The sequence below is a fragment of the Geodermatophilus sp. SYSU D01106 genome (assembly GCF_054049995.1).
Window position 1 is genome coordinate 56,157 of record NZ_JBJGYM010000014.1, and the last position, 56,240, is coordinate 112,396.

Below are 56,240 nucleotides of genomic sequence, written 5' to 3' on the forward strand. Positions count from 1 at the left end.
GACCGCGACCGCCATCGGCTCGGCGAACGGCCGGCCCGGCAGCCCGGTGACCACCAGGCCCGCCTCGGCGGCCACCAGCGCGCCCGCCGCGTGGTCCCAGGGCTTGAGGTCGAGCTCGTAGTAGGCGTCGACGCGCCCGGCCGCGGCGGCGCACAGGTCCAGCGACGCGCAGCCGTACCGGCGGATGTCGCGCACCTCGGGCAGCAGCTGCGCGACGACGACGCCCTGCGCCCGCCGCTGCTCGACCCGGTAGCCGAAGCCGGTGGCCACCAGCGTCTGCCCGAGGGACTCCGGACGGTTGCCGGTCAGCCGCACCGGCTCCGGCACCTCTCGGGTGGACAGGAACGCGCCGCCGCCGGCCGTGGCGGTGAACAGGTCGCCGGTCGGCACGTCGAGCACCGCGCCGGCCACCGTGGCGCCGTCGACCTCGGCGGCGATGGAGACGGCGTAGCCGCGCAGCCCGTAGAGGAAGTTGACCGTGCCGTCGATCGGGTCGACCACCCAGCGCACGCCGCTGGTGCCGGCGCGGTCGGCGCCCTCCTCCCCCAGCAACCCGTCGTCGGGCCGCGCCTCGAGCAGCCGCCGGGTGATCAGCTGCTCCGAGGCCGTGTCGACGGCGGTGACGACGTCGGTGGGGCTGGACTTCACGTCGACGGCGGACGCGGCCGACCCGCGCTCGCGGACGATCAGCTCGGCCGCCTCCCGGGCGGTCGAGACGGCCAGGTCGAGCAGGTCGGCGGGCGACACGGGGGCACTCACCCGGGGGATCCTGCCCGAGCACCCCGCCGGACTGCGGCGCCGGTCACTAGGGTGACCGCCGTGCAGGGGTTCGGCGTGGACATCGGCGGCAGCGGCATCAAGGGGTGCCTGGTCGACCTGGAGGCAGGCACTCTCATCGGCGAGCGGATGCGGGTGGAGACCCCGCAGCCCTCGCTCCCGGAGGCGGTGTACGACGTCGTCGCCGGGATCGTGAGCTCCTTCGGGTGGACCGGGCGGATCGGGTGCACCTACCCCGGCGTCATGAAGAAGGGCGTCGCGCACACCGCGGCGAACATGGACAAGAGCTGGATCGGCACCGACGTCGACGGCGGCCTCACCGCGCTGGTGCCCGGCACGGTCGAGACGCTCAACGACGCCGACGCCGCCGGGCTCGCCGAGATGCGCTACGGCGCCGGCCGCGGCCGCGACGGCGTCGTCCTCATGCTGACCTTCGGCACCGGCATCGGCAGCGCGCTGTTCGTCGACGGCCACCTCGTGCCCAACACCGAGTTCGGGCACATCCAGGTCGACGGCCACGACGGCGAGCGCCGCGCCTCGGCCGCCGTGCGCGAGCGCGAGGAGCTCTCCTACCCCGAGTGGGCGGCCCGCGTGGACCGCTACCTCGACGTGCTGGAGGGCGGCCTGTGGCCGGACCTGATCATCGTCGGCGGCGGGGTGAGCAAGAAGGCGCACAAGTGGGTGCCGCTGCTGACCACGCGCACCCCGGTCGTCCCCGCGGAGCTGCAGAACGACGCCGGAATCGTCGGCGCGGCACTCGCCGCGGCGGAGCGGATCGAGGCGCGCGGCACCGAGGCGCCGGTCCAGCCCTGACGCGCCCGCCCCTTCCGGGCGACCGCGGGCCGTTCGCGGCGCTGGTCACACGCCGTGACGTCGCTACAATGGAGAAGCCCCAGCCCGTCACCACCCAGCCGGGAGTCATCCCCCCTCCGCACCGCGGTCAAACGCCGCACCGGACCTGGGGCCTCCCCGCTCCGCGGCCGACGGCCCGGGGCCGCTGCCCGGGAGCCAGATCGCTCCCGGGGACGCACCCAGCACGGGAAGGAACCTGAGTGCCCGCCGACAAGCCTGCACCGGACGCCGCCGTCACGAGCAGCACCCGCTCGAAGACGGTCGCCGCGAGCACCCGACCCTCCCGGACCAGCGCGCCGGTGGGCGTCGCCGGGAACGCGCCGGCGAAGGCCGCGCCCCGCAAGAAGGCCCCGGCGAAGACCACCGCCGCCAAGGGCAAGCCGGCCATCAGCCCCTCGCCGGGCGCCGGTGAGGGCACCGTCCTGACCGCCGTGGCCTCCGACGACTCCGCCGTCGCCGTGGTCGACGCCGGTGCCGAGGGCCTGACCCTCGACGAGGCCGTCGTCGCCGGCCCCGACGGGGTCGCGGTCGCCGAGGCGCCCGCCGCCGCGGAGGGGGCCACCGAGGGCGGCACCGACTTCGAGTGGGACGACGAGGAGGAGTCCGAGGCGCTGCGGCAGGCCCGCAAGGACGCCGAGCTCACCGCCTCGGCCGACTCGGTCCGCGCCTACCTCAAGCAGATCGGCAAGGTCGCCCTCCTCAACGCCGAGGAGGAGGTCGACCTCGCCAAGCGCATCGAGGCCGGGCTCTACGCCTCCGAGCGGATGCGCCAGGTCGAGGAGGAGGGCCAGAAGCTCTCCCCGCAGATGCGCCGCGACCTCAACTGGATCATCCGCGACGGCGAGCGCGCCAAGAACCACCTGCTGGAGGCCAACCTCCGCCTCGTGGTCTCCCTCGCCAAGCGCTACACCGGCCGCGGCATGGCGTTCCTGGACCTCATCCAGGAGGGCAACCTCGGCCTGATCCGCGCCGTCGAGAAGTTCGACTACACCAAGGGCTACAAGTTCTCGACCTACGCCACCTGGTGGATCCGGCAGGCGATCACCCGCGCCATGGCCGACCAGGCCCGCACCATCCGCATCCCGGTGCACATGGTCGAGGTCATCAACAAGCTCGGCCGCATCCAGCGCGAGCTGCTCCAGGACCTGGGCCGCGAGCCCACCCCGGAGGAGCTGGCCAAGGAGATGGACATCACCCCGGACAAGGTGCTGGAGATCCAGCAGTACGCCCGGGAGCCCATCAGCCTCGACCAGACCATCGGCGACGAGGGCGACAGCCAGCTCGGTGACTTCATCGAGGACTCCGAGGCCGTCGTCGCCGTCGACGCGGTGAGCTTCACGCTCATGCAGGACCAGCTCACCAGCGTCCTGCAGACGCTGTCGGAGCGGGAGGCCGGCGTCGTCCGGCTGCGGTTCGGCCTCACCGACGGCCAGCCCCGCACTCTCGACGAGATCGGCCAGGTCTACGGGGTGACCCGCGAGCGGATCCGGCAGATCGAGTCGAAGACGATGTCGAAGCTGCGCCACCCGAGCCGCTCCCAGGTGCTGCGCGACTACCTCGACTGAGGAAGGACCTCCTCGCCCCCCGGCCCTCGCTCCGCTCGGGTCGGGCCCCTGCGAGGAGGCCGTTCCAGCGCGTCACCTGACGGCCGGCGCCCCGCACGGGGTGCCGGCCGTCGTCGCGTGTCCGGCGCGTTGCGGGATGGTCACGATCTCACCCGGCCGGGGCGACGGGGCGGTGTACCGCGGCAGCGGCCGGGTAGACCGCGTAGCGTGGGGGTCGTCGAGACAGCAGCGGACCCACGGCCGGCAACCCACCCGGCGCACAGGAACCACCAGCACCACCCCCATACGAACCGGCAACGCACCAGCGACGGTCCCTGCTGAACCCACCCGCCCCAGCGGCCACCGGCTCACCACCCACGGCGAGTCGACCGCGGTGACGGGAGGAACGGGAACACAGGGGTCCATCCTGGCGCTGTGCAGGAGGCCGATCCGCAGCCGCGGGTCCGTGCGGTAGAGAGCGAGTGATGACCCAGATGACCCAGACGCTGACGACGACCCCCGCCGCCGACGACCTGGTCGTGCCCTTCCACTGCGACCGGTGCGGCGCACTGGCCAAGGTGCGTGTCGTGCTCGCCAGCGGCAGCGACCTCGTGTTCTGCGGGCACCACGCCCGGGAGTACGACACCAAGCTCCGTGACATCGCCGTCGACATCATCGAGACGGACGGCGAGTAGCACTCCATGCCCTGACCGAGGCGCTATCGTCGCTGACCGCGATGATGCCCTCACCCGACGCCGCCGCCGGTGTCCCCGAGCCGCTCGATGCGGCCGGGGGCCCGGCGGCTCCGTCGTTCCCGGGGACCCCCGGTCGACGGCGACCCGAGGAACCCCCGATGCAGCAGCACCCCGCCCCCTCCTCTCCCCCGTCCGCGGACCCGGCGGCCCGCGACGGCGACCCGGGCGGCCTGTCCGACGAGACCCGCCCGGTCCCGCGCGACCGCGGGCCGGTCGGCCCCGACGCGCCGCCGCCGGCGCCCGTCCCGTCCGCGGCCACCGGGGACACGGCGGGCACCGGGGACACGGCGGGCACCGCGGACGCTGGAGACGCTGGGGACGCCGGGGACGCTGCGGGCCCCGGGGACGCTGAGCACCCTGCGGGCCCCGGGGACGCTGCGCGCCCTGGGGACAGCGGGGCTCCCGCTGCGGACGGGGCACCCGCCGCCGGCACCCCGGACACCGCGGCTGCCGATGACGGGGGCGTGAGCACCGACACGGCCGCCCGCACCGACGCCGGCGCCGGGTCCGCACCCGACCCCGTGCACGACACCGTCGCGCTGACCGGCGGCCCGGCCACGGAGGCCGCGCCCGCCACCCCGGCGGCCGCACCGACGGCCGTGCCTGCTGCCGTGCCTGCTGCCGTGCCTGCCGCCGTGCCTGCCGCCGTGCCCGCCCCGGACGCCTCCGACACCGTCACGCTCGGCGACCCGGTGCCGGCCGCCGTCCCGTCCGCCGGCTCCGGGCCCGTCGGTCCCGCCGGCCCGGGTGGTCCGGGTGGGCCCGCCGGCCCGGGTGGTCCCGCCGGTCCGGTCGCCGCGGCCCCCGCGCCCCGCCGCCCGCTGTGGCGGCGCCCGGCCGTGCTCGCGCCCGTCGGCCTGCTCGCCGTCCTCGGCGCCGCCTACGGCGTCGACCTGCTCGTCGCGGGCAGCGACGTCCCCCGCAACACCGTCGTCGCCGGCGTGGACATCGGCGGGCTCTCCCCCGCCGCCGCGGCGAGCACGCTGGAGGAGCAGCTGGCACCACGGGTCGCCGCCGACCACGTCGTCGTCGCCGACGACGTCGAGGCCACCCTCTCCCCCGCCGTGGCCGGCATCGCGCTCGACGTCGACGCGACCGTCGACGCCGCCGACGACCAGCCGCTGGCCCCGTGGACCCGGCTCGTCACCCTGTTCTCCGACCGCACCGTCGAGCCCGTCATCGACGGCGACGAGGGCGCCCTCGCCGCGCAGGTCGAGACGATCGCCACCCAGGTCGACCGGGCGCCGGTCGACGCCACGATCACCCTCGAGGGCACCACCCCGACGCTGGTCGAGCCGGCCGACGGCCGCACGCTGGACCGCGAGGGCAGCGCCGAGGCGATCACCGCAGCGCTGGCCGCCGGGGGCGACCCGGAGACCCCGATCGAGCTGCCGGTCGACGTCGAGCCGGTGCAGGTGGCCGCCGAGGAGGCGCAGCGCGTCCTCGACGACACCGTCACCCCTGCCCTCGCCGCCCCCGTCACGGTCAGCAGCCAGGACGGCGCGACGTCGGTGGAGATCCCGGTCGAGGCGATCGCGGCCTCGCTGACGTTCACCCCGCAGGAGAGCGGCGAGCTCGCCGTCGCCGTCGACCCCGCCGCCCTGCAGACGGCGATGGGCGAGGACTTCGCCGCCTTCGGCACGCCCGCCGAGGACGCCCGCTTCGAGGTCGACGGCGACGCGGTGCGCGTCGTCCCGTCGGTCGACGGCACCGGCGTCGACCCGGCCGCGCTGGCCGGGCAGCTGCTCGAGGTGCTGCCGCAGCCCGCCCCCCGGTCCGTCACCGTCCAGCTGGGACCGGTGCCGGCCGACCTGACCACCCAGGAGGCCGAGGCGCTCGGCATCCGCGAGGAGGTCAGCTCCTTCACCACCACGACGACGAACAACGCCAGCGGCACGAACATCCGCGTGGTGGCCGCGGAGGTCGACGGCGCGCTCGTGCTGCCGGGCGAGACCTTCAGCCTCAACGACTACACCGGGCCGCGCGGCACCGCCCAGGGCTACGTGCCGGCCAACGTCATCAGCGGCGGCGAGCTGTCGACCGCCGTCGGCGGCGGCATCAGCCAGTTCGCCACGACGATGTTCAACGCGGTCTTCTTCGGCGGCCTCGAGGACGTCTACCACAAGCCGCACAGCTTCTACATCAGCCGCTACCCGGCCGGCCGCGAGGCCACCGTGTACGAGGGCCAGATCGACCTGCAGTGGCGCAACGACACCGACACCGGGATCTTCGTCGACACCCAGTGGACGCCCGGCTCCTCGGGCGGGTCGATCACGGTGACCTTCTACGGGACCAAGCGCTACGAGATCGAGGCGATCGAGAGCGCCCGGTCGAACTTCCGCCAGCCCGCGGTGCAGGAGAAGGTCGACGACGGCGACTGCATCCCGCAGTCCGGCGTCCAGGGCTTCGACGTGTCGGTCACCCGGGTCTTCCGCGACCTGCAGACCGGGGCGGAGATCCGCCGCGAGCGGTTCGACACCACGTACCAGGCGGAGGCGGTCATCCGCTGCATCGCCCCGCCGCCGCCCGCCGAGCCCGCCCCGGCGCCCGACGCGGGCACCCCGCCGGCCCAGCCGACGTCCTGAGCACCCGCCCGACCGGGCGACTCCACGTCCGCTCCGGCGCCCGGCGACGGCGGGGCGGCACCGCGGACGTGCACACTGGCCGGGTGAGCACCGTGCGGGCCGGCGGGCCGTCCCGCACCGGCGGGGCGGCCGGCGAGGGCCCTCCCGTCGTCCCGGCCGTCGCCGCGGTCCCCGTGGACGGTCAGGGAGCACCCGGCGCCAGCCGCGCCGACCTGCCCGCGCCGGGCCGGCTCGACCACTGGCCGGCCGTCGTCCGCGTGCCGCTGCAGGTGCTCGGCCGCACGGTGGCCAAGGCGTGGAAGGACCGCATCCTCGGCCTCTCCGGCGAGGCGGCCTTCTGGCAGATCCTGTCGGTGCCGCCGCTGCTCATCGCGCTGCTGGGCTCGCTGGGCTACCTCGGCGGCTTCATCGGCGCGGACTCCGTGCAGACGATCGAGGACACGCTGGTCAACGCGTCCAGCGAGGTGGTCACCGCCGACGTCGTCGACCAGCTCGTGCGGCCCACCCTCAACGACATCCTGACGTCCGGGCGGCTCGACGTCGTCAGCCTGGGCTTCCTCATCACCCTGTGGGCCGGGTCGTCGGCGACGGCGACGTTCATGAACACGATCGTCATCGCCTACAGCCAGCGCGACGTCCGCGGGCCGATCGCCACCCGGCTCATGGCGCTGTGGCTGTTCGTCGTCGGCCTGGTGCTGGCGGTGCTCATGCTGCCGCTGCTCGTGCTCGGCCGCGGCCTGCTCGTGGCCCTGCTGCCGCAGGACTGGCGGGCCACCGCCACGGTGCTGGTCGACGCCGTCTACTGGCCGGTGGTCGTCGTCGGCCTGATCCTGGCGCTCACGAGCTTCTACCACGTGGTGCTGCCGCGGCGGCTCCCCTGGCACCGGCACCTGCCGGGCTCGCTGCTGGCCGTGGGGTTCTTCGTGGTGGCCGCGACGGTGCTGCGGCTCTACGTCTCCGACATCCTGGTCGCGGCACTGCCCTACGGCGCGCTCGCGACCCCGATCGCGGCACTGCTGTTCCTGTTCTTCTTCGGGATGGCCGTGCTGCTCGGCGCCGAGCTCAACGCGACCATCCAGGAGCGCTGGCCGGCCCAGCAGCGCCGGCACACCCGCCGGGCGCAGCGCCGGCGGGCGGCCGAGCTGGAGGCCGAGGCCAAGCGGCTCGGGCTCAGGTGACGTGCTGGAACGGCCCCCTCGCAGGGGCCCACCGCGAGCGTGCGAGCGGTGGGGGGCGAGGGGGTCCTTCTACTTGCGGAGCTGCTCGTAGACCTCCTTGCAGGCCGGGCACACCGGGCTGCCGGGCTTCGGGGACTTGGTGACCGGGAAGACCTCGCCGCACAGCGCCTCGACCATCGTCCCCATGACCGCGCTCTCGGCGATCTTGTTCTTGCGGACGTAGTGGAAGACCTCGTTGGCGTTGCCGGTGTCGCCCTCGCGGACGTCGGGCTTCTCGAGGAGGTCGGACTGGCTCACGGGCTGCTCCCAGGCTGGTGACGGGGGCCGCGGCCGGCCCGCCGGGAGGCGCGGCCGGGCGACGGTCGGTCGCCCTCCATGATGGCAGGGTGAGCGCCGAACCCCGTCATGCCGCCGCCCCCGCCCCCCTCGCCCTCTCCCCCGAGGTCGCCGAGGCGCTCGACTCCGGCGCACCCGTCGTCGCCCTGGAGAGCACGCTGCTCGCCCACGGCCTGCCGCGCCCCGACAACCGTGCCGCCGCCGACGAGGTGGAGGCCGCCGTCCGCGCCGGCGGGGCCGTGCCGGCGACGATCGCCGTCCTCGACGGCGTGCCGCACGTCGGCCTGACCGCCGAGCAGGTCGACCGGGTCTGCGCGGACCCCGACCTCGCCAAGCTGGGTGTGCGCGACCTGCCCGTCGCCGCCGCGCTGGGCCTCTCGGGCGCCACCACCGTCTCGAGCACCGCGCTGCTGGCCGCCGCGGCCGGCATCGGCGTGTTCGCCACCGGCGGGCTGGGCGGCGTGCACCGCCAGTCGGCCGAGACCTTCGACGAGTCCGCCGACTTGACCGCGCTGTCGCGCACCTCGCTGGCCGTCGTCTGCGCCGGCGTGAAGTCGATCCTCGACGTGCCGGCCACCCTGGAGCGGATGGAGAGCCTGTCGATCACGGTGGTCGGCTACGGGACGACGACGTTCCCCGGCTTCTACGTCGCCGACTCCGGATCGAGCGTCGACTGGTCGGTCGACACCCCCGAGCAGGCCGCGGCCGTGTTGGCCGCGCGCCGCGAGCTGACCCCCGGCGCGGTCGTCGTCGCCAACCCGCTTCCGGCCGACCAGCAGCTGGACACCGAGCTGCACGACCGCGTCATCGCCGGCGCGCTGGCCGCCGCGGAGGCCGCCGGGGTGCGCGGCAAGGCGGTGACCCCGTTCGTCCTCGACCACCTGCACCGGGAGAGCGGGGGCGCGACGCTGGAGGTCAACGTGCGGCTGGTGCTGCGCAACGCCGAGCTCGCCGGGCGGATCGCCGCCGCGCTGGCCGGGGCGGCCCGCTGAGCACCGGGCGGCCGGTGGTCGTCGTCGGCGACGTCGCCACCGACGTCGTCGCGGTGCTGTCCGGGGAGCCCGCGCCCGGCTCCGACCGGCCGGCGGCCATCCGCAGCCGCGGCGGCGGGGCCGGGGCCAACGTGGCGGTCCACCTGGCCGCGCTGGGGACGCCGGTGCTGCTGGCCGGGTGCGTCGGCGACGACCCGGCCGGCCTCTCGCTGGTGGCGGAGCTGACCGCCGCCGGCGTCGGCCTCGCGCTGCGCACGGTGCCGGGGGCGGCCACCGGCACGATCGTCAGCCTGGTCGAGCCGGGCGGGCAGCGCAGCATGCTGGCCGACCGCGGCGCCAACCTCGACCTGCGGCCCGGCGACGTCCCTGTGCCGGGTCCCGGCGGGCACCTGCACCTGTCGGGCTACACGCTGCTCGACGAGCGGCCGCGGGCGGCGGGGCTCGCGGCGCTGGCCGCCGCGCGGGCGGCCGGGTGCACGGTGTCGGTGGACCCCGCGTCGACCGGCCCGCTGACCGCCTACGGCGTCGACCGGTGGCTCGCGGACACCGCGGGCGCGGACCTGCTGCTGCCCAACGCCGACGAGGCGCGGCTGCTCACCGGCTGCGCCGACCCGGCCGACGCCGCCCGGGCGCTGGCGGCCGCGCACCCGGCGGTCGCGGTCACGCTGGGCGGCGACGGCGCGCTGTGGGCGGCCGGCGACGTGCTCGTGCACCGCCCGGCGCACCCGGCCGACGTCGTCGACACCACCGGCGCGGGCGACGCGTTCACCGCGGGGCTGCTCGCCGTGTGGCTGGCGGCACCCGGCGGCGACGCCGCCGCGGCGCTGGACGCGGGCCTGGCCCGCGCGGCCGGGGTGGTCGCGCGGGCGGGCGCCCGCTGAGGCTCAGCCGTCGATGACGCGGCCGCCCTCGATGACCCGGCGCTCCCGCGGCGGGGCCTCGAGGATGCGGTCGGGCCGCGGCGGCACGTAGCGGTGCGCGTCGAGCTTCTTCTTCGGCGGCCGGTCGTTGGCCATGACCACGGCGATCCACGGCAGGATCGTGCCGAGCACCGCGAAGATGATCATCAGCCAGACGGTCTGGTAGAAGACCGCGGCCAGCACGAGGCTGATGCCACGGACGGCCATGGTCAGCACGTACCGCTTCTTCCGGGCGGCGTGCTGATCGACCAGGCTGGGCTCGGCCTGGGTGATGAGCACCGGCTCGGCTCTGCGGGCTCGCGCGGACTGCTGGCTCGAGGCCACGTGCACCCATCCCTCCGTGGATCGGGGACAGAGACGGCACGGTGTCGCCTGCGCTTGGGGCCGGTTGCCCGCCATCCGGTGGTGAGCAATCCGGCATCTCCCGGTCCGACTCCCATCGTGCCACCGTCCGGGGACCCGTGCAGGGGTCCCCGCGGACGATCCGGTCCCGGTGGGCTCAGCGGCCGGCGGCGGCCTTCGCGGCCTTCTTCGCCTCCTGCTTGGCGGCCCGGACCTCGGCCAGCGACTCCGGCCCGGTGATGTCGGCGACCGACCGGCGGGAGCCCTCCTCGCCGTAGGAGCCGGCCGCCTCGCGCCACCCGGGCGGGGTGACGCCGTACTGCTTGCCGAGCAGCGCGACGAGGATCTTCGCCTTCTGCGCGCCGAAGCCCGGCAGCTCGCCGATGCGGCGCAGCAGGGTCGCGCCGTCGGGGGCGTCGGACCAGAGCGCGTCGGCGCGGCCGTCGTAGCGCTCGACGAGCAGCCGGCACACCGCCTGCGCCCGCTGGGCCATCGAGCCCGGGTACCGGTGCACGGCCGGCGGCCCCTGGAACCACGCGAGCAGCGCGTCGGGGTCGGCGCCGGCGATCGCGGCGGCGTCCAGCCCGTCGACGCCCATCCGGTCGGCGAGCAGCCGCGGCCCGGCGAAGGCGCGCTCCATCGGGAACTGCTGGTCGAAGAGCATGCCGAGCAGCAGCGCGAGCGGGTCGCGGCCGAGCAGCTCGTCGGCGGCGGGGTCCTGGGTCAGGCGGAGGGTCGGCACGCCGGCGATCCTGCCGCAGCCCGCTGCGGAGCGGTCGCCCACCGGCCCGGGCCGCCGGTCCGCGGCGTCGCCCGCGGCCTAGCGTGGCGGCATGACGACGGCCGAGACGACGGAGCCCGTGCCCTGGTCCGCCGGGGCGTGGACCGCCCCGCCGGTCGCCGTGTCGGAAGAGGGGGCGGCCCTGCACGTCACCGCGGCCGAGGGCAGCGACGCCTGGCGGCACACCTCCTACGGCTTCGTGCACGACGACGCGCACGCGCTGCTCGCACCCCTGCCCGACCCGGGCGCCGTCGAGGTCTCCTTCGACGCGGACTTCGGCGAGCAGTTCGACCAGGCGGGGCTCGTGCTGCGGGCGGGCGCGGAGACGTGGCTCAAGGCCGGCGTCGAGGTCTCCGACGGCGCGCTCCAGGCCGGCGCCGTCGTCACCCTGGGCCGGTCCGACTGGTCGGTGGCGCCGGTGCCGGAGTGGGCCGGGCGCCGGGTGACCGTCCGCGCGAGCCGTGCGGGGGACGCGGTGACCGTGCGCGCGCGGGTCGACGACGAGCCGTTCCGCCTGCTCCGCGTCGCGCCCTTCCCGGAGGGCGTGCCGGTCGCGGCCGGCCCCTACTGCTGCGCGCCGACGCGGGCCGGCCTGGTCGTCCGCTTCCGCCGGTGGGCCACCGGACCGGCCGACGCCGCCCTCCACTGACGCCGGCCGGAGAGGCCGCCCGTGGAGGTCCTCCGGGACCCGTCCGTGCAGGTCAGGGCAGCCTCAGCTTGCTGGCGGGCGCCTGCGGGAGGTGTCACCCTGAGGCCATGACGACGATGCAGGAACTGCCCCAGGTCCAGGACTGTTCGGTCTCGAGCTGCTCCTACAACGCGGAGTCGAGCTGCCACGCCGGTGCCATCACCATCGGCGGCGACCACGCGCACTGCGGCACCTTCGTGGAGATCTCCTTCCGGGGCGGCCTCGACCGCACCGGCCTCGTCGGCGCGTGCCACCGCGCCGACTGCAAGCACAACCAGCAGCTCGAGTGCTCGGCCCCCGGCGTGCGCGTCGGTGCCGGCGCCGACGCCGCCGACTGCCTGACCTACGAGGCCAGGTAGTCCAGAGCGCTGCCCGGGCCCTCCACGGGCTCGAGCGACAGACCGCCGTCGGCGCCGGACCGCAGTGCGCCGTCGGCGAAGGAGAGCGCGGCCACCGGGTCGGCGTCGTCCACGAGGACGGCCCGCCCGGGGCCCGCGACGCCGCGCAGCGCGCTCAGCACGCTGCGCCGGTCGGCCGCGGACAGACCGTCGGTGAGGCGGTCGACCAGGACGATCGCGGCGCGTCCGTCGCGGGCCTCCGCCACGGACGCCAGCCGTGGGGCGACGCCCTCGTCCCGCGACGACGACAGCCGCTGCACGCCGACGGAACCGTGCCCGCCGGCGCAGCGCCCCGTGCCCTCGTCGAGTGCCCCCATGACGTGCCGGCGGGCGCGCTCGGCACCCATCAGCACGGTCACCTGACCGAGCGGCAGTCGCAGCCCCACGGACCCTCCCCGGGATCGAGATAGGCGAGCCTAACCTTCCCGGGTCGCAGGCGTCCAGGAGAGCCGCGGCGGCCCGCCCGCGCGCGGGCGCGCAGGATGGCCCGGTGCGCGCGGTGGTGAGCAGGGTGGCGTCGGCCTCGGTGACCGTCGACGGCGCCGTCGTCGGGGAGATCGGCGCGGGCCTGCTGGCACTCGTCGGCGCAGGCCGGGACGACGACGCGGCCCGCGCGCGGGCGCTGGGCCGGAAGGTCTCCGAGCTGCGGGTGTTCCCCACCGGCGACGGCGAGCGCTCGGCCGGCAACCTCGGGCTGCCCGTGCTCGTGGTGAGCCAGTTCACGCTCTACGCCGACACGCGCAAGGGGCGCCGCCCGTCGTGGCAGGACGCCGCGCCCGGCGAGGTCGCGGAGCCGCTGGTCGAGGAGGTCGTCGCGGAGCTGCGACGGCGCGGACACGCCGTCGCGACCGGGGTGTTCGGAGCCCGGATGCTCGTGTCGTCGGTCAACGAGGGCCCGATGACCTTGCTGCTGGAGGTCTGATCCGGCGACCGGCCGGGTACGGATGGTGACCGAACACACGGCCTGTGGGTTCGCTGTGAACCGGGGGCCTGTGGAACACCAGGCCCCGTGGCGACCGTTGAACGGGGCGTAACACAACGGACCACAACGGACGAACAGCGGGTTCCCGCCCGGACAGCGGGGGCCCACCCCCCAGACGCGGGTGCCGCCGCCGGCCACGAGGGCCGCCGGATGCATCCGAACCACAGGCAAGGACGAAGACATCCCGTGACGCTCCTCCAGTCTTCCCCCAGTGACGCCCTCGAGGTCCGCTCGCCGCGCCGCGAGCCGGACACCAGTGGACTGGTGTCGACCGACCTGGTGCGCGTGTACCTCAACACCATCGGCAAGACCGCCCTGCTGACCGCCGAGCAGGAGGTCGAGCTCGCTAAGCGGATCGAGGCCGGCCTCTACGCCGACCGGCTGCTCACCGAGCGGCAGCTCACCCCCGCCCTGCAGCGCGACTACAAGGCCCTGGCCGTCGACGGCAAGGCCGCCAAGCGGCACCTGCTCGAGGCCAACCTGCGCCTGGTCGTCTCGGTGGCCAAGCGCTACACCGGCCACGGCATGACGTTCCTGGACCTCATCCAGGAGGGCAACGTCGGCCTCATCCGTGCCGTCGAGAAGTTCGACTACACCAAGGGCTTCAAGTTCTCGACCTACGCGACGTGGTGGATCCGCCAGGCGATCACCCGCGCGATGGCCGACTCCGGCCGCACCATCCGGCTGCCCGTGCACCTGGCCGAGCAGGTCAACAAGGTCGTGCGGACCCGCCGGCGGGTGCACCAGGAGCTCGAGCGGGAGCCCACCGCCGAGGAGCTCGGCCTCGAGCTCGACATGACGCCCGAGCGGGTCACCGAGCTGCTCGAGTACAGCCGCGACCTGGTCTCCCTCGACCAGACCGTCGGTGCCGACGAGGAGTCCCGCCTCGGTGACTTCATCGAGGACGCCGACGCCGCGGTGGCCGAGGACGCGGTGGCCTTCCAGATGATGAAGGGCGACGTGCGCACCGTCCTCTCCACGCTGGAGGACCGCGAGCGCGACGTGGTCGTGCTGCGCTTCGGCCTCGACGGCGGCCAGCCGCGCACGCTCGAGCAGATCGGCAAGCAGTTCGGCCTGTCCCGCGAGCGGGTCCGCCAGATCGAGCGCGAGACGATGGCCAAGCTGCGCGACCCGCAGCGCGCCGACGCCCTGCGCGACTACCTGGCCTGAGCGACACCACCGAGAGCCGGCTCCCCACGCGGGGAGCCGGCTCTCGGCGTTGACAGGGCCGGGCGCCCGGGCCAGGCTGCTCCTCAACCGTACGGTTGAGGAGGCTGGTCATGGCGGACACGGCGGAGCGGTGGGCAAGGCTCGCGGACGACCTCGGCCGCAGGGTCGACGGCGTCCCGCCCGGCCGCTGGGACGACCCGGCGCCGTGCGAGGGCTGGGTGGCCCGCGACGTCGTCCGGCACCTCGTGGAGTGGATGCCCGCCCTGTACCTGCCCGCCGTCGGCCTGCCGGTGCCCGCGCTCCCCTCGGCCGACGACGACCCGGCCGGCGCGTGGCACGGGGCCGACGCCGCGATCCGGGCCCTGCTCGCCGACCCCGACCTCGCCGGGCGGCCGACCAGCACCCGCGCCGGGGAGATGACGCTCGAGGAGCTCATCGCGATGACGGGGCTCATGGACCTGCTGGTGCACACCTGGGACCTCGCCCGCGCGACCGGCCAGGACGAGACGGTCGACGCCGCGGAGGCCTCGGCGTTCCTCGCGGGCATCGAGCCGTGGGACGCCGCCCTGCGCAGCAGCGGGCACTACGGCCCGCGGGTGCCCGTGTCCGACGACGCCGACGACACGGCGAAGCTGCTCGCCTTCACCGGCCGCCAGCCCTGACGGCGCCCCCCACGCCATAACGCCCGCGGCCGCACCGATGAGTTCCGGAGCCGGCGGCGGTCTGCCCGCCGTCGACCTCCGGGAGGAACAGTGAGCCAGCTGGTGCGGGTGCAGAACTTCACCGTCTCGCGGGACGGGTACGGCGCGGGCGAGGGGCAGAGCCTGGAGCGCCCGTTCGGGCACGCCGACCCCGGCGTGCTGATGTCCTGGGCGCTGGCCACCGCGAGCTTCTCGCTGCGCAGCGACGAGGGCGGCAGCCGTGGCCTGGACGACCACTTCATCCGCGACTTCTCGCACGGCATCGGCGCCGAGATCATGGGCCGCAACAAGTTCTCGCCGCACCGCGGCCCGTGGCAGGACCTCGAGTGGCAGGGCTGGTGGGGCGACGAGCCGCCCTTCCACACGCCGGTGTTCGTGATGACCCACCACGAGCGGCCGTCGTTCACGCTGTCGGACACGACGTTCCACTTCGTCGACGGCGACCCGGCCACGGTGCTGGAGAAGGCGCGCGCGGCGGCCGGCGGCCTCGACGTCCGGCTCGGCGGCGGTGCCTCGGTGATCCGGCAGTTCCTCGACGCCGACCTCGTCGACACGATGCACGTCGCCGTGGCGCCGCTCGAGCTCGGCGGCGGCTCCCGGCTGTGGACCTCCCCCGACGAACTGCTCGACCGCTTCCACCGCGACGTCGTGCCGAGCCCGAGCGGCGTCGTCCACCACCTCTTCTGGCGGAGGTGACCCCCAGGGACCTCAGCCGGCCGGAGGCCGACGATCGACTCAGTCGCGCATGCGGCGGGGGCCGGGCTCGACGCGGGCGGTCGGCGGGCCGACGCGCACGGTGCCGCCGGCGACGACCAGTGACCGGCCGCCGTGCCAGGGGTTGGCCGGCCCGGCGATCACCGGCGACAGCGTCAGACCCAGCACCTCGGGCAGGTCGTCGGCCAGCCGGGCCACCCGCAGCAGCAGGTCCTCCAGCGCGGCGACGTCGACCGGCTCCGCGCCGCGCCAGCCGTCGAGCAGCGGCCACGCCCGTGGCGCGCGGACCAGCTCGGCGGCGTCGAGGTCGGTGAGCGGCAGGGTGCGGTAGGCGCGGTCGCCGAGCAGCTCCGTGGCCACGCCGCCGAGACCGAAGCTGACCAGGGCGCCGAACGACGGGTCGTCGACGATCTCCACCACCGTGGCCACCCCGGGGGCGGCCATCTCCTGCACGATCACCGGGTCGCCGGCGGGGATGGCGTCGAACGCGGCCCGCACGGCGGCGGCGTCGCCGAGGTCGAGGCGCACCCCGCCGAGGTCGGTGCGGTGCCGCAACCACGGCGCCGTCGACTTGAGCACCACCGGGTAGCCGATCGCGTCGGCGGCGGCCGCCGCCTCGTCCGCGGTCGTGGCGGTGCGGGTACCCAGCAGCGGCACCCCGTAGGCGGCCAGCAGCGCGAGCACCTCGTCGTCGGTGAGCGGGCGCCCGCCCGGCGACTCGGCGAGCGCGCCGCGCACCACCGAGCGCGCCCGGTCGACGTCGACCTCGGGCAGGTCGGGCACCGTGCCCACCGGGCGGCGCCGCCAGCGGGCGTACTCGGCGACGCGGGCCAGGGCGATGACCGCCCGCTCGGGCGTCGCGTAGGACGGCACCGAGCCGCGGGCGGGCATGCCGTCGGCGTCGGGGACGGTGAGCTCGGGGAGCAGGCCCTCGGCGGAGAGGAAGGTGCCGAGCACCGGCTTGTCCGAGCCGAGGGAGACCTCGCGCAGCGCCCGGCCGTAGGCCTCCGGCGACGTGCGCACCAGCGGCGGGAGGAACACCGCGACGACCGCGTCGACCCCGTCGTCGTCGACGGCCTCCTGCAGGGCGGCGCGGAACGCCTCGGGGCTGCCCGCGGTGCCGATGTCGACCGGCGCCTCGTGGGCGAGCGCCAGCCCCTGGTCGAGGACGGCGTCGGCCACGAGCACGCCCAGGGCGGTGGAGTTGCCGACGACGGCGACCCGGTCGCCGGGCGGCAGCGGCTGGTGGGCCAGCAGCATGCCGACCTCGAACAGCTGGGCGACGGTCTCCACGCGGATGACGCCGGCCGAGGCGAACAGGGCGGCCACCGACTGCTCGGGCACCGACACGGACGTGCCGGCCAGGCCCGGCGTCAGCCCGCCGTGCCGGCCGCTCTTCACCGCGACCACCGGCTTGGTGCGGCCGACGCTGCGCGCGAGCCGGGCGAACTTGCGCGGGTTGCCGAAGCTCTCCAGGTGCAGCAGCACCACCTCGGTGCCGGGGTCGGTGGCCCAGTACTGCAGCAGGTCGTTGCCGCTGACGTCGGCGCGGTTGCCCGCCGAGATGAAGCTGGACAGGCCGATGTTGCGGCTGCGCGCCCGCTCGAGCAGGGCCACGCCGAGCGCGCCGGACTGGGCGAAGAACCCGACCCGGCCGCGGCCGGGCACCTGCGGGGCGAGGCTCGCGTCGAGCCGGATCGCCGGGTCGGTGTTGACGATGCCCAGGCAGTTGGGGCCGACGACGCGCATGCCCGAGGCCCGCGCCGCGGCCACCAGCGCCCGCTCGGCCGCCCGCCCCTCGGGCCCGGTCTCGCCGAACCCGCCGGAGATGACCACCAGCCCGCGGACCCGCTTGCGCCGGCAGGCCTCGACCACGCCCGCGACCTCGTCGGCGGGGACGGCGACGACGGCGAGGTCGACGTCGCCGGGGATGGCCTCGATGGACGCGTAGGCCGGGACGCCGCGGACGTGCCGGGCGTTCGGGTTGACCGGGTAGACCGGCCCGTCGAAGCGGTAGTCGAGCAGGTTGCGCAGGACGAGGTTGCCGATCTTGGCCTCGTCGTTGCTGGCGCCCACGACCGCGACCGACCGCGGCGTGAGCAGCCGGGCGATCGAGCGGGACTCGCTGCGCTGCTCACGCTCGTAGGCCACCGCGAGCGAGGTCTCGGTGGGCGCGATCGGGAAGGTCAGGTGCACGACGCCGTCCTCGTAGGAGCGGCGGGGCTGGTAGCCGGCGTCGAGGAAGACCCGCACCATCCGGCTGTTCTGCGCGAGCACCTCGGCGACGAAGGTGGTGATCCCGCGCTCGCGGGCGGCGGCGGCCAGGTGCTCGAGCAGCACCGACCCGAGCCCGCGGCCCTGGTGGGCGTCCTCGATGAGGAAGGCGACCTCGGCCTCGGTGGTGCCCGGGTACCGGTCGTAGCGGCCGACGCCGACGAGCGCGTCGCCGAGCAGCAGGACGAAGGCCACCCGGTCGACGTGGTCGACGTGGGTGAAGCGGTGCAGGTCCTTCTCCGACAGCCGCTTCATCGGCCCGAAGAACCGGTAGTAGCGGGTCTGGTCGGAGCTGCGGTCCATCAGCCCGGTCAACCCCTCGGCGTCCTCCGGGCAGATCGGGCGCAGGTGCACCGTGCCGCCGTCGGCGGCGATGATGTCGGCCTCCCAGTGCGCCGGCGGCTTCGGCGCGGCGTCGGAACGGTCCGGGGGCGGCCCCGGCGCAGGGTCCCGCTGCGTGCCTGCGAGGAGCGGGGGGCGGCGGGGTCCTTCGTCAGTCACGGGGGTCGTCCGGGTCGAGGCCGAACAGCGGGTAGGACGCCTTGCGGCTGCGGGCGATGGCGCGGTCGACGCGGGATTCGGTGAACGGGTCCCAGGCGGAGAAGCCGGTGTAGCCGCCCTCGGTCATGTGCGTGGGCGGCCGGGCGCGCAGCCCGCGGGCGACGACGTCGTCGCGCCAGGACTGCGGGATCGCCGTGACCGGGTCCAGCCGCTCCCCCGCCGCCTCCGCGAGCAGGTGCGTCCAGGCCCGCGGCACGCAGCGCACCAGCCCGTAGCCGCCCCCGCCGAGGGCGATCCAGCGGCCGTCGCAGAGCTCGTGGGCGAGGTCGTGCACGGCCCGGTAGCTGGCGCGCTGGCCGTCGACGGTGAGCGCGAGGTCGGCGAGCGGGTCCTCGTGGTGGGCGTCGCAGCCGCACTGGGTGACCAGGATCTGCGGCGCGAAGGCGCGCAGCGCCCCCGGGACGACGGCGTGGAAGGCGCGCAGCCAGGAGGAGTCGTCGGTGCCGTTGGGGACCGCGATGTTCACCGCACTGCCCAGGGCCTTGTCGGGGTCGCCGGTCTCCTCGGGGTAGCCGGTGCCCGGCCAGAGGGTGAGCGGGGTCTGGTGGATGCTCACCGTCAGCACCCGCGGGTCGTCGTAGAACGCCGCCTGGACGCCGTCGCCGTGGTGCACGTCCAGGTCGACGTAGGCGATCCGCTCGTAGCCCTGGCCGAGCAGCCAGGCGATGGCGATCGCGGCGTCGTTGAAGACGCAGAAGCCCGACGCCCGGTCGCGCATGGCGTGGTGCAGGCCGCCGGCGATGTTGACCGCGTGCTGCGCCCGGCCGCTGTGCACGAGCTCCGCGGCCTGCACGCTGCCGCCGGTGATGAGCGCCGCGGCCTCGTACATGCCCTCGAAGACGGGGTTGTCGGTGGTGCCCAGGCCGTAGCGCTCGTCGGGGTCGGTGGGCGCGCGCCGCACCGCCTCGAGGAAGTCGGCGTCGTGGACCAGGGTGAGCAGGTCCTCCCCCGCGGGCTGCGGCCGCACCACCTCCACCCGCGGGGTGGAGAGCACGCCGAGGCCGTCGGCCAGGCGCATGGTCAGGTCCAGCCGCACCGGGTGCAGCGGGTGGTCGCCGCCCATGGTGTAGCCGAGCAGCGCGTCGTCCCAGACGACGGCCACCGAGTCGCTCACGGGCCCTCCTGTCGACGTCGGGACCCGCCGCCGGGACGCCGTCGTCCCGGGGTCGTCCCCGGTCCGGACGCTACCGCCGGTGCCTGGCGGCCGCGCTCCCCGTGCCTCCCCCGCGGCCCCGGGTGTGGGACCGGCCGCCTCCGCCGTGACCTGCGCCGCGTCGCCCGCGGCACCACCGCGGAGGACCCGGGCGGGGTGGCACGGGGCCCGTAGGATCGGCACCGACACGGAGGAGTGCCTGTGAACGACCTCATCGACACCACGGAGATGTACCTCCGCACGATCTTCGAGCTGGAGGAGGAGGGGATCGTCCCGCTGCGGGCCCGCATCGCCGAGCGCCTCCACCAGAGCGGACCCACGGTCAGCCAGACGGTCGCGCGCATGGAGCGCGACGGGCTGCTCACCGTGGAGGGCGACCGCCACCTGCAGCTCTCGGAGACCGGGCGGGCGCTGGCCACCGCGGTCATGCGCAAGCACCGGCTGGCCGAGTGCCTGCTCGTCGACGTCATCGGCCTGGACTACGCCGACGTCCACGAGGAGGCCTGCCGCTGGGAGCACGTCATGAGCGAGGCGGTGGAGCGCAAGCTGCTCAGCCTGCTCGGCAACCCGACGGTCTCGCCCTTCGGCAACCCGATCCCCGGCCTCGACGCGCTGGGCGGGGAGACCTCCGCCGTGCTCGACGCCCTCACGCTGCTGTCCACGACGGCCACGGCCGACGGCCGCCGGGTGACCATCCGGCGGATCAGCGAGCAGCTGCAGGAGGACGGCGAGATGCTGCGCCGGCTGGCCGACCTGGGCGTACGCCCCGGCGCCACGGTGGTCGCCCGCTCGGCGAACGGAACGGTCACCGTCGACGACCACCCGCTGCCGCACGGCGTCGCGCAGCACCTGTTCGTCGCCGCGCTCGACGAGGACCTGACCCCGGCGGAGGCCGCGGCCCAGCTCTGAGGCCCGCCCAGCCCGCTCCCGGCGCCCGGTCCCTCCGCTCCGGCGGAGGGGCCGGGCGCTGCTCGTTACGGTGGGGCACCGCGTCCGCCAGCGTCCGCGACCACCCCCGCGAGGAGCCCCGGTGAGCCAGCCCGAACCCCCGACCGACGAGCCCGGCGCCACCGCGGAGCCCCAGCCCGCGACCCCGTTCGAGCGGCTCGCCGACTTCATGGCGATCCCGCGGGTCGGCGGCCTGGCCCTGTCGGCCGACGGCACCCGCCTCGCGGTGTCGGTGCAGACCCTGGACCCGGAGCGGAAGAAGTGGCAGTCGGCGCTGTGGGAGGTCGACCCGGCCGGGCAGCGCGCCCCGCGGCGGCTGACCCGCAGCGCGCCCGGGGAGTCCGCGCCCGCCTTCGCGCCCGACGGCACGCTGCTGTTCGTCTCCGCCCGCCCCGACCCCGCCGCCGGCCCGGACGCCGGTGACCCGAAGCCGGCGCTGTGGGCGCTGCCCCCCGGCGGCGGGGAGGCCCGCCCGGTGGTGACCCGGCCCGGCGGCGTGAGCGGGTTCGCCGTCGCCGCCGACAGCGGCGACGTCGTCGTCCTGTCCTCCACCTCGCCCGGGGCCGCGGACGCGGAGGACGACGAGGCCCGGCGCAAGGCCCGGCGCGACGCCGGGGTGTCGGCGATCCTGCACGACACCTACCCGGTGCGGTACTGGGACGCCGACCTCGGCCCGGCCGCGCCGCACCTGTTCTGGGCCGGCGCGCTGCCGGCGGAGGACGCCGCCGGCGAGACGCCCGCGCCGGTCGAGCTGCGCGACCTGACGCCCGACGCCGCCCCGCCGATCGGCGCCGGCGAGTCGGTGACCCTGTCCCCCGACGGGACGCTGGCGCTCCGGCACGAGCAGGTGCCCGACGGCCCGGCCGGCCGGCGCACCCGCCTGGTGGCCGTCGACACCGCCACCGGGGAGAGCCGGGTGCTGGTCGACGACCCGCTCGCCGACGTCTACTCCGGCGCCTTCTCCCCCGACGGCACCAGCGTGGTCTGCGTGCGCGAGTCGCTGACCACCTACGCCGAGCCGCCGGACTACACGCTGCTCCTCGTCGAGGCCGCCACCGGCTCGGCACGCGAGCTGACCGGGGGCTTCGACCGCTGGCCCAGCGCACCGCAGTTCGCCGCCGACGGCTCCGCCGTCTACTTCCTCGCCGACGACGACGGCCGGCACGCGCTGTTCCGCGTCGAGGTCGGCGGGGGCGCCCCGGTGCGGCTGACCACCGACGGCGCCTACAGCGACCTGCAGGTGGCCCGCGACGGCAGCGCCCTCTACGCGCTGCGCTCGGCCTACGACGAGCCGCCGGTGCCCGTGCGCCTGGACTCCGTGGCGACCGGACAGCACCCCGACCCGCTGCCCGCCCCGGGCGCCGTCGGCCCGCTGCCGGGCACCCTGACCGAGGTCCGCACCACCGCCGCCGACGGGGCCGAGGTCCAGTCCTGGCTGGTGCTCCCCGAGGGTGCCTCCGCCGAGGACCCGGCGCCGCTGCTGCTGTGGATCCACGGCGGCCCGCTGATGAGCTGGAACTCGTGGTCATGGCGCTGGTGCCCGTGGGTGCTCGCCGCCCGCGGCTACGCCGTGCTGCTGCCGAACCCGGCGCTGTCGCAGGGCTTCGGCCAGGACTTCGTCCGCCGCGGCTGGGGCGAGTGGGGCGGCGCGCCCTACACCGACCTCATGGCCGCGGTGGACGCCGCGCTCGAGCGCCCGGACCTCGACGCCGACCGCACCGCGGCGATGGGCGGCTCGTTCGGCGGCTACATGGCCAACTGGGTGGCCACCCAGACCGACCGGTTCCGGGCGATCGTCACCCACGCGAGTCTGTGGGACCTCGACAGCTTCGTGGGCACCACCGACGCCGCCTACTACTGGGAGCGGGAGTGGGGCGACCCGCTGGCGACCCCGAAGCGCTACGAGCAGAACTCGCCGCACCGCTTCGCCGACGCCATCCGGACGCCGGTGCTCGTCATCCACGGCGACAAGGACTACCGCGTGCCGATCGGCGAGGGGCTGCGCCTCTGGTACGACCTGCAGAAGCGCGGCGTGCCCTCGCGGTTCCTGTACTTCCCCGACGAGAACCACTGGGTGCTCACCCCCGGCAACGCGACGGTCTGGTACGAGACGGTGATCGCCTTCCTCGCCGAGCACGTCCTCGGCGAGGAGTGGCGCCGGCCCGAGCTGGTCTGATCCGGCTCAGCGGCGGGCGGCGACCGTCCGGCCGATCAGCGCCCGTAGGTCGGCCGGCGGGAGGCACTTGTCGAGTCCCTCGGCGAGGAGCTGGGGCAGGTGCGCGTCCGGGTCGGCTGAGATCGCCCGCTCCAGCGCCACGTTGGCCATCGCGCCGTCGCCGCGCAGCCAGGCGCTGACGGCCAGCAGCGTGGCCGGGGCGCCGTCGAGCGGCACGGGCGCGCGGCGGGTGCACTCGGTCCACAGCACCTCGGCGGCCGCGGCGTCGTCGCCGAGCGCGAGGGCCAGCGCCCGGTCGCGGACGTCGGGGAGGGTGAGCGCCCACAGCACGGCGGCCACCTGCGCGTCGGGCAGCCGGGTGCCGGCGGTGTCGGGTCCGGGCCGGCAGGCGGCCGCCGCCCCGGCGACGGCGGCGTCGCCCTCCGCGGCGACCGCGGCGATGCCCCGGGCGCGCAGCCGCTGCGCGTGCGCTCGCCCGGCGCTCAGGCAGGCGTCGGCCATGGCCGCGGCGGCGGGGCCGTCGGGGGCGGCGATCCGGGCGGCCAGGGCGGCGCGGTCGGCGGCGAGCACCGCGCCGCCGGCGACCGCGGCCGCGGCGAGCGGGCTGTCGCCGTCGGGGACCGGGGTGCCGGCGCCCGGCGCGCAGCAGGGGTACGGGCAGTCGTAGTCCCACCACCGGCCGCCGCGGACCAGCAGCGCCTCGCGCACGGGCACGTCGCGCGCGTCGAGGGCGAGCACCACCTCGTGCACGACGTCGCGGTGCGGCAGCTCGGGCCATGCCTCGAGGGAGCCGTCGTCCGCGGGCGGGACGGGCAGCGCGCCGACGTCGGGGGTCTCGGACACGACGGCGAGCAGCACCGCGGCGGGGTCGTCGGTGACCACCTTGGTGGCCAGGGTGCGGGCCAGGGACGCCGCGGCGTAGGGCGGCGGGAGGTCGGCGCGCACGGTCAGGCCGACGCGGCTGCCGCCGGGCCCGCGGAGGCTGACCAGCACGAGCGACTCGGCGGGGCGGAAGCCCAGCAGGTGCGGGAGGGCCGCGGCGACCTCACCGGTGTCGCCGAGCCGGATGACGGGGATCGGGGGTTCGTCCACCCGGCCGACCCTGGGGCGCGGGCAGTGCACGCGGGCCCGGCCCGGCCGAGCTGTGGACCGGGCGGCCCCTGTGGACGGCCCGGCCGCGGACCGTCAGTCCAGGGCGTCGGCCTGGACCCGGAAGGCCTCCTCGAGCAGGCCCGCGAAGCCGGCCTGGTCGAGGGGCCCGCCGGCGACGCTCGTGCTCACCAGCACCAGGGCCCGCTCGCCGTCCTGGGCCGCCCCGATCAGCGCGGGGACGGTGATCTGCTGGCCGTCCGGGCCGGCGACGGTCGTCGTGACGGAGAAGCCGGCGGCGCCGTCGCCGAGGTCGGGCACGTCGAGCGCGGCGTACTGCACGGAGACCGTGCCGATCTGCGGCGACGTCGCCTGGATCGCCTCGCAGCCCGCGGGCGGCCCCTGGAAGCCGGACAGCGCGTCCGCGGCCGGGCCGCCGGTCACCAGCGCCTCCACCGTGGTCGTCGTGCCGACTGTGGCGACCTGCGCGGCGACGTCGTCGTAGGCGTCGAAGGACGGCTGGCTCTGCTGGAACGCCTCGGCGCACTCCGGCGGGGTCACCTGCAGCCCCTCCAGGGATCCCGCCGACAGGGCGGCGCCCTGCTCGAGCTCCTCCTGCCCGACCGGGACGACCTGCGCGCCCGGGCCGAACGCCTCGGCCGGCAGCAGGCCCGCGGCGAGGTCGGCGCCGCCCGGGTCGGAGGAGCCCGCCGACCCGGACGACGAGGGCGCCGAGGAGGACGGCGACGCGGACGACGAGGGGCCTGCGCCCGAGGCCGGTGACGCGGTGCCCGCGACGTCCTGCCCCCCGCACCCGGCCAGCAGCAGGGCGGTGAGGGCGGCTCCGGCGAGGACGGGACGACGGCGTGCGCGCATGGGCCGGACGCTAACCGCGGCCCGGCAGACGCGCAGGTCACCCCGCCCGTACGGGTCAGACCTCGTACTGGACGGCGCTGCGCGCGGCGAGGAACGGGCGGACGTGCTCGGCGATGACCTCGAGGTGCACCGGGTCGGTCGCGTAGCGGCGGAACGCCTCGGCGTCGGGGAAGTCGGCGACGAGGATCGTCTGCGCGTTGCCCTCGACCAGGCCGGCGTCGGGCGCGACGGTGAAGGCCAGCGACCCCGGCACCTGCTCGGGCAGGCGGCGCAGGGCGGCGACGGTCCGCGCGCGCCGGTCGGCGTCGGCGGCGTCGGACCAGGTGAAGTGCACGACGTGTCGGATCACGGGGCCCACCCTGTCAGGCGGCCGGACGGTACGGGGTCGGTAGTGTCCGGCGCATGGGACGACGGCTGCGGATCGCACTGCTGTCGTACCGGAGCAAGCCGCACAGCGGCGGTCAGGGCATCTACGTCCGGGCGCTGTCCCGCGAGCTCACCGCGCTCGGCCACGCCGTCGACGTGTGGAGCGGGCAGCCCTATCCCGAGCTCGACGACGGCGTCCCGCTGGTCCGGCTGCCGAGCCTGGACCTCTACCGCGAGCCCGACCCGTTCCGCACGCCGCGGCCCTCGGAGTTCCGCGACTGGATCGACGTCGCCGAGTTCGCCGCGATGTGCACCGCCGGCTTCCCCGAGCCGCTCACCTTCTCCCTGCGGGCCGCCCGCGCGCTGCTCCCCCGCGCCGCCGACTACGACGTCGTCCACGACAACCAGTCGCTGGGCTACGGGCTGCTGCGGCTGGTGGGGGCAGGCGTCCCGACCGTGGCCACCGTGCACCACCCGGTGGCCATCGACCGGCAGCTCGACCTCGCCGCCGCGCCCACCCTGCGCCGCCGGCTGACGCTCACCCGCTGGTACGGGTTCACCGCGATGCAGGCCCGGGTCGCGCCGCGGCTCGACGCGGTCACCACCGTGTCGGAGAGCTCGCGCCGCGACATCGAGACGCACCTGCACGTCCCGGCCGCCGGCATCGAGGTGGTCCCGGTCGGCATCGATCCCGACGTCTTCACCCCGCCGCCGGCCGGCCGCCCGCGGGAGACCGACTCGATCGTCGTCACCACCAGCGCCGACGTCCCGCTCAAGGGCCTGGTGCACCTGCTCGAGGCCGTGGCCAAGCTGCGCACCGAGCGGCCCGTGCGGCTGACCGTCGTCGGCACCGCCCGGCCCGGCGGGCCGGCCGAGACCGCGCTGGACCGGCTCGGCATCCGCGACGCCGTCCGGTTCACCGGGCCGCTCCCCGAGGCCGACCTGGTCACGCTGCTGCAGAGCGCCACCGTGGCCGCCATCCCGTCGCTGTACGAGGGCTTCTCGCTGCCGGCGGTCGAGGCGATGGCCTGCGGCACGCCGCTGGTGACCACCGACGCCGGTGCGCTGCCGGAGGTGGTCGGCACGCAGGCGGGCCTGCGGGTGCCGGCGGGCGACGTCGGGGAGCTGACGGCGGCGCTGCGGCTGGTGCTGGAGAAGCCGTCGCTGCAGGAGCAGCTGGGCCGCGCCGGGCGCCGGCGGGTGCTCGCGAACTACACGTGGCGGCGGACCGCCGAGCGCACCGCCGACTGGTACGCGCGCGTGCTGGAGGACAAGGGGCGCCCGTGCTGACCGTCGACTACGACCTGCTCGACCTCCGGCCGGGCATGACCGTGCTCGACCTCGGCTGCGGCGAGGGCCGGCACGCGTTCGAGGCCTACCGGCGCGGCGCGCGCGTGGTCGCCGTCGACTGGGGCGTGTCCGAGGTCGAGACGACCAAGCGCTGGCTCGGCGCCATCGCCGAGGCCGGCGAGGCCCCCGCCGGGGCGCACTTCGAGGTGGTGCGCGGCGACCTGCTGCACCTGCCCTTCCCCGACGCCGGCGTCGACCGGGTGATCGCCTCAGAGGTGCTCGAGCACATCCCCGACGACGGCCGCGCGATGGCCGAGATCGCCCGCGTGCTCAAGCCGGGCGGCCGGGTGGCGGTCACCGTGCCGCGCTGGGGGCCCGAGCGGGTCTGCTGGGCGCTGTCGGACGCCTACCACGCGAACGAGGGCGGCCACATCCGCATCTACCGCGGCGACGTGCTGCGGGCGCGGCTGTCGGTGGCGGGCCTCGTGCCCGGCGCCACGCACCACGCGCACGCGCTGCACGCGCCCTACTGGTGGCTCAAGTGCGCCGTCGGGGTCGACCGCGACGCCGCCGTCGTCCGCGCCTACCACCGGCTGCTGGTGTGGGACCTCACGAAGCGGCCGTGGCTGACCCGCACCGCCGAGCGCGTGCTCGACCCGCTGATCGGCAAGAGCCTCGTCGTCTACGCCGACCGGCCGGCGGTTCCGGCGGACGGCACGGCGGACGGCACGGCGGACGGCACGGCGGACGTCGCGGCCGCCCCGGAGCGGGAGAAGACCGCTGCCGCGGGCTGACCTGCCGGAGCTGCCGGGGGTCCTCGACGCGGCGGACGTCGCCCGCACGGTGGCGGCGATCGCCGCCGAGCAGGCCCCGGACGGCGCGCTGCCGTGGTTCCGCGGCGGCCAGCTCGACCCGTGGGACTCCGTCGAGGCCGCGATGGCGCTGCAGGTCGGCGGGGAGCACGGGCGCGCCGCGGCCGCGTACCGCTGGCTGGCCGCCCGGCAGCGGCCCGACGGCTCCCTCGCCGCCGAGTACCGCGGTGGCGCCGAGACGCAGCCCGGCGTCGAGAGCAACCACGCCGGCTACCTCGCCGTCGGGCTGTGGCACGGCTGGCTGTCCCGCCCGGACGAGGCGCTGGTCGCCGAGCTCTGGCCGGTCGTGCGCCGGGGCCTGGACCTCGTGGTGCGCATGCAGCTGGGGAGCGGCGCGGTCAGCTGGGCGCTGCGCCCCGACGGCACCCCCGACGACACGGCGCTGCTCACCGGCAACGCCAGCCTGTTCCAGGCCCTGCGCTGCGGCATCGCGCTGGCCGGGCTCGTCGGGGAGCCGCAGCCGGACTGGGAGCTGGCGGTCACCGACCTCGGCGAGGCCCTGCGCACCGACCCGGGAGCGTTCGCCGACCGCTCCCGCTGGTCGATGGACTGGTACTACCCGGTGCTCGCCGGGGCGGTCACCGGCGAGGTGGCCCGCGCCCGCCTGGCCGCCGGCTGGGACCGCTTCGTCGTCCCGGGCCTCGGCGCCCGCTGCGTGGCCGACCGCCCGTGGGTGACCGGCGCGGAGACCTGCGAGCTGGCGCTCGCCCTCGTCGCGGCCGGGCAGCCGGAGGCGGCCCGCGAGCAGGTGGCCGCCATGCAGCACCTGCGCGACGACGACGGCTCGTACTGGACCGGGCTGGTCTACGCCGACGACGCCCGCTGGCCGGTCGAGCGCACCACCTGGACGGCGGCCGCGGTGGTGCTCGCCGTCGAGGCCCTGGCGGGCGGCACGCCGGCGTCCACGCTGTTCGCCGACCCCACCGCCCTGCCCGCGCCCGGTGCGGCGGAACCCACGGGTTCGGCCGCGCCGCTGCCGGGCAGGGCGCAACCGTGACCCGTTCCTCCCCCGCCCCGGCGCCCTCCCCGGCCCCCTCCCCACCTGCCCCCGACGGCGTCACGGTCGTCGTCATGAGCCGCGACCGGCGCGAGGACCTGCTCGCCTCGCTCCCCCGGCACGAGGCGCCGGTGGTGCTGGTGGACAACGGGTCCGGCGACGGGACCGTCGACGCCGTCCGCGCGGCCCTGCCGCAGGTGACCGTGCTGCCGCTGGCGGAGAACGCCGGCGCGCGGGCGCGCACGATCGGCGCCGGGTACGCGGGCACGGAGTTCGTGGCGTTCGCCGACGACGACTCCTGGTGGGCGCCCGGCGACCTCGCCCGCGCCGCGGCGGTCATGCGCGCGCACCCGCGGCTGGCGGTGCTCAACGCCCGGGTGCTGGTCGGCCCCGAGGAGCGGCTGGACCCGCTGTGCCCGGAGCTGGCGGCCAGCCCGCTCGGCACCCCCGCGCACCTGCCCGGGCCGCGGCTGCTGGGCTTCATCGCGTGCGCCGCGATGGTGCGCACGGAGGCCTTCCTCGCCGTCGGCGGCTTCGACTCCGTGGTGCGCTTCCCCGGCGAGGAGGAGCGGTTGTCCCTCGACCTCGCCGCGGCCGGCTGGGACATCGCCTACGTCGACGCGGTGACCGTGCACCACCACCCCTCGTCCCGCCGGCACGACCGCGCCGCGCGGCAGGCGGCGGTCCTGCGCTCCCGGGTGCTCACCGCGGTGCTGCGGCTGCCGGTGCGCGACGTCGCCGCCGCGGTGGCCGAGGCGCTGCGCGCCGGCGCACCCGGCCGGCGGGGACTCCTGCGGGCGCTGCCCGACCTGCCCGCCGCGCTGCGCCGCCGCCGCCGGCTGCCGGCGTCCGTGCTGGCCGACCGGCGGCTGCTCGCCGGGGAGTCCGCATGACCGCCACCGAGGCCCGGCCCGAGGGCGCCGGGCTCGCGCCGGACCCGCGGGTCGCCGTCGTCGTCATCACCCACCAGCGGCGCGACGAGGTGCTGCTCGCGCTGTCGCGGCTGCTGGCGCTGCCCGAGCAGCCGCACGTGGTGCTGGTCGACAACGGCTCCACCGACGGCACGGCGGAGGCGGTGCGCGAGCGCTTCCCGGCCGTCGAGCTGGTCGCCAGCCCGGAGAACCTCGGCGCCGTCGGCCGCAACGTCGGGATCGCCCGGCTCGACACCCCCTACGTCGCCTTCTGCGACGACGACACGTGGTGGGACCCGGGCTCCCTGCGGACGGCGGCCGACGTGCTCGACGCCCACCCGCGGCTGGCCGTGGTGACCGCGCGGATCCTCGTCGAGCCCGGCGGCCGCGAGGACCCGATCGTGCCGGAGCTGCGCGACTCCCCCGTGCCCGGCGCCGAGTGGCTGCCCGGTCCGGCCCTGGGCTCGTTCCTCGCCGGGGCGAGCGTGGTGCGGCGGGAGGCGTTCCTCGAGGTCGGCGGCTTCAGCGAGCGGCTGTGGCTGGGCGGCGAGGAGGAGCTGATGGCCGGCGACCTCGCCGCCGCCGGCTGGGAGCTGTGCTACCTCCCGGCGCTCACCGTGCACCACCAGGCGTCCAGGGCGCGGGACTCGCACCGCCGCCGCCGCGACGGCATCCGCAACACGCTCTGGACGACGTGGCTGCGCCGCCCGCTGCGCCCGGCCCTGCGCCGCACCGTGCACCTGCTGCGCACGCTGCCGCGCGACCGGGTGACCGCGCAGGGCCTGTGGAACGCCGTCCGCGGGCTCCCGTGGGTGCTGCGCGAGCGGCGGGTGCTGCCCGCCCACGCGGAGGCCCGCTTCGCCGCGCTCGACGCCGTCCAGCGCCGCTCGACCGCCCGCAGGTACGTGAGCTAGGAGGCCTCCGTGGCGCCCGAGCCGAGATGCGGGCGGTGGTCGTCATCCGCTGCCGGATGACGACCACGGGGCGCATCTCGGGAGGGCGACCGTGAGCGGGACCAGGCCAATCCCGGCGATTGGCCCGCAGGGAGCGGGCCACTCCCACGGCAGGGTGGACGCCGTGCTCCAGCCCCGCCCGGTCCGCCTGCCCCCGCGCCTGCCGCGCCGCCTCGTCCAGCTCTACGCCGGCCTCGCGCTCTACGGCGCCTCGATGGCCCTGCTGGTGCGGTCCTCGCTCGGGGTCACGCCGTGGGACGTGCTGCACCAGGGCCTCGCGCACCGGCTGGGCTGGTCGCTCGGGCTGGTCACCGCCGTCGTGGGCGCGCTGGTCCTGCTGGCCTGGGTCCCGCTGCGCGAGCGGCCGGGCCTGGGCACCGTGAGCAACGTCGTCGTCATCGGGGTCGCCGTCGACGGCACGCTCGCCGTGCTGCCCGCGCCGTCGCACCTCGCCGTGCAGGTCACCTTCGCCGCGGCGGGCATCGCGCTCAACGCCGTCGCCACGGCCGCCTACGTCGGCGTGCACCTCGGGCCCGGCCCGCGCGACGGCCTGATGACCGGGCTCGTGCGGCGCACCGGCGGGTCGGTGCGGGTCGTGCGCACCGCGATCGAGGCGACCGTCGTGGCCACCGGCTGGCTGCTCGGCGGCACCCTCGGCGTCGCGACCGTCGCCTACGCCCTGCTCATCGGCCCACTGACCCAGCTGCTGCTGCCCCGCCTGTCGGTGCGGCTGCCGGAGCGGCCGGCGGTCAGCGCGCGCAGCTGATGCAGGTGCGCGCGGTGGGCCGGGCGGCCAGCCGCTCGGGCGCGATCGCCGAGCCGCAGGTCTCGCACCGGCCGTAGGTGCCGGACTCGACGGCGGTGACGGCGGCGTCGACGTCGGCCAGCCGGCGGCGCGCCTGCTCCAGCAGCGCCGCCACCTGCTGGCGCTCGAAGGCGATCGTGGCGCCCTCCGGGTCGTGCTCGTCGTCGGCGTTGGACGCCCGTGACGCGGCGACGATCTCGTCGAACTGGCGGGTCAGCGCCTCGATCTGCGCCTGCGCGGCCGCCCGCTCGGCGCCGAGCGCGTCAGCGCTCACGGCGCAGCACCCGCAGCGAGCCCGTGCCGGGCAGCTCGGTGAAGTCCCCGGACGCGAGCACCCGCGTGTAGACGCCGAAGGGCGCCTGGCCGCCGTCGGCGGGGTCCGGGAAGACGTCGTGGATCGCCAGGGTGCCGCCGACGGCTAGCTTCGCCACCCAGGCGTCCTGGTCGCGGCGCGCGGACTCCTCGGTGTGGCTGCCGTCGAGGAACAGCAGCGCGAGCGGCGTCGTCCACAGCGGGGCGAGCACCTCCGAGCGCGCCACGACGGCGACGACGACGTCCTCCGCGCCGGCGTCGGCGACGGTGCGGCGGAACCGCGGGAGGGTGTCGATCCGGCCGACGGCGGGGTCGACCAGCGACGGGTCGTGGTACTCCCAGCCGGGCTGGTGCTCCTCGGAGCCGCGGTGGTGGTCGACGGTGACCACCTGCCGGCCGGTCTCGCGGGCGGCCGCGGCGAGGTAGAGCGCCGACTTCCCCATCCACGAGCCGATCTCCAGCAGCGGCCCCGGCACCGCGACCGACCGCGCGGCCTCGTACAGGGCGCGGCCCTCGTCGTCGGGCATGAAGCCCGGGGCGGCCCGGGCTGCGGAGAGGAGGTCGCTCATCGGGCGAACCTCGCACGCAGTGCCGACATCCGCTTCTCCGGGGCCGCCCCCGCCTCGGTGCCGGCCGCGGTGGCGAAGAACGCGCCGACCGCGGTGGTCACCGGCACGGCGAGGACGAGCGCGATCGCGCCCACCAGCGTGCGGACCACCTCCTCGGCCATCGCCGAGCTGGTCAGGATCACCCCGGCCGGCTGCGAGTAGACGGTGAACAGGAGCAGCAGCGGCAGCGCGGCCCCGGCGTAGGCGAAGACGATCGTGTAGACGGTCGAGGCGATGTGGTCGCGGCCGACGGCCATGCCGCGCCGGTAGAGCTCGCGGGACCCCATCGCCGGGTCCACCTCGTGCAGCTGCCAGATGGCCGAGGCCTGAGTGATCGTGACGTCGTTGAGCACGCCGAGCCCGGCGACGACGGTCCCGGCGATCACGAGCCCCGAGAAGCTCAGGCCGGCGTCGAAGGTCTGCAGCTGGACGGTCTCCTCGCTGGTGAGGCCGGTGAGCCGGGCGACGCCGACCGCCAGCGCCCCGAGCCCGGTGACCAGCGCCAGGCCGAACAGGGTGCCGATGAGCGCCGTCGTCGTCCGGGCCGACAGGCCGTGCGCCAGGTAGAGGACGACGAACATGATCGCCGCCGAGCCGACGAGGCTGACCAGCGTCGGCGAGTCCCCGGACAGCAGGCCCGGCATGACGAACTGCAGCAGGACGAGGAAGGCGAACGCCAGCCCGACCAGCGCCGCCACCCCGCGCAGCCGGGCCACCGCCGCGACCACGACGGCGAAGGCGACGCCGAGCACGAGCATCGGCGTCGTCCGCTCGAAGTCGAAGAACTGGTAGGCCGGGCTGCCCTCGGCGCCGGCGTCGCGGGTGAGCACCACGGTGTCGCCCTCGCCGATCCCGTTGGCGACGACGTCGGCGGCGAGGTCGACCTGCTGGTACTCCCCGGTGCCCTCGCCGTCGAGCACCTCGACGACGGCGGTCGCGCACGTGGCCTGCACCCCACCGGTCTCCCCGCACGGCAGCGTCTGCAGCGAGACGATCCGCCCCTCGGGGTACGTGGTGCCCGGCGGCAGGAACTGCTCGGCCGCCTGCTGGGCGCGGGTCGGCTCGTCGCCCGGCCAGAGCACGACCAGCCCGACCACGGTGGCCAGCGCCGCCGGGACGAGCAGCAGCAGCATCAGCCAGACGGCGCGGCGCCGCCGGGCGAGCGTCTCCGCGCTCGGCGGCGGCGCGTCGGGGTCCGGGCCGTGGGAGTGGGAGGAGGGCGGCACCCGGTCAGGCTAGGAGCAGCGGCCCGCCCCGGACCGCCCGACACAGGGGCGGGTCAGGCGCTGAGAGTTAGGCGCTGGGAATCAGGCGCTGCGCCCGTCGGGCCCGTCGGGCCGCGGCGCCTGCGCGCCCGAGACCGGGGAGCCCCCGGCGTCGGCCGGGCCGGCCTCGTCGTCGACCACCTCGAAGCGCCGCCACAGCCCGGTCAGCTGCAGCGGCCGGGCGACGGCGGCCGGCGGCGAGACCAGGGCGACGGTGACCGCCCGGGGCTGCGTCATCCGCTGCAGCTGCACCAGCACGGCCATCCCGGCCGAGTTCATGAACGTCACCCGGTCGAGGTGCAGCTCCAGCCGGGACAGCGTGGGCACCGACAGCAGCTGGTCGGTGACCGCGCGGACCAGGGGCCGGCGGGCGGCCTCGGTGAGCTCGCCGGTGACGGTGACGCGGCTGACGTCGCCGTCGAGGGCGGCGGTCACCTCGGGGGCGGCGGCGTCGTCGGCGTGCCCCTCGCCGGGCGGTACGGACTCGTCCATGCCCGGGCACTGCCCGCTGCCGCGCGATCCCATGCGCGACCCGGACGACATGCGCCGAGGGATGTTTACACCGACCGTCGGTCGAGGTAATCTGCAGTCGCCGCTGGAGGTTCACCCCACGGCAGCGACCGACCAGCACGACCCAGGAGGTGCACCAGCATGATGCTGACCGCCTACGACCCGTTCGCCGCCACGTCCGCCGCCTTCCGCGCGCTGGACCAGCTCGCCGGCCGCACCGGCACCGCCCGCGCCCTGTCGGGCATGCCGATGGACGCCTACCGGGTCGGCGACAAGTTCGTCGCCCACTTCGACCTGCCCGGCGTCGACCCCGGCTCGATCGACCTCTCGATCGAGGGCACCACGCTCACCGTGACCGCCGAGCGCTCGGTGCCGCAGCTGGAGAACGCCGAGTGGGCCGTCGCCGAGCGCCCGTACGGCTCCTACACGCGGCAGCTCGTCCTCGGCCGCAGCCTCGACACCGACCGGCTCGAGGCGAGCTACCACGACGGCGTGCTCACCGTGAGCATCCCCGTGGCCGAGAAGGCACGGGCCCGCAAGATCACCGTGACCCGGGCCGACGTGCCGGCCGCGGTGGAGAGCCGCACCATCGAGCACGAGTCGGCCGGGCGCGAGCAGCGCGCCGTCGAGAGCTGACCGGCGCGTCCCGCACACGGGGCCGGGCCCGCGGGGGCCCGGCCCCGTACCGTTCCCGAGGAGTCCCCCATGGCGACGAGCGACAGGCCGGGCCGCGACGACGGCGCGCCCGGGGACCCGGCAGGCGCCACGGCTCCCGCGCCCACGGCTCCCGCGCCCACGGCCCCCTCGGCCGCGGACGCCGTCCGGCGGCTCGACGACCCCGACTACCCGGCGCTGACCATGAGCCAGGCCGCCGCCCTCCTCGGCGTGCAGGCCGCCTTCCTCCGCAGCCTCGACGGCTCGGGCGCACTGTCGCCGCACCGCTCCCCCGGCGGCCACCGCCGCTACTCCCGCCACCAGCTCGTCCTCGCCGCCCGCCTGCGCGGCCTGCTCGACGAGGGCCACCCGCTCGCCTCGGCCGAGGTGATCGTCGGCCTGCAGGACCAGCTCGCCGACGCCCGCGCCGACGGCGACCGGCTGCGCGACGCCGTCGCCCGCCTCCGCGACGAGCTCCCGGAGGACCAGACCGACGGCACATGACACCCCTGGGGGGTAGGGGTACTATGGCATCCGTGCCCGACGAGCAGAGCCCCGGTCGCGTCCACGGCTACATCCACCACAAGGACGACCACCTCAAGCGGCTGCGCCGCATCGAGGGACAGGTGCGTGGCCTGCAGCGGATGGTCGAGGACGAGAAGTACTGCATCGACATCCTCACGCAGGTGTCCGCGGTGACCTCGGCCCTGCAGTCGGTCGCCCTCGGCCTGCTCGAGGAGCACCTGGGCCACTGCGTCGCCGAGGCCGTGGCCGCCGGCGGGCCCGAGGCCGACGAGAAGGTCCGCGAGGCCTCCGCCGCCATTGCCCGCCTCGTCCGTTCCTGACCCCACCCCCGCGAGGAGACCACCGTGAGCACCGCCACCTACACCGTCACCGGCATGACCTGCCAGCACTGCGTCGCCTCGGTCACCGAGGAGGTCGGCGAGATCCCCGGCGTCACCGGGGTGCAGGTCGACCTCGCCAGCGGCGGCCTGACCGTCACCAGCGACGCCCCCGTCGACGACGCCGCCGTGCGCGCCGCCGTCGAGGAGGCCGGCTACGAGGTCGCCGCCCGCTGACGCGGGCGCGTCGAGGGGAGATGGCCGTGCGCACCGCCACCCGGGCCGCCGCGACGCTGGGCGTCGCGGCCGCCGTCCTCGGTGCCGGCTGGGGTGCCGGCGCGCTCGCCGGCCCCGTCGACCGCCCCGCCGCGGCGGAGGAGCACGCGGCGGCCGGGGAGCACGGGTCCGCCGAGGGCGGGCACGACGCGGCGCCCGAGGCCGAGGGGCACGACCTCCCCGCCGGGCTCGCCGTCTCCGCGGAGGGCCACACGCTCGACCTCGCCGACGACGCCCTGCCCGCCGGCGACGCCGTCCCGCTGTCGTTCCGCCTGCTCGGGCCCGACGGCGCGCCGGTCACCGCGTACGACACGGTGCACGAGCAGGACCTGCACCTCGTCGTCGTCCGGCGGGACCTCACCGGCTACCAGCACCTGCACCCGGAGCTGTCGCCCGACGGCACCTGGACGACGCCGGTCGCGCTGACGCCGGGCTCGTGGCGGGTGCTCGCCGACGCGACGCCGACCGCGCACGGGGAGGGCCTCGTCCTGGGCGCCGACCTCGCCGCCGGCGGCGCGAGCGAGCCGGTGCCGCTGCCCGCCCCGTCGCCGACCGCGGAGGTCGACGGCTACACCGTCACCGTCGCCGGCGACCTCGTCGCCGGGCGCGAGTCGGAGGTCGTGGTGACCGTCGCCCGCGACGGCGTCCCGGTCACCGACCTCCAGCCGTACCTCGGCGCGAACGGCCACCTGGTCGCGCTGCGCGCCGGCGACCTCGGCTACCTGCACGTCCACCCGACGGCCGCCTCCGGCGCGGAGGTCCGGTTCGCCGTCGAGGTGCCCGCGGCCGGGGACCACCGGCTGTTCTTCGACTTCCGGCACGGCGACGTCGTCCGCACCGCCGCCGTGACCGCCACCGCCAGGAGCACCCCGTGACCAGCTCGGTCGAGCTCTCGATCGGCGGGATGACCTGCGCCTCGTGCGCGAACCGCATCGAGCGCAAGCTGAACCGCCTCGACGGCGTCACCGCCACCGTCAACTACGCCACGGAGAAGGCGCGGGTCGACTACGCCGACGGCGTCGTCCCCGAGGACCTCGTCGCCGCCGTGGAGAAGGCCGGCTACACCGCCGCGCTGCCCGCCCCGCCCGCCGAGGCGGCGCACGAGGACGACCCGGACGCGGGGCTGCGGCAGCGCCTGCTCGTCTCCGCCGTCCTCAGCCTGCCGGTCGTGCTGCTCGGGATGGTCCCGGCCCTGCAGTTCGAGTACTGGCAGTGGGCCTCGCTCACCCTCGCCGCCCCGGTGGTCGCGTGGGGCGGCTGGCCGTTCCACCGCGCCGCCTGGACCAACCTGCGGCACGGCGCGGCGACCATGGACACCCTCGTCTCCCTCGGGACCCTCGCCGCGCTCGGCTGGTCGCTGTACGCGCTGTTCCTCGGCACCGCCGGCGAGCCCGGCATGACGCACCCGTTCAGCTTCGCGGTGTCGCGCACCGACGGCGCGGGTGACGTCTACCTCGAGGCCGCCGCCGGGGTGACCACCTTCCTGCTGGCCGGCCGGTACGCCGAGGCGCGCGCCAAGCGGCGGGCGGGCTCGGCGCTGCGCGCCCTGCTGGAGATGGGCGCCCGCGACGTGTCGGTGCTGCGCGGCGGCGCCGAGCAGCGGGTGCCGGTGGACGCGCTCGGCGTCGGCGACCTGTTCGTCGTCCGCCCCGGCGAGCGGGTGGCCACCGACGGCGAGGTGGTCGAGGGCTCCTCGGCCGTCGACGCCTCGATGCTCACCGGCGAGCCGGTGCCGGTGGAGGTGGGCCCGGGCGACGCCGTCGTCGGGGCCACCGTGAACGCCGGCGGGCGGCTGGTCGTGCGGGCCACCCGCGTCGGCGCGGACACCCAGCTCGCGCAGATGGCCCGCCTGGTCGAGGAGGCGCAGCACGGCAAGGCGCAGGTGCAGCGGCTCGCCGACCGGGTGTCGGCGGTCTTCGTGCCCGTCGTGCTGGCCCTGGCGCTGGCCACGCTCGGCTTCTGGCTGGGCACCGGCGCGGGTCTGGCCGGGGCGTTCCCCGCCGCCGTCGCCGTGCTGATCATCGCCTGCCCGTGCGCGCTGGGGCTGGCCACGCCGACCGCGCTCATGGTCGGCACCGGCCGCGGCGCGCAGCTCGGCATCCTGGTCCGCGGGCCGGAGGTGCTGGAGTCCACCCGCCGGGTCGACACCGTCGTGCTCGACAAGACCGGCACGGTGACCACCGGCCGGATGAGCCTGGTCGACGTCGCCGCCGCCGACGGCGAGGACGACGCCGAGGTGCTCCGCCGGGCCGGCGCGCTCGAGGACGCCTCCGAGCACCCGATCGCCGCGGCCGTCGCCACCGCCGCCCGCGAGCGGCTCGGCGCCCTGCCGGCCGTCACCGGCTTCGCGAACGAGGCCGGCCTCGGCGTGCGCGGCACCGTGGAGGGGACGGCGGTCGTCGTCGGGCGGCCCGCGCTCGTCGGCGCGCTGCCGCCGGAGCTGGCCGCCGCGGTGCAGCGGGCCGACGCCGCCGGGCGCACCGCCGTCGCCGTCGGCTGGGACGGCGCGGTGCGCGGCGTGCTCGTCGTCGCCGACACCGTCAAGCCGACGTCGGCGACCGCCGTGCGGCAGCTCCGCGACCTCGGGCTGCGGCCGGTGCTGCTCACCGGCGACTCGTCGGCGGCCGCCCGCGCCGTCGCAGCGGAGGTGGGCATCGACGACGTCGTCGCCGAGGTGCTGCCGCAGGACAAGGTCGACGCCGTCCGGCGTCTGCAGGCGCAGGGGCGGACGGTGGCGATGGTCGGCGACGGCGTGAACGACGCCGCGGCGCTCGCCCAGGCCGACCTGGGGCTCGCGATGGGCACCGGCACCGACGTGGCGATCCAGGCCAGCGACCTCACCCTGGTGCGCGGCGACCTGCGCGCCGCCGCGGACGCCGTGCGGCTGGCCCGCCGCACGCTCGCGGTCATCAAGGGGAACCTGTTCTGGGCGTTCGCCTACAACGTCGCGGCGATCCCGCTGGCGATGGCGGGCCTGCTCAACCCGATGATCGCGGGCGCGGCGATGGCGCTGAGCTCGGTCTTCGTCGTCACCAACAGCCTGCGGCTGCGGCGGTTCACGCCGCTGCCGGGCAACGCGACGTCCGCCGTCCCCGGGTGACGCGGGGCCGGCCGGTCAGCGCGGCCGGAGTCCGTCGAGCAGCGCGTCGACGGTCTGCACGAGCAGCGCGTCGACGTCCGCGCCGCGGAGCACGCCGCTGACGGAGAGGGCCGCGACCCCGTGCAGGGCGGCCCACAGCGCCGTCGCCAGTTCCCCGGGGTCACCGGCGCGCGCCTCGCCCCGGGCCTGCGCGTCCTCGACCAGGGAGTCCGGCCCGGACAGCCCGGGGCCGTCGTGCGACTCCCCGGCGGCCTTCCCGGCGAACATGAGCTCGAGGAGGGCCGGCTCGGCGGTGGCGAAGCGGACGTAGGCGCGACCGAGCGCGAGCAGCCGGGGGCGCAGCCCGGCGTCGGCTCCCGGGTCGGCCGCGGCCAGGGCGGCGTCGAGCCGCTCCCAGCCCGAACGGGCCAGCGCGCTCAGGAACGCCTGCCGGTCGGGGAAGTGCCGGCTGGGGGCCGCGTGGCTCACCCCGAGGTCACGAGCCAGCGCCCGCAGGGACAGGTCGGCCACCGTGCCGAGCCGCAACCGCTCCGCCGCCCGCTCCAGCAGGGCGGCCCGGAGGTCACCGTGGTGGTAAGGCTGCTCGGGTGCGCGCACGGTGGGGAAGCGTAGTCCGTGTAGGCGTTGCCAACATTGTTGTCGGCGACTACATTCACTCGGCATGACGAACCCCTCGTTCTCCGTCCCCTCCCAGGCCGGCCGCACCGTGGTCGTCACCGGCGCCACCAGCGGGCTGGGCCTGGCCACCGGGCGCGTGCTGGCCGAGAAGGGCGCCCGGGTGGTGCTCGCCGTCCGCGACGTCGCCCGCGGGGAGCGGGCCGCGGCCAGCCTCGCCGGCCGGGTGGAGGTGCGCCGGCTGGACCTCGCCGACCTCGCGTCGGTGCGCGCCTTCGCCGACGGTTGGAGCGGTCCGCTCGACGTCCTGGTCAACAACGCCGGGATCATGATGGTCCCGCAGGGCCGCACCGCCGACGGCTTCGAGCTGCAGTTCGGCACCAACCACCTCGGCCACTTCGCGCTGACCAACCTCCTCCTGCCCTCCCTCACCGACCGGGTGGTCACGGTCTCCTCGACGGCCCACCGGATGGGCGCGATCGACCTCGCCGACCTCAACTGGGAGCGGCGGCCGTACTCGCCCGAGCGGGCATACGGGCAGTCGAAGCTGGCCAACCTGCTGTTCACCCTCGAGCTGCAGCGCAGGCTCACCGCCGCGGGCTCCCCGGTGCGGGCAACGGCGGCACACCCCGGCTGGGCGGCGACCAACCTGCAGAGCCGCACGGAGAACCGGTTCAAGGACGCGGTCATGGCGCTGGGCAACCGGGTGGTCGCCACGTCGAGCGACGAGGGCGCGCAGCCGACGCTGCTCGCCGCCACCGCCGACCTCCCCGGCGGCAGCTACGCCGGCCCGTCCCGGCTGATGGAGACCCGCGGCGCGCCGACGCTGGTCGGCCGCACGCCCGCCGCCAGCGACCCGGAGCTCGCCCGGGCGCTGTGGGCGGCGTCGGCGGAGCTCACCGGCGTCGACTTCCCGGCGGTCCTCCCCACCCGCTGACCGGGGGCCTCCGTAGCGCTTTCGGCCCCTCGGAGGGGACCGAAAGCGCTACAAAGGCCCTCAGAGGGCGGGGAGCAGGAGCAGGACCGTCGGGACGAGCAGGAGCAGCCCCGCGCACAGCAGGGCGGCGGCGCGGGCCACGGCGGACAGGGGCGCCGGCGGGTCGACCAGCCGCAGCACCCGGGCGCCGAGCGCGCCGCCGGCCACCGACAGCGCGCCGCTGGGCACCCCGCCGCCCGCTCCCCCGGCGGCGACCACGATCGCCTGGGCCAGCGTGCGCCGCGGGTCGGGGCCGCGCAGCGAGGCCAGCGCCCGGTCGTCGGCGCGCATCTCCACGAGCTCCCGCACCGCGGCGTGCGCCCGGGCGGCCGCGGGCAGCACCGGCAGCGCCGCCTCCCACGCCACGAACGGCAGCAGGTAGAGGTGGTGGTGCTCGGCCAGGTGCGCCCGCTCGTGCGCGACGACGGCGGCGAGCTGGTCGTCGTCGAGCTCGGCGACCATGCCCGAGGAGAGCACCAGCAGCGGGCGGGCGCCGGGGATGCAGAAGGCGACCGGCGCCGGGTGCTCGAGCAGCCGGGCGTCGGGCGCGGCGGGCGAGGGCCGCACCACCAGCTCGAGCAGCTCGCGGTGCCGGCGGCGGGTGCGGGCGGTGCGCGCCCAGGACAGCGCGAGGACGCCGAGCAGCTCGGCCGCCAGCACGGCGGCGAGGGTCAGGGTGACCCAGTGGTCGCCGCGGACGGGGTCGACGGCGGGGTGCCCGCGCAGCACCGCCCACCCGGCCTCGGGCAGGGAGTGCCCCCAGGGCGCCAGGCCGTGCACGAGCAGCGCGCCGATGATCGACAGGCCACCGGCCAGCCCGATCGCCTGCCAGCAGACCAGCGCCACGAGCGGGTCGCGCCGGGGCCAGCGGGCGCGGCCGAGCAGCGCCGGCACCGGCCAGGCCAGCAGCGCCGCGAGGACCGCCAGCGCCGCGGCGGTCGCGGGCAGCACGTCAGGAGGGACCGGTCAGCGGGCGGCGCCCGGCGCGGTGCCGTCCAGCAGCGCGCGCAGCAGGCGGGCCTCCTCCGGGTCGACCCCGCCGACGAAGCGGGCCAGCACGGCCTGCCGGTCGGCGGACGCGCCGAGCACCTCGTGCATGAGCTCGGCGGCGTGCTGCTCGCGCGTGGCGCGCGGGCGGAACCGGCGCGGACGCGCCTCGTCGTGCTCGACGAAGCCCTTGGCCTCCAGCCGCGACAGCACCGTGTGCACGGTGGTGAGCGCCAGCTCGCGGTCGGCGAGCGCGTCGCGCAGCTCGGCCGCCGCGACCGGCCCGTCGGCCGCCCACAGCACGTCCATGACCGTCCGCTCCAGGTCACCCAGCGACGCCACGACGCCTCCCCTCCTCGTTTCTACCCAGCGTAGAACGCCGGTCCGGGCGGGCGCACGGACCCTGTCGCGCACCTCACCCCGACGCGTTCTACGAGACGTAGAAACGGAGTTCTACGAGGCGTAGAAAGGAGGTGTCGGCACGAGGGTCGAGCCGGCGTGAGGAGCAGGCCCCGTGGACCTCCTGGCCCTGGACACGTTGGACGTCGCCCGCTGGCAGTTCGGCATCACGACCGTCTACCACTTCCTCATGGTCCCGCTGACCATCGGTCTCGGGATCCTGGTCGCGGTCATGCACACCATGTGGGTGCGCACGAGCAGGCCCGAGTGGCTCCGGATGACCCGCTTCTGGGGCAAGGTCTACCTGGTCAACTTCGTGCTCGGCGTGGCCACCGGTCTCGTGCAGGAGTTCCAGTTCGGCCTCGCCTGGAGCGAGTACTCGCGCTTCGTCGGCGACGTCTTCGGCTCGCTGCTGGCGATGGAGGCGCTGCTCGCCTTCTTCCTCGAGTCGACCTTCCTCGGCCTGTGGATCTTCGGCTGGGGCCGCATCCCGAAGCGGCTGCACCTCGCCGCGCTGTGGGCGGCGGTCATCGGCTCGATCGTCAGCGCGTACTTCATCATCGCGGCCAACTCGTGGATGCAGCACCCGGTCGGCGTCACCGTCGGGCCCGACGGCCGTCCGCAGCACGTCGACTTCCTCGCCGTCCTCACCAACAACACGGCGCTGGCCGCGTTCAGCCACGCGATCGTCGCCGCGCTCATGGTCGCGGGTGCCCTGCTCGTCGGGGTGGGTCTCTACCAGCTGCGGAAGCGGAAGCTGGCCGAGGCGCCCACGACCGACGTCGACCACTCGGTGTGGCGCCGCTCGGTGCGGGTGGGCGGCTTCGTGTCGCTGGCCGCGTTCGTCCTCGTCGCCGTCACCGGCGACTGGCAGGGCAAGCTCATGTACCAGCAGCAGCCGCTCAAGATGAGCTCCGCCGAGGCGCTCTGCGAGACCGAGGCCCCGGCACCCTTCTCGATCTTCGCCTGGGCCAAGCTCGGCTCCAACGAGTGCGACGACGTGCACAGCTGGACCGTCCCCGGCCTGCTCTCCTTCCTCGCCCACAGCGACTTCGAGACCGCCGTCCCCGGGGTCAACGAGCTGCAGGAGCAGTACGCCGACGTCTACGGCGAGACCTACCCCGACGACCCGTCGTTCGGCGAGCGCGCCGGCGAGGAGATCGACTACACCCCGGTCCTGGCGGTCACCTACTGGAGCTTCCGGCTCATGATCGGCATGGGCGCGGTGTCGGCCGGTGTCGCGGCCTACGCGCTCTGGTCGACCCGCGGCGGCCGGGTGCCCACCTCACGGGTCGGTGTGTACGGCTCGCTGCTCGCCGTCGGCGCGCCCTTCGTGGCCAACGCGGCCGGCTGGGTGTTCACCGAGATGGGCCGCCAGCCCTTCGTCGTCTACCCGAACCCGGACGTCCCGGTCGGCGAGCAGGTCTACTTCTTCACCGCCCAGGCCGTCTCGCCCGGCGTCACCACCGCGGAGGTCTGGACCTCGCTGGTCAGCCTCGGCGTCCTCTACGGCGCGCTCGCCGTCGTCGAGCTGGTCCTGCTCACCCGGCTCGTCCGCCGGGGCGTGACCACCGGCGACACCACCCCGACGCCGCCCGCCGTGGGCAGCTCGTCCCGGGACGACGACGACCGTCCCGACGGCAGCCCGCGCAGCGACGACGACGTCCTCTCCTTCGCCTACTAGGAGCTCCCTCCCATGGACCTGCAGACCCTGTGGTTCGCCGCCGTCGCGGTGCTGTGGACCGGCTTCCTGCTGCTCGAGGGCTTCGACTTCGGCGTCGCGGCGCTGCTGCCGGTGCTCGGCCGCCGAACCGCCGACCGGCACCTCATGCTGCGCACCATCGGCCCCGTCTGGGACGGCAACGAGGTCTGGCTGGTCACCGCCGTCGGCGCGGTGTTCGCCGCCTTCCCCGGCTGGTACGCCACCTGGCTGCCGGCGCTGTACCTGCCCTTCGTCCTGGTGCTGCTCGGCCTGATCGTGCGGGCGGTGGCCTTCGAGTGGCGGCACCAGTCGCACGACCCGCGGTGGGACGCCACCTGGACGCGCGTCATCACCGGCGGCTCGCTGGTGGCCGCGGCCGGCATCGGCGCCGCGCTCGGCGCCACCACGCTGGGGCTGCCGGTCGACGGCGACGGGACCCGGGTGGGCGGCGCGTTCGCCGGCCTCGGCTGGTCCTCGCTGCTCGGCGCGGCCGCCGTCGTGGCGTACTCGCTGGTGCACGGCGCGCTGTTCCTCGCGCTCAAGACCGACGGCCCGCTGCGGCTGCGGGCGCGCGCGTTCGCGCTCCGCTCCGCGCCGGTGGGCGCGCTGCCGCTGCTGGCGTGGGCGGGGCTCGTGCACCTGCGCTCGGGCACCGTGGTCACCGGCGTGCTGTGGCTGGTCGCCGCGCTGGCCGTCGTCGTCACCTGGACCCGGGTGCGCCTCGACCGCGAGGGGCAGGCCTTCGCCGGCTGGGCCACCGTGCTGCTGGCCTCCGCGGCGACGCTGTTCGGCGCCGCCTTCCCGGTGGTCGTCCCCTCGACCGTCGACCCGGCCTTCGACCTCACCGTCGCGCAGGCCTCGGTCAGTGACTACACGCTGGGCATCATGACGTGGGTGGCCGCGGTCGGTCTGCCGGTGGTGCTGGCCTACCAGGCGTGGACGTACTGGGTGTTCCGCCGGCGCCTCACCGCCGAGCCCCAGCACGACGACGCCGCGGACCCGGTGGCCGCCTGATGGGCCGCCCCCGCGCGGCGGGCCCGGCCCGGGGGCCGCTCGCGCCGCTGGCCGGGGTGCCGGGCGTGCCCGGCGCCCTGGCCCGGGCGGCCGCCGCGGCCCTGGGGTCGACGGCGGGGCTGGTCCTGCTCGCCGCCGGCCTCGCGCACGCCCTCGCCCGCGCCGCCGGGTTCGCCGACGGCGCGCTGAGCGGGCCGCTCGCGCTGGCCGCCGCCGGCGCGGTGCTGCGCGCGGTCGCCGGCACCCTCGGCGAGCGGGCCGCCGCCCGCGACGCCCGCCGCGCCGAGGACGCGCTGCGCCGCTCCCTGCTCGAGCGGCTGGCCGCCTCCCCGGCCGCGGTCGCCGCCGCCGGCGGTCCGGCGCCCGCCGCCGTGCTCGCCACCACCCGGCTCGCCGACCTCGCGCCGGGCCTGGCCGGCTACCTGCCCGCGCTGGCGCAGGCCGCCGTCGTCCCGCCGGTGCTCCTGGTCGTCCTCGCCGCCACCGACCTGCTGTCGGCGGGCCTGGTCGCGGTCACCCTGCCGCTGGTGCCGCTGTTCATGGCGCTGGTCGGCCTCGCCACCCGCGACGGCACCACCGACGCCGCCCGCGCACTCGACCGGCTCGCCGCGCACGTCGCCGAGTTGGTCCGCGGCCTGCCCGTGCTCGTGGGCCTCGGCCGCGCCGCCGAGCAGGTGGCCGCGCTCGCCGAGCTCGGCGAGGCCTCCCGCCGCCGCACGCTGGCCACGCTGCGGCTGGCCTTCCTCTCCGCGCTGGTGCTGGAGCTGATCGCCACGCTGTCGGTGGCGCTGGTCGCGGTGACCGTCGGCCTGCGCCTGGTGCACGGCGACCTCGGCCTCGCCGTCGGGCTCACCGCGCTGCTGCTCGCCCCCGAGGCCTTCGCGCCGCTGCGGGCGCTCGGCACCGCCCACCACGCCGGCGAGGCCGCCACGCTCGCCGCCGCCGAGGCGCGCGCGGTGCTCGCCGCCCCGGCCCCGGCGGGGATCCCGGCCGGCGACGGCGACCCGCGCGGCGCCGACGTCGCCGTCACGGGGCTGACCGTGCGCCACCCCGGCCGCGCGGTGCCCGCCCTGCCGCCGACCGACCTGGCGCTGCGGCCCGGCGAGCTCGTCGTACTGCGCGGCGCCAGCGGCTCGGGCAAGTCGACGCTGCTGGCCGCGCTGACCGGCGCCCTCGACCCGGCCGCGGAGGTCGCCGGCACCGTGACCGGCGTCCCGGCCGGCGGGGTCGCGCTGGTGCCGCAGCACCCGCGGACGACGGCGCCTACCGTCGCCGACGAGCTGCGCCGGCACGCCGCGCCGGTGCCGGGCGTGGACGCCGTCGTCGCCGAGGCCTTCGTCGTGGAGGCGCTGGACCGGGTCGGCGCCACCGCGCTGGCCGGCCGCGACTGCACCACGCTGTCCCCCGGCGAGCTGCAGCGCGTGGCGCTGGCCCGCGCGCTGGTCCGCGTCCGCCGGGGCGCCCGGCTGCTGCTGCTCGACGAGCCGACCGCCCACCTCGACGACGCCGCGGCCGCCCGCGTGGCTGCCGTGCTGGCCGGCCTGCGGGGCACGGTCACCGTCCTGCTGGTCACCCACGACCCGGCGCTGGCCGCGCTCGCCGACCGCACGGGAACCCTCGCGGCGCCCGGCTCCCCCGTCCTCCCCGCCACATCGGCGGTCCCGTCGCCACCGGCGGCCGGAGGCGACCACGTCGCCGATGTGGGCGCCACCCCGCCGGCCGCCACCACCGCCGCAGCCACCACCACCGCCGCAGCCACCACCGCGCTGGGCTGGCCGCGCCGCGCCCTGGTGCGGGCCGTCGCCGCGGGCACCGCCTCGGCCGGCGCCGGCGTCGCGCTCACCGCGCTGTCCGGCTGGCTGATCGTGCGCGCCGCGGAGATGCCGCCCGTGCTCACGCTGCTCGTCGCGATCGTCGGCGTGCGCGCCTCGGGTCTCGGCCGGGCGCTGCTGCGCTGGACCGAGCGGCTCACCGCCCACGACGCCGCCCTGCGCATGGCCGCCGACCTGCGGGTGCGGGTCTGGCGGGCGCTGGCCGCGCAGGGCGTGGCCGCCGACCGGACGCCGGGCAGCGCGCTGGCCCGGGTGGTCGGCGACGTCGGCCTGGTGCAGGACCTGTCGGTGCGCGTGGTGCCGCCGGCGCTGGTGGCGGTCACCGTCCCGGCGCTCACCGTCGCCGTGCTCGCGGTGCTGTCCCCCGCCGCCGCGGGCGCCGTCGCCGTCGTCCTGGCGCTCACCGCCGCGGGCGTGCTGGCTGTGCACCGGCGGGTCGACGCCGGCGCCGCCCGCGCCGAGGGCGCGCTGCGGGTGGCCGCGCTGCGCGACGTCACCACCGCGCTCGAGGGCGCGCCCGACCTCCGCGCGCACGGCCTGGCCGCCGCCACCGCCGCCGACCTCGCCGCGGTCGCGGGCCGCCGCTCGGCGGTCGCGGCCACCGGCGAGCGGGCCGGCGCGCTCGGCACCGGCCTCGTCGTCCTCGGCACCGGCCTGGCCGCCGTGCTCGCCACCGCGGCCGGCGCGGCGGCCGGGGTCACCGGCCCGCTGGTCGCGGTGCTCGGCCTCGCCCCGCTCGCGCTGGCCGAGCCGCTGACCGGCCTGGTCTCGGCGCTGCAGCGGCGCGGCGCGCTCGCCGACGCCCGCGCCCGGCTCGACACCGTCCTCACCGCCCCGGTGCCCGCCGACCCGGCCGACCCGCTGCCCGCCCCCGCGCCGGTCCGCGACCTCGCCGTCACCGGCCTCACCGCCGGCTGGCCCGGTGGCCCGGACGTGCTGCGGGACCTGTCCGCGCGGGCCTCCGCGGACGGCGGCTGGCTGGTCGTGCGCGGGCCCTCCGGCGCCGGCAAGTCGACGTTCCTCGCGGTGCTCCTCGCGGCGCTGCGCCCGCGGGCCGGCGGCTACGCGCTCGGCGGCACCGACACCGCCCGCCTGACCGGCGACGCGGTGCGCTCGCGGACGGCCTGGCTGCCGCAGGAGTCGCACGTGTTCGCCTCCACCATCCGGGCCAACCTCGCGCTGGCGGCACCCCGCGGCGCACTCGCCGGCCCCGACGGCGAGCGGCGGATGGGCGAGACCCTCACCGCCGCCGGCCTCGGCCCGCTGGTGGCCGGCCTGCCCGACGGCCTCGACACCCCCGTCGGCGCCGGCGGCACCGCGCTGTCCGGCGGCGAGCGGCGGCGGCTGGCCGCGGCGCGGGCGCTGCTCGCCGACCGCGACGTCGTGCTGCTCGACGAGCCCACCGCGCACCTCGACCCGTCGACCGCCGCCGCGCTGCTGGCCGACCTGCGCCGCGCCCTTGCCGGCCGGGTGGTCGTCTGCGTGACCCACGACGACGCCGTCGAGCGGCCCGGCGACACGGTGCTGCGGCTCGGCGCGACCGCCCCGGTGCCGGTCAGCTGACGAAGCCCGAGCGGTAGGCCAGCACCACCGCCTGGGTGCGGTCGCGGGCGCCGGTCTTGGCCAGCACCGCGGCCACGTGGCTGCGCACCGTCTCCACCCCGACGACGAGCGCGGCGGCGATCTCGGCGTTGCTGCGGCCGTCGGCCACCAGCCGCAGCACCTCGGCCTCCCGCGCGGTGAGCCGGGACAGCCCCGGCGCGACCGCCGGGTCGGGCGCGCCCGCCTGCCGCCGCACCAGCCGGCGCACCGCGTCGGGGAACAGCAGCGACTCGCCGCGGGCCACCGTGCGGATGCCGTGCAGCACCTCCTCCGGCGTCGACCGCTTGAGCAGGTACCCGTCGGCGCCCGCGGCCAGGGCGTCGACGATCGAGGCGTCGTTGGCGAACGTGGTGAGCACGAGCACCCGCGCCGCCGAGCCGGCCCGCACCAGCGCCCGGGTGGCGGCGATGCCGTCGAGGCCGGGCATGCGCACGTCCATGAGGACGACGTCGGGGGCGGTGCGGCCCACCAGGTCGAGCACCTCCGACCCGTCGCCGGCCTGGCCGACCACCTCCAGGTCGGGCTCGGCGCCGATCACGGCGGCCAGCCCGCTGCGGATCAGCGGCTCGTCGTCGACCAGCGCGACGCGGACGGTGCTCACCGCGCGTGCACCGGCAGCCGGACGTCGAGCACGAACCGCCCGTCGTCGTCGGGGCCGGCCGTGACCGTGCCGCGCAGGTCGCGCACCCGCTCGCGCACCCCGCGCAGCCCGCGCCCGCCCCCCGCGGTGCCCGGCACCGAGCCCGGCGTCGTGTCCACCAGCCGCAGCGCCAGGTCCGCGCCGGCGTCGACCTCCAGCCGGCAGGCCGCGCCGGGCGCGTGCCGCAGCACGTTGGTCAGCCCCTCCTGCACGATCCGGTAGCCGGCGCGGGAGACCACCGCGGGCAGCGCGCCCGGCTCGCCGCCGACGGACACGTCGACCCGGACGCCGGCGTCGCGGGCGGTGGCCAGCAGCGCGTCGAGGTCGCGCAGGTCCGGCGCCGGCGCGGCCGGGCCGCCGGCGTCCTCGCGCAGCAGGCCGAGCACGTGGTCGAGGTCGACCAGCGCCCGCCGCGCGGCGTCCTCGGTCGCCCGGATCGCCGCCTCGGCCGCGGCCGGGTCGCGGGTCATCAGCCGCCGGGCGGCGCCGGCCTGCACGCTGACCAGGCTCAGCGAGTGCCCCACGCTGTCGTGCAGCTCGCGGGCCAGCCGGTCGCGGCCGGCGAGCACGGCCACCGCCGCCTCGGCCGCGGCCAGCCGCTCGGCGGTGGAGCCGGCCAGCAGCCGCGGCGCGAGGACGGCCAGCCCGCGGCCGAGCAGGTCCCCCGCGACGACGGCGGCGACGGCCAGCGCCGCGGCCGCCGCCAGGCGCAGCGCGGGGTCGCCGGGCACCGGCAGGCCGTCGAGGAGCGGGTCGTCCGGGGCGGCGGCCATGACGACCGCCGTCGGCAGCCCCACCACGAGCAGGCCGCCGGCGAGCCCGCCGGCCAGGACGTGCCCGACCAGGAGGACGGCGGTGCGGGCCCGCTGCGCCGCCGTCCCCGAGGGCCCCACCCGGTCGTCGGCGCGGCCGGTGAGCAGCGCCCCGACCGCCACGCCCTCGATGGAGCGGGACTCGGCCAGGGCGCCCAGCGCCGCCACCGGGACGGCCACGACGACGAGGGCCAGGACGACCGCGAGCGGCCCGGGCAGGCCCGCGGTGAGCAGGAGCTGGGCCGGCCAGGCCAGGACGACGCCGACGGCGAGGGCCAGCGCCCCGCCGAGGAGCAGGTACACCCAGCGGTGCAACGACCTGCGCAGCGCCGGCGAGGGGTGGACGCGCACCACGGCGCCATCCTGGCAGGCCGGGCGGCTCACCGGACGCCGCAGACCGGGCAGGTCCCCCGCCGGCGCAGGGCGTAGGCGAGGACCGCCAGCCCCAGCGCCAGTCCCCAGAGCAGGGTGGGGAACAGCAGCAGGAACGACGCCGCGACCGGGTCGCCCGAGCCGAGCCCGGCGATGCCGATGGCCAGCATGGACGGGCCCGACGCGAGCAGGACCACCGCGACGGTGCCGCCGGCGAGCACCGGCACCCGCACCGGCACCGGCCGGCCGCGGAGCACCGGCACCCAGGACGGCCAGACCTCGCCCCACGGCCGGATCAGCCCGAGGGTGGCCACCGCGCCGCCGAGTGCCGCGACGCCGAGCGCCAGCCCGAACAGCCGCAGCGCCGGGTCCGCGCCGTCGGGCAACCCCACGCCCCACGGCGTCAGCCAGGTCATCCGGAGCAGGCCGTAGGGCAGCGGGCAGGCCGCGGCGACCAGCGTCGCGACGCGCCCCCAGCGCGCCGCGGCCTCCGGCCGGGTCCAGGCCGGGCCGGGGCGCCCGCAGGTGCCGCAGACCCCGCGGGCGGCGCGCAGCACCCGCGCGCCGAGCCAGGTGAGGAGCACCGTGCCGCCGAGCAGCAGGGCGAGGTGCCCGCGCGAGGGCAGCTCGCGGGCCAGCGGGTCGCGCAGCTCGCCGGCGAGCCGGGCGACGCTGTCGGGGTCGAGCACGCCGCTGAGCAGGCCCGCGGCCACCACGGCGGCGACGGCGAGCAGCCACGGCCGCGCCCGCCGGCTGCGCACGGCGCCCATCGTGAACACGACGAGGAAGGCGGCGGGGGCGACGATCGCGCACAGGTAGCCCAGCAGCACCAGCACCCGCAGGTCGGCGGTGAGCGCGGCGAGCCCGCCGGCGACGGCGAGGGCCAGCACCGCGGCGCCGGCCGACGGGCGTCCCCGCGCGGCGACCGCCGTCGCGGCCAGCCCGCCGGCGGCGAGGCCCAGCACCAGCCAGGCGGTGAGGTCCGGGGGCAGGACGGTCAGCAGGCCGGCGCCGCCGTTCTCGCCGTCGCCGTCGAGGCCGGGGCGGCTCGCGGGGTCGAGCACCCACCGCAGGCCGAGGGCCAGGTGCAGGACGCTCCACGCCGCGGCGGCCAGGAGCAGGGGACGCGGCGGCCCGCCGGTGCGGGCGGCGGGGGCCAAGGGCGGGGACGCGGTGGCGGGCACGGGGACCTCCCGGGGACGGCCCGGGTGCTCCCGGGCGGACGCCGTCCAGCCTCGGCACGCGCGCGGCCCCGGTGCTCCCCCGCGCGGGGGATCCCGCTCCCCGCCGGAGGGGAGCCCGGCCTCAGCGCGGGGGCACCCGCCGGACCTCGAAGCCGGGGTGCCGCGGCAGCGCCGGGTCGACGACGACGGGCACGCCGGCCGGGTCACCGAGCAGCGGCCGGCCGGCGGCGTCGGGGACGGTGCGCAGGCGCTCGAGCACCTCGGGCCGGACGCGGACCTCCCGGGGCGGCGCGGCGCCGGGCGCCCACGCGACGGCGAGGACGTCGTCGCCGGTGCGCGACCGGGCGGGCGGGGGTGCGAGCGGGCGGGTCGGGAGGGTGGTGGTGACCATGTCGGGCCTCCTGGGCGGGTCCCCGTGCTCTGCGCCCTTCCTACGCCGGGGGTCCGACGGTTCCCGGGGCACCGACCGGAGCGCGCTCGTGCTCTGCACACGGGTGCGCGCAGAGCACGACCCGGCCCGGGACGACCCGGCCGGAGGAGCGGTCAGCCGGCGACGGGGACGTCGACCGGGATCTCGGGCCCGAGCGTGGCGCCCTGCAGCAGCCGCAGGTCGTCGCCGGACCAGAAGCTGCCCGGGTCGTACCAGTTGCGCGGGCGGTCGGCGGGCAACAGGCCCATCGCGGTGTAGGTGGCGGCCACCAGCTCGGCGCAGAACACCGTCTCCGCGGCGGTGCCCCGGCGCAGCCGCCCGTTCACCCAGCCGCGCACCAGCCCCGGCGTCGTCGGGAAGGGCCGGCCGTCGAAGCGGGCGACGGTGCGCAGGACGGCGTCCTCCATCTCGCGGGTCACGCCGCCGTCGTCGGCCGGGCCGACCAGCTGCCGGAGCCACGCGCGCTGCCCGTAGCGCTGCCGCCAGGTGACGACGGCGTCGCGCAGGTCGTGCAACTGCACGCCGCGCTGGTGCTTCCCGGTCCACGCGTCGGGCAGCGAGCGGCCGAGCTCGGCGTGCCAGAGCAGCGGCGGCAGGTCCTCCAGGACGACGGCCATGCCGACGTGGTTGACCGGCGCGTTGGTCAGCGCCCGGATCGCCCGGTCGGCCACCGACGCGCCGCGGAACACCCAGACGTCGCCGGTGCGGGTGAGCTCGACCGCCTCGTCGAGCGGGAGCGCGCGGGGCGGGGTCACGCGGCTACGTTAGGCGACCGTGCGCCCCTCCTCGCGAGCGTTGAAGCTGCTCGGTCTGGCCGGCCTCGCCGGCGTCGCCGCCACCGGCGCGGTGCTGGTGCGCGGCGAGCGGCAGCGGCGGGCGCACACGCCCGACGAGGTGCGCACGCGGCTGCACGAGCGGCACGCCGCCGCGGCCGCCGCCGTCCCGGAGGACGGACCCGCTGACGAGCCGGCGAGCGAGCCGCCCGGCCCGGTACCGGTGCCCGCCCGCCGCCGGTGGGCGGCCCGGCTGCGGCGGCGGCCCGGGGTTTGAGCGCTCCCCGGCGCGCCTAAGGACCCGAGGTGACGACGGGAGACGACGCGTACCGCGCGTTCGGCGACCCCGAGGGGAGGTTCCCGGCGGTCGAGAGCGTGGGCGAGCGGCTGCTCGGCTCCCTGCTCGACCGTGCGCACCTCATCCCGGCCCGCCTCGTCGGCCCGCTGGTGGCGCAGGAGCTCGGCCACGCCGGCATCGACGAGGTGGCGATCCTGCTGCAGGACGTCGACCAGGTGGACCTGCACCCGCTCACCGGGCCGGGGCTGTCGGGCGCGCAGGTGCCCATCGACGGCAGCCCGGCCGGCGACGCCTTCGCCCGGGACGAGGCGGTCGACGAGCCGCTGGACGGCGGGCGGGTGCGGATGCACCTGCCGATGCTCGACGGCTCCGACCGGGTCGGCGTCCTGTCGCTGGTGCTGCACGACCCCACCGAGGCCGACCGGCGGCTCGCCCAGCGCCTCGCCGGCCTGGTCGCCGACCTGGTCGTGACGAAGGACCACTACACCGACACCTTCGCCCGGGTCCGCGAGCGGCGGCCGATGGAGCTGGCCGCGCAGCTGCAGTGGGAGAGCCTGCCGCCGCTGTCGATGACCACCCCGGACGTCGACCTGGCCGGCATCCTGGAGCCCGCCTACGAGGTGGGCGGCGACAGCTTCGACTACGCGCTCGACGAGCACGTCCTGCACCTGGCCGTCTTCGACGCGATGGGTCACGGGCTGACGGCGGCGTCCATGGCCACCCTCGTGCTGGCCGCCTACCGGCACGCCCGGCGCCGCGACCTGCCGCTCACCGACACCTACGCCGAGATGGACCGCGTCGTCGCCGAGGTCTTCCCCGCCCGGTTCGCCACCGGCCAGATCGCCCGGCTCGACACCGACTCCGGGGAGCTGTGCTGGGTCAACGCCGGGCACCCGCCCGCGCTGTGGGTGCGCGACGGGCGCGTGATCGGGGAGCTCACCGGCCGGCCGACCCGCCCCATCGGCTACGGCGGCGCGACCTCCGAGGGGCACACCGTCACCCTCGAGCCCGGCGACCGGGTCCTGTTCTTCACCGACGGCGTCGTCGAGGAGCGGCTCGACGGCGGCGAGCAGTTCGGCGAGGACCGGCTGCGTGAGCTGCTGGAGAAGACGTCGGCCGAGGGCGTGTCGGCGCCGGAGTCGGTGCGCCGGCTGTCGCACGCGCTCAAGGCCGCCCGCGCCGGCCGCACCAGCGACGACGCCTCCCTGCTGCTGGTCGAGTGGAAGCGGCCCCCGCGCGACGACGAGCTGGCGCCCGACATCCCGGAGTCCACGCCCACGGGGTCCAGCAGCCGCTGACGGCGCACGTCCCCACCGGGACGGACGGCGACCGCCACACCGGGCCGCGCGCCCACCCCTCCCCCGCCCGCGGGCCCGGGTCGACACTGCTCCCCGCCGTCCACGGGGGACCCGTCCTCGGGAGGGAGAGCACCGTGACCGAGCACCCCAACGTCATGCGGATGCGCGAGGGCTACGAGGCCTTCGGCAAGGGCGACCTGGAGCGTCTCCGGGAGCTGTGGCACCCGGACATCCGCTGGCACGAGCCCGGCAGCAACCCACTGGCGGGCCACTACACCGGCGTGGACCAGGTCTTCGGGCTCTTCGGCCGGCTGTTCGAGCTCACCGAGGGCAGCTTCCGCGCCGAGGTGCGGGCGACGTTCGCCGACGACACCGACGGCGTCGCGGTCGTCCGGCTCAGCGCACACCGCGGCGACCGGGACATCGACGTGGTCGCCGCCCACCTGTTCCGCTACGAGGACGGCCTCGTCGCGGAGTTCCGGGAGGCGCACACGGACCAGGCCGCCGTCGACGCGTTCTACGGCTGACCTCAGCCGGCCGGGAGCGCCGGGCCCTCGTCCTTGAGCGCGACGCCCGACGCTCCCAGCTCGCGGGCGGCCGACAGCAGCGCGGCCACCGTGTCGGCGGCCTGCGCGTAGGACAGCCCGTGCGGCGGCCGCACGTTGGACACGCAGTTGCGCTCGGAGTCCGCGCGTCCGGGCCGCGGGTCCCAGGTCAGGTAGACGCCGAGGGAGTCCGCCGACGACAGGCCCGGCCGCTCGCCGACCAGCACGAGGACCGCGCGGACACCGAGCGCCTCCCCCACCGCGTCGCCGAGCGCCACCCGCGCCTGGGTGGCCACCACCGGCGGCGCCACCGACCAGCCGCCGAGCCGCTCGCGCAGCGCGGCCACCAGGCCGGGGCCGTGCTCCTGCACCGCGCGCGGGCTGAGCCCGTCGGCGAGCACGAGCGCGAGGTCGGCGCCGGTGCGCGGCAGCGCCGTCCCCTCGGCGGGCACGCGGCCGAGGTCGGGGCGCTGCAGGTAGGTGGCCCGGTCGGGCGCGGCCGACGCCACGGTCAGCACCTCGCCGCCGAGTGCGTCCCGCAGCGCGCCGACGTCGAGCGGTGAGTGCACGGCGTCGCGGGCGGCGGCGTGGGCGGCACGGAACTCCAGCTCCCGGGACGTCGGCAGCGCGTCGCCGGCCCGGCCGAGCGCCACCCGCGCGCGGGTGGCCGACCGCAGCACCGCCCACGGGTCGTCCCCGACCCGCTCGGGCGCGCTCACGACGACGCCGCCGCGAGCAGCGCCCGGGCCGCGGGCGCGTCGGGGGCCAGCTCGCGCACCCGGCCGCCGTCGTCGAGCAGGTCCATCCGCGCCAGCCACGCCTCGAACTCCGGCGCCGGCCGCAGCCCCAGCACCGAGCGGGCGGTGAGCACGTCGGAGAAGGCCAGCGACTGGTAGTGCAGCATCACGTCGTCGGCGCCGGGCACGGCGATGAGGAACGAGCAGCCGGCCGCGCCGAGCAGCAGCATCAGCGAGTCGGTGTCGTCCTCGTCGACCTCGGCGTGGTTCGTGTAGCAGACGTCGACGCCCATGGGCAGGCCGAGCAGCTTGCCGCAGAAGTGGTCCTCCAGCCCGGCGCGCAGCACCTGCTTGCCGTCGTAGAGGTACTCGGGGCCGATGAACCCGACGACGGTGTTGACCAGCAGCGGGTCGAAGTGCCGGGCGACGGCGTAGGCGCGCGCCTCCAGTGTCTGCTGGTCGACCGGCCGCCCGCCGATGCCGAGGTGCGCCCCGGCCGACAGCGCCGACCCCTGCCCGGTCTCGAAGTAGGTGACGTTGTCGCCGACGGTCCCCCGCCCGAGCTCCAGCGCCCCGGCGCGCGCCTCGGCGAGCAGGCCGAGGGTGACGCCGAACCCGCGGTTGGCGCCCTGCGTGCCGGCCACCGACTGGAACACCAGGTCCACCGGCGCCCCCTGCTCGAGCGCCCGCAGCGTGGTGGTCACGTGCGCGAGCACGCACGACTGCGTCGGGATCTCGTAGCGGGTGATCACCGCGTCGACCAGCTCGAGCAGCGCCACCGTGCGGGCCGGTGAGTCGGTGGCCGGGTTGATCCCGATGACCGCGTCGCCCGACCCGTGCAGCAGCCCGTCGAGGATCGAGGCCGTGACGCCGACCGGGTCGTCGGTGGGGTGGTTGGGCTGCAGCCGCGACGCCAGCCGCCCGGGCAGGCCGATCGTGCTGCGCAGCGCCGTCACCACTCGGGTCCGGCGGCCGACGGCGACCAGGTCGGCGTTGCGCATCAGCTTCGACGTCGCGGCCACCATCTCCGGCGTCAGCCCGGGCGCCAGCGCGGAGAGCGCCGCCTCGTCGCCGGCCGCCGTCCAGGCCAGCAGCCGGTCGCGGAACTCCCCGACGGTCAGCGAGGCCACCGGCGCGAACGCCGCGGCGTCGTGGGTGTCCAGGATGAGCCGGGTGACGTCGTCCTCGTCGTAACCGACCACCTGCTCGTCGAGGAAGGTGGCCAGCGGCAGGTCGGCGAGCACCGTCTGCGCGGCCACCCGCTCGGCGGCCGACCCCGCCGCGCAGCCGGCGAGCACGTCACCGGAGCGCGGCGGGGTGGCCTTCGCCATCAGCTCGACCAGGGTCGGGAACTCGTAGGTGTGCCCGCCCAGCGTCACGGTGCGTCTCACCGGACGTCGTCCTCGGCCTCGGCGAGCAGCTCGAACTCCTCCTCCGGCGCCGAGGCCACCAGGTGGTGGCGGCTGTAGAG

At 76.8% G+C, this 56,240-nt stretch carries 59 protein-coding genes (2 of these 59 cut by a window edge); 34 read left to right on the forward strand and 25 right to left on the reverse strand.

Features of this window, described 5'->3' with window-relative positions; genetic code table 11:
* Positions 1–759: the 5' portion of an inositol monophosphatase family protein gene (locus tag ACI78R_RS15480; RefSeq protein ID WP_457041355.1), read on the reverse strand. Its footprint begins 54 nt before the window's first position; only the first 759 of its 813 coding nucleotides appear in the window; it begins with the start codon at positions 757–759; its stop codon lies beyond the left edge, outside the window.
* Between the two features lie 60 nt (positions 760–819).
* Between ACI78R_RS15480 and ppgK the strand changes: the two genes are divergently transcribed.
* The 5 genes from ppgK (at position 820) to ACI78R_RS15505 (ending at position 7,691) form a co-directional block, all read left to right on the forward strand.
* Entirely contained in the window at positions 820–1,590 is a 771-nt protein-coding gene (gene ppgK / locus ACI78R_RS15485) for a polyphosphate--glucose phosphotransferase (RefSeq protein WP_217651219.1), read from the forward strand.
* A 239-nt stretch (positions 1,591–1,829) separates the two neighbouring features.
* Complete coding sequence (locus tag ACI78R_RS15490; RefSeq protein WP_073420365.1) at positions 1,830–3,194, forward strand: RNA polymerase sigma factor; 1,365 nt, start codon at positions 1,830–1,832, stop codon at positions 3,192–3,194.
* Between the two features lie 464 nt (positions 3,195–3,658).
* Complete coding sequence (locus tag ACI78R_RS15495) at positions 3,659–3,868, forward strand: DUF7455 domain-containing protein (RefSeq protein WP_175562853.1); 210 nt, start codon at positions 3,659–3,661, stop codon at positions 3,866–3,868.
* A gap of 524 nt (positions 3,869–4,392) precedes the next feature.
* Complete coding sequence (locus ACI78R_RS15500) at positions 4,393–6,513, forward strand: VanW family protein (RefSeq protein WP_457041356.1); 2,121 nt, start codon at positions 4,393–4,395, stop codon at positions 6,511–6,513.
* 83 nt (positions 6,514–6,596) lie between these two features.
* Positions 6,597–7,691 carry a YihY/virulence factor BrkB family protein gene (locus tag ACI78R_RS15505; protein WP_245794551.1) on the forward strand — a complete coding sequence of 365 codons (1,095 nt, stop codon included), beginning with the start codon at positions 6,597–6,599 and terminating at the stop codon, positions 7,689–7,691.
* 69 nt (positions 7,692–7,760) lie between these two features.
* On the opposite strand, the gene ACI78R_RS15510 is transcribed toward ACI78R_RS15505, so the two are convergent.
* On the reverse strand, positions 7,761–7,988 hold the full coding sequence (locus ACI78R_RS15510; protein WP_073420369.1) for a DUF3039 domain-containing protein: 228 nt from the start codon (positions 7,986–7,988) through the stop codon (positions 7,761–7,763).
* Positions 7,989–8,077: 89 nt separating this feature from the next.
* On the opposite strand from ACI78R_RS15510, the gene ACI78R_RS15515 reads away from it, so the two are divergent.
* A complete protein-coding gene (locus tag ACI78R_RS15515) occupies positions 8,078–9,019 on the forward strand; it encodes a pseudouridine-5'-phosphate glycosidase (RefSeq protein WP_457041357.1) in 942 nt (313 codons plus the stop codon).
* A 14-nt stretch (positions 9,020–9,033) separates the two neighbouring features.
* Positions 9,034–9,900: a carbohydrate kinase family protein gene (locus tag ACI78R_RS15520; protein ID WP_457041358.1), complete on the forward strand. Its 867-nt coding sequence runs from the start codon at positions 9,034–9,036 to the stop codon at positions 9,898–9,900.
* Between the two features lie 3 nt (positions 9,901–9,903).
* Here ACI78R_RS15520 and ACI78R_RS15525 read toward each other — a convergent pair whose 3' ends face one another.
* Together ACI78R_RS15525 and ACI78R_RS15530 are read right to left on the reverse strand one after the other, a co-directional pair.
* Entirely contained in the window at positions 9,904–10,263 is a 360-nt protein-coding gene (locus ACI78R_RS15525) for a DUF3099 domain-containing protein (protein WP_073420793.1), read from the reverse strand.
* A gap of 175 nt (positions 10,264–10,438) precedes the next feature.
* Positions 10,439–11,023: an HhH-GPD-type base excision DNA repair protein gene (locus ACI78R_RS15530; protein WP_073420372.1), complete on the reverse strand. Its 585-nt coding sequence runs from the start codon at positions 11,021–11,023 to the stop codon at positions 10,439–10,441.
* A 91-nt stretch (positions 11,024–11,114) separates the two neighbouring features.
* On the opposite strand from ACI78R_RS15530, the gene ACI78R_RS15535 reads away from it, so the two are divergent.
* Both ACI78R_RS15535 and ACI78R_RS15540 read left to right on the forward strand, forming a co-directional pair.
* Positions 11,115–11,711, forward strand: coding sequence for a DUF1349 domain-containing protein (locus ACI78R_RS15535; protein ID WP_457041359.1), 597 nt, complete (start codon positions 11,115–11,117; stop codon positions 11,709–11,711).
* Positions 11,712–11,818: 107 nt separating this feature from the next.
* Complete coding sequence (locus ACI78R_RS15540) at positions 11,819–12,109, forward strand: DUF1540 domain-containing protein (RefSeq protein WP_073420374.1); 291 nt, start codon at positions 11,819–11,821, stop codon at positions 12,107–12,109.
* On the opposite strand, the gene ACI78R_RS15545 is transcribed toward ACI78R_RS15540, so the two are convergent.
* Positions 12,094–12,534, reverse strand: coding sequence for a hypothetical protein (locus tag ACI78R_RS15545; protein WP_073420375.1), 441 nt, complete (start codon positions 12,532–12,534; stop codon positions 12,094–12,096). The genes ACI78R_RS15540 and ACI78R_RS15545 overlap by 16 nt on opposite strands.
* A 104-nt stretch (positions 12,535–12,638) precedes the next feature.
* On the opposite strand from ACI78R_RS15545, the gene dtd reads away from it, so the two are divergent.
* The 4 genes from dtd to ACI78R_RS15565 all read left to right on the forward strand — a co-directional run bounded on the left by dtd (position 12,639) and on the right by ACI78R_RS15565 (position 15,697).
* Positions 12,639–13,070, forward strand: a complete 432-nt coding sequence (gene dtd / locus ACI78R_RS15550; protein WP_457041360.1) for a D-aminoacyl-tRNA deacylase — start codon at positions 12,639–12,641, stop codon at positions 13,068–13,070.
* A gap of 246 nt (positions 13,071–13,316) precedes the next feature.
* A complete protein-coding gene (gene sigB / locus ACI78R_RS15555; protein ID WP_073420377.1) occupies positions 13,317–14,300 on the forward strand; it encodes an RNA polymerase sigma factor SigB in 984 nt (327 codons plus the stop codon).
* A 110-nt stretch (positions 14,301–14,410) separates the two neighbouring features.
* Positions 14,411–14,962: a TIGR03086 family metal-binding protein gene (locus ACI78R_RS15560; protein ID WP_457041361.1), complete on the forward strand. Its 552-nt coding sequence runs from the start codon at positions 14,411–14,413 to the stop codon at positions 14,960–14,962.
* Positions 14,963–15,052: 90 nt separating this feature from the next.
* A complete protein-coding gene (locus tag ACI78R_RS15565; protein ID WP_457041362.1) occupies positions 15,053–15,697 on the forward strand; it encodes a dihydrofolate reductase family protein in 645 nt (214 codons plus the stop codon).
* 39 nt (positions 15,698–15,736) lie between these two features.
* Here the strand turns inward: ACI78R_RS15565 and ACI78R_RS15570 are convergent, their stop codons facing one another.
* Complete coding sequence (locus ACI78R_RS15570) at positions 15,737–18,490, reverse strand: bifunctional acetate--CoA ligase family protein/GNAT family N-acetyltransferase (RefSeq protein WP_457041363.1); 2,754 nt, start codon at positions 18,488–18,490, stop codon at positions 15,737–15,739.
* A complete protein-coding gene (locus tag ACI78R_RS15575) occupies positions 18,483–19,664 on the reverse strand; it encodes an acetoin utilization protein AcuC (protein ID WP_457041364.1) in 1,182 nt (393 codons plus the stop codon). Before ACI78R_RS15575 ends, ACI78R_RS15570 begins: the two co-directional genes overlap by 8 nt.
* Before the next feature lie 240 nt (positions 19,665–19,904).
* Between ACI78R_RS15575 and ACI78R_RS15580 the strand changes: the two genes are divergently transcribed.
* The gene (locus ACI78R_RS15580; protein WP_073420380.1) at positions 19,905–20,612 is read left to right on the forward strand and encodes a metal-dependent transcriptional regulator; all 708 of its coding nucleotides are present in this window, start codon (positions 19,905–19,907) and stop codon (positions 20,610–20,612) included.
* 121 nt (positions 20,613–20,733) lie between these two features.
* A complete protein-coding gene (locus ACI78R_RS15585; RefSeq protein ID WP_457041365.1) occupies positions 20,734–22,827 on the forward strand; it encodes a S9 family peptidase in 2,094 nt (697 codons plus the stop codon).
* Positions 22,828–22,833: 6 nt separating this feature from the next.
* Here ACI78R_RS15585 and ACI78R_RS15590 read toward each other — a convergent pair whose 3' ends face one another.
* The 3 genes from ACI78R_RS15590 to ACI78R_RS15600 all read right to left on the reverse strand — a co-directional run bounded on the left by ACI78R_RS15590 (position 22,834) and on the right by ACI78R_RS15600 (position 25,141).
* Positions 22,834–23,919 (reverse strand): DUF4192 domain-containing protein, encoded by a 1,086-nt coding sequence (locus ACI78R_RS15590; RefSeq protein ID WP_457041366.1) that lies wholly within the window; start codon positions 23,917–23,919, stop codon positions 22,834–22,836.
* Positions 23,920–24,012: 93 nt separating this feature from the next.
* On the reverse strand, positions 24,013–24,792 hold the full coding sequence (locus ACI78R_RS15595) for a hypothetical protein (RefSeq protein WP_457041367.1): 780 nt from the start codon (positions 24,790–24,792) through the stop codon (positions 24,013–24,015).
* Between the two features lie 55 nt (positions 24,793–24,847).
* Positions 24,848–25,141, reverse strand: a complete 294-nt coding sequence (locus ACI78R_RS15600) for a Dabb family protein (protein ID WP_073420383.1) — start codon at positions 25,139–25,141, stop codon at positions 24,848–24,850.
* Between the two features lie 53 nt (positions 25,142–25,194).
* Between ACI78R_RS15600 and ACI78R_RS15605 the strand changes: the two genes are divergently transcribed.
* The 6 genes from ACI78R_RS15605 (at position 25,195) to yczE (ending at position 30,947) form a co-directional block, all read left to right on the forward strand.
* Positions 25,195–26,448 (forward strand): glycosyltransferase family 4 protein, encoded by a 1,254-nt coding sequence (locus ACI78R_RS15605; RefSeq protein WP_457041368.1) that lies wholly within the window; start codon positions 25,195–25,197, stop codon positions 26,446–26,448.
* Positions 26,442–27,242, forward strand: a complete 801-nt coding sequence (locus ACI78R_RS15610) for a class I SAM-dependent methyltransferase (protein ID WP_457041369.1) — start codon at positions 26,442–26,444, stop codon at positions 27,240–27,242. Before ACI78R_RS15605 ends, ACI78R_RS15610 begins: the two co-directional genes overlap by 7 nt.
* A gap of 49 nt (positions 27,243–27,291) precedes the next feature.
* Positions 27,292–28,317: a prenyltransferase gene (locus ACI78R_RS15615; protein WP_457041370.1), complete on the forward strand. Its 1,026-nt coding sequence runs from the start codon at positions 27,292–27,294 to the stop codon at positions 28,315–28,317.
* 74 nt (positions 28,318–28,391) lie between these two features.
* Positions 28,392–29,210, forward strand: a complete 819-nt coding sequence (locus ACI78R_RS15620; RefSeq protein WP_457041371.1) for a glycosyltransferase — start codon at positions 28,392–28,394, stop codon at positions 29,208–29,210.
* Positions 29,207–30,142, forward strand: a complete 936-nt coding sequence (locus tag ACI78R_RS15625; protein ID WP_336033057.1) for a glycosyltransferase family 2 protein — start codon at positions 29,207–29,209, stop codon at positions 30,140–30,142. Before ACI78R_RS15620 ends, ACI78R_RS15625 begins: the two co-directional genes overlap by 4 nt.
* A 163-nt stretch (positions 30,143–30,305) precedes the next feature.
* Positions 30,306–30,947, forward strand: coding sequence for a membrane protein YczE (yczE, locus tag ACI78R_RS15630; protein ID WP_457041372.1), 642 nt, complete (start codon positions 30,306–30,308; stop codon positions 30,945–30,947).
* On the opposite strand, the gene ACI78R_RS15635 is transcribed toward yczE, so the two are convergent.
* The 4 genes from ACI78R_RS15635 to ACI78R_RS15650 form a co-directional block, all read right to left on the reverse strand.
* Entirely contained in the window at positions 30,931–31,260 is a 330-nt protein-coding gene (locus tag ACI78R_RS15635; protein WP_073420388.1) for a TraR/DksA family transcriptional regulator, read from the reverse strand. The genes yczE and ACI78R_RS15635 overlap by 17 nt on opposite strands.
* On the reverse strand, positions 31,250–31,867 hold the full coding sequence (locus ACI78R_RS15640; RefSeq protein WP_457041373.1) for a class I SAM-dependent methyltransferase: 618 nt from the start codon (positions 31,865–31,867) through the stop codon (positions 31,250–31,252). Before ACI78R_RS15640 ends, ACI78R_RS15635 begins: the two co-directional genes overlap by 11 nt.
* Positions 31,864–33,132, reverse strand: coding sequence for a YibE/F family protein (locus ACI78R_RS15645; RefSeq protein ID WP_073420389.1), 1,269 nt, complete (start codon positions 33,130–33,132; stop codon positions 31,864–31,866). The genes ACI78R_RS15640 and ACI78R_RS15645 overlap by 4 nt, the downstream gene beginning before the upstream one ends.
* A gap of 81 nt (positions 33,133–33,213) precedes the next feature.
* On the reverse strand, positions 33,214–33,663 hold the full coding sequence (locus tag ACI78R_RS15650; protein ID WP_073420390.1) for an STAS domain-containing protein: 450 nt from the start codon (positions 33,661–33,663) through the stop codon (positions 33,214–33,216).
* 159 nt (positions 33,664–33,822) lie between these two features.
* On the opposite strand from ACI78R_RS15650, the gene ACI78R_RS15655 reads away from it, so the two are divergent.
* The 6 genes from ACI78R_RS15655 to ACI78R_RS15680 all read left to right on the forward strand — a co-directional run bounded on the left by ACI78R_RS15655 (position 33,823) and on the right by ACI78R_RS15680 (position 38,553).
* The gene (locus ACI78R_RS15655) at positions 33,823–34,317 is read left to right on the forward strand and encodes an Hsp20/alpha crystallin family protein (RefSeq protein ID WP_083628583.1); all 495 of its coding nucleotides are present in this window, start codon (positions 33,823–33,825) and stop codon (positions 34,315–34,317) included.
* Positions 34,318–34,386: 69 nt separating this feature from the next.
* Positions 34,387–34,839, forward strand: coding sequence for a MerR family transcriptional regulator (locus tag ACI78R_RS15660; protein WP_457041374.1), 453 nt, complete (start codon positions 34,387–34,389; stop codon positions 34,837–34,839).
* A gap of 32 nt (positions 34,840–34,871) precedes the next feature.
* Positions 34,872–35,180: a metal-sensing transcriptional repressor gene (locus tag ACI78R_RS15665; RefSeq protein WP_175562854.1), complete on the forward strand. Its 309-nt coding sequence runs from the start codon at positions 34,872–34,874 to the stop codon at positions 35,178–35,180.
* Positions 35,181–35,204: 24 nt separating this feature from the next.
* Complete coding sequence (locus ACI78R_RS15670) at positions 35,205–35,414, forward strand: heavy-metal-associated domain-containing protein (protein ID WP_073420391.1); 210 nt, start codon at positions 35,205–35,207, stop codon at positions 35,412–35,414.
* A 26-nt stretch (positions 35,415–35,440) separates the two neighbouring features.
* On the forward strand, positions 35,441–36,328 hold the full coding sequence (locus ACI78R_RS15675; RefSeq protein ID WP_457041375.1) for a hypothetical protein: 888 nt from the start codon (positions 35,441–35,443) through the stop codon (positions 36,326–36,328).
* A gap of 29 nt (positions 36,329–36,357) precedes the next feature.
* A complete protein-coding gene (locus ACI78R_RS15680) occupies positions 36,358–38,553 on the forward strand; it encodes a heavy metal translocating P-type ATPase (RefSeq protein WP_457041393.1) in 2,196 nt (731 codons plus the stop codon).
* Positions 38,554–38,568: 15 nt separating this feature from the next.
* Here the strand turns inward: ACI78R_RS15680 and ACI78R_RS15685 are convergent, their stop codons facing one another.
* Positions 38,569–39,150: a TetR/AcrR family transcriptional regulator gene (locus ACI78R_RS15685; protein ID WP_073420393.1), complete on the reverse strand. Its 582-nt coding sequence runs from the start codon at positions 39,148–39,150 to the stop codon at positions 38,569–38,571.
* Between the two features lie 64 nt (positions 39,151–39,214).
* On the opposite strand from ACI78R_RS15685, the gene ACI78R_RS15690 reads away from it, so the two are divergent.
* The gene (locus ACI78R_RS15690; RefSeq protein WP_457041376.1) at positions 39,215–40,105 is read left to right on the forward strand and encodes an oxidoreductase; all 891 of its coding nucleotides are present in this window, start codon (positions 39,215–39,217) and stop codon (positions 40,103–40,105) included.
* A gap of 60 nt (positions 40,106–40,165) precedes the next feature.
* Here ACI78R_RS15690 and ACI78R_RS15695 read toward each other — a convergent pair whose 3' ends face one another.
* Together ACI78R_RS15695 and ACI78R_RS15700 are read right to left on the reverse strand one after the other, a co-directional pair.
* Complete coding sequence (locus tag ACI78R_RS15695; RefSeq protein WP_457041377.1) at positions 40,166–41,095, reverse strand: M56 family metallopeptidase; 930 nt, start codon at positions 41,093–41,095, stop codon at positions 40,166–40,168.
* Between the two features lie 15 nt (positions 41,096–41,110).
* A complete protein-coding gene (locus ACI78R_RS15700; RefSeq protein ID WP_073420396.1) occupies positions 41,111–41,473 on the reverse strand; it encodes a BlaI/MecI/CopY family transcriptional regulator in 363 nt (120 codons plus the stop codon).
* Positions 41,474–41,645: 172 nt separating this feature from the next.
* Here ACI78R_RS15700 and ACI78R_RS15705 point away from each other — a divergent pair, with 172 nt between their 5' ends.
* Genes ACI78R_RS15705 through cydC form a run of 3 tightly spaced genes read left to right on the forward strand, consistent with a single transcriptional unit; the run spans position 41,646 to position 47,641 of the window.
* Entirely contained in the window at positions 41,646–43,214 is a 1,569-nt protein-coding gene (locus ACI78R_RS15705; RefSeq protein WP_457041378.1) for a cytochrome ubiquinol oxidase subunit I, read from the forward strand.
* Positions 43,215–43,226: 12 nt separating this feature from the next.
* On the forward strand, positions 43,227–44,246 hold the full coding sequence (gene cydB, locus ACI78R_RS15710; protein ID WP_457041379.1) for a cytochrome d ubiquinol oxidase subunit II: 1,020 nt from the start codon (positions 43,227–43,229) through the stop codon (positions 44,244–44,246).
* A complete protein-coding gene (gene cydC, locus ACI78R_RS15715; protein ID WP_457041380.1) occupies positions 44,246–47,641 on the forward strand; it encodes a thiol reductant ABC exporter subunit CydC in 3,396 nt (1,131 codons plus the stop codon). Before cydB ends, cydC begins: the two co-directional genes overlap by 1 nt.
* On the opposite strand, the gene ACI78R_RS15720 is transcribed toward cydC, so the two are convergent.
* The 5 genes from ACI78R_RS15720 to ACI78R_RS15740 all read right to left on the reverse strand — a co-directional run bounded on the left by ACI78R_RS15720 (position 47,634) and on the right by ACI78R_RS15740 (position 51,873).
* Positions 47,634–48,281 (reverse strand): response regulator, encoded by a 648-nt coding sequence (locus ACI78R_RS15720; RefSeq protein ID WP_457041381.1) that lies wholly within the window; start codon positions 48,279–48,281, stop codon positions 47,634–47,636. The two genes, cydC and ACI78R_RS15720, sit on opposite strands and share 8 nt — an antisense overlap.
* Complete coding sequence (locus ACI78R_RS15725) at positions 48,278–49,486, reverse strand: sensor histidine kinase (RefSeq protein WP_457041382.1); 1,209 nt, start codon at positions 49,484–49,486, stop codon at positions 48,278–48,280. Before ACI78R_RS15725 ends, ACI78R_RS15720 begins: the two co-directional genes overlap by 4 nt.
* A 26-nt stretch (positions 49,487–49,512) precedes the next feature.
* Positions 49,513–50,688 carry a hypothetical protein gene (locus ACI78R_RS15730; protein WP_457041383.1) on the reverse strand — a complete coding sequence of 392 codons (1,176 nt, stop codon included), beginning with the start codon at positions 50,686–50,688 and terminating at the stop codon, positions 49,513–49,515.
* Between the two features lie 121 nt (positions 50,689–50,809).
* Entirely contained in the window at positions 50,810–51,079 is a 270-nt protein-coding gene (locus ACI78R_RS15735) for a hypothetical protein (protein WP_073420400.1), read from the reverse strand.
* Between the two features lie 152 nt (positions 51,080–51,231).
* Positions 51,232–51,873 carry a hypothetical protein gene (locus ACI78R_RS15740; RefSeq protein WP_457041384.1) on the reverse strand — a complete coding sequence of 214 codons (642 nt, stop codon included), beginning with the start codon at positions 51,871–51,873 and terminating at the stop codon, positions 51,232–51,234.
* 40 nt (positions 51,874–51,913) lie between these two features.
* On the opposite strand from ACI78R_RS15740, the gene ACI78R_RS15745 reads away from it, so the two are divergent.
* The 3 genes from ACI78R_RS15745 to ACI78R_RS15755 all read left to right on the forward strand — a co-directional run bounded on the left by ACI78R_RS15745 (position 51,914) and on the right by ACI78R_RS15755 (position 54,014).
* The gene (locus tag ACI78R_RS15745; protein WP_457041385.1) at positions 51,914–52,168 is read left to right on the forward strand and encodes a hypothetical protein; all 255 of its coding nucleotides are present in this window, start codon (positions 51,914–51,916) and stop codon (positions 52,166–52,168) included.
* Between the two features lie 29 nt (positions 52,169–52,197).
* Positions 52,198–53,487 carry a PP2C family protein-serine/threonine phosphatase gene (locus tag ACI78R_RS15750; RefSeq protein WP_457041386.1) on the forward strand — a complete coding sequence of 430 codons (1,290 nt, stop codon included), beginning with the start codon at positions 52,198–52,200 and terminating at the stop codon, positions 53,485–53,487.
* A 134-nt stretch (positions 53,488–53,621) separates the two neighbouring features.
* A complete protein-coding gene (locus ACI78R_RS15755) occupies positions 53,622–54,014 on the forward strand; it encodes a nuclear transport factor 2 family protein (protein WP_457041387.1) in 393 nt (130 codons plus the stop codon).
* Positions 54,015–54,016: 2 nt separating this feature from the next.
* Here ACI78R_RS15755 and eutC read toward each other — a convergent pair whose 3' ends face one another.
* The 3 genes in view from eutC to eat are tightly spaced (each overlapping or abutting the next) and all read right to left on the reverse strand, a layout consistent with a single transcriptional unit that may run on beyond the window.
* A complete protein-coding gene (eutC, locus tag ACI78R_RS15760) occupies positions 54,017–54,751 on the reverse strand; it encodes an ethanolamine ammonia-lyase subunit EutC (protein WP_457041388.1) in 735 nt (244 codons plus the stop codon).
* Positions 54,748–56,160, reverse strand: a complete 1,413-nt coding sequence (locus ACI78R_RS15765) for an ethanolamine ammonia-lyase subunit EutB (RefSeq protein WP_073420405.1) — start codon at positions 56,158–56,160, stop codon at positions 54,748–54,750. Before ACI78R_RS15765 ends, eutC begins: the two co-directional genes overlap by 4 nt.
* Positions 56,157–56,240: the 3' portion of an ethanolamine permease gene (gene eat / locus ACI78R_RS15770; protein ID WP_457041389.1), read on the reverse strand. It continues 1,386 nt past the right edge of the window; 84 of the gene's 1,470 nt are visible here — the last part of the coding sequence; the start codon falls outside the window, past its right edge — the gene reads right to left on this strand; it ends in the stop codon at positions 56,157–56,159. The genes ACI78R_RS15765 and eat overlap by 4 nt, the downstream gene beginning before the upstream one ends.

Bases quoted from the DNA above. Each gene is read 5' to 3' on its own strand.
- ACI78R_RS15495 (WP_175562853.1), top strand. From the start codon at position 3,659: ATGACCCAGATGACCCAGACGCTGACGACGACCCCCGCCGCCGACGAC.
- ACI78R_RS15535 (WP_457041359.1), top strand. From the start codon at position 11,115: ATGACGACGGCCGAGACGACGGAGCCCGTGCCCTGGTCCGCCGGGGCG.
- ACI78R_RS15540 (WP_073420374.1), top strand. From the start codon at position 11,819: ATGACGACGATGCAGGAACTGCCCCAGGTCCAGGACTGTTCGGTCTCG.
- ACI78R_RS15560 (WP_457041361.1), top strand. From the start codon at position 14,411: ATGGCGGACACGGCGGAGCGGTGGGCAAGGCTCGCGGACGACCTCGGC.
- ACI78R_RS15595 (WP_457041367.1), bottom strand. From the start codon at position 24,792: ATGCGCGCACGCCGTCGTCCCGTCCTCGCCGGAGCCGCCCTCACCGCC.
- ACI78R_RS15605 (WP_457041368.1), top strand. From the start codon at position 25,195: ATGGGACGACGGCTGCGGATCGCACTGCTGTCGTACCGGAGCAAGCCG.
- ACI78R_RS15620 (WP_457041371.1), top strand. From the start codon at position 28,392: ATGAGCCGCGACCGGCGCGAGGACCTGCTCGCCTCGCTCCCCCGGCAC.
- ACI78R_RS15625 (WP_336033057.1), top strand. From the start codon at position 29,207: ATGACCGCCACCGAGGCCCGGCCCGAGGGCGCCGGGCTCGCGCCGGAC.
- ACI78R_RS15640 (WP_457041373.1), bottom strand. From the start codon at position 31,867: ATGAGCGACCTCCTCTCCGCAGCCCGGGCCGCCCCGGGCTTCATGCCC.
- ACI78R_RS15650 (WP_073420390.1), bottom strand. From the start codon at position 33,663: ATGGACGAGTCCGTACCGCCCGGCGAGGGGCACGCCGACGACGCCGCC.
- ACI78R_RS15655 (WP_083628583.1), top strand. From the start codon at position 33,823: ATGATGCTGACCGCCTACGACCCGTTCGCCGCCACGTCCGCCGCCTTC.
- ACI78R_RS15660 (WP_457041374.1), top strand. From the start codon at position 34,387: ATGGCGACGAGCGACAGGCCGGGCCGCGACGACGGCGCGCCCGGGGAC.
- ACI78R_RS15680 (WP_457041393.1), top strand. From the start codon at position 36,358: ATGACCTGCGCCTCGTGCGCGAACCGCATCGAGCGCAAGCTGAACCGC.
- ACI78R_RS15690 (WP_457041376.1), top strand. From the start codon at position 39,215: ATGACGAACCCCTCGTTCTCCGTCCCCTCCCAGGCCGGCCGCACCGTG.
- cydB (WP_457041379.1), top strand. From the start codon at position 43,227: ATGGACCTGCAGACCCTGTGGTTCGCCGCCGTCGCGGTGCTGTGGACC.
- cydC (WP_457041380.1), top strand. From the start codon at position 44,246: ATGGGCCGCCCCCGCGCGGCGGGCCCGGCCCGGGGGCCGCTCGCGCCG.
- ACI78R_RS15735 (WP_073420400.1), bottom strand. From the start codon at position 51,079: ATGGTCACCACCACCCTCCCGACCCGCCCGCTCGCACCCCCGCCCGCC.